This is a genomic window from Ventrimonas faecis (assembly GCF_040096075.1).
Lineage (GTDB): Bacteria > Bacillota > Clostridia > Lachnospirales > Lachnospiraceae > Brotaphodocola > Brotaphodocola faecis.
Window position 1 is genome coordinate 1 of the sequence record NZ_JBBMFJ010000023.1, and the last position, 57671, is coordinate 57671.

Consider the following 57671-nt stretch of genomic DNA (forward strand, 5'->3'; position numbering starts at 1 on the left):
ATGGGATTTTTGCCTGCAAGCCCATGTTTTCATACGGTCAGCGCAGTGAATGCGCAGACCTACTGAACAGTTACCATTTTTCAAAGAAAAATAAGCGAATTACGAATGTTTTTGAGAATTGTGGGAGCACGTAGTGCGAAACAATTCGGTATCAGAAGGGGCAAAAATCTTTTGCCCCAACATTATGATCATGGAGGACTGTTATGGATATCGGATCAAAACTGAAGGAGATACGGACCTTAAAGGGTCTGACGCAGGAGGAGCTTGCGGACCGGGCAGAGCTTTCCAAGGGATTCATTTCCCAGCTGGAACGCAACCTGACCTCTCCCTCTATCGCGACGCTCACCGACATCCTGCAGTGCCTTGGCACCACACTCGGTGAGTTTTTTAATGAAACACCGGAAGAACAGGTTGTATTCGGAAAAGCTGACTATTTTGAAAAATACGACGCGGAGCTGAAAAATGAGATCCGCTGGATCATTCCCAATGCGCAGAAAAACATGATGGAGCCAATCCTCATCACGCTGGAGGCCGGCGGCTCCACCTACCCGGACAACCCGCATGAGGGCGAGGAGTTCGGCTATGTGCTGCAGGGAAGCATCAGCATCCACATCGGAAGCAAGACCTACCGGGCAAAGAAGGGCGAATCCTTCTACTTTACCCCGGACAAGAAGCATTACCTCACAAGCCGTCACGGCGCATCGCTGATCTGGGTCAGCACGCCGCCCAGCTTCTAGAGATATACCTGAGATGCACCTGCGGTGCGCTCCACTGATTTTATAGAAAGAATATCACATGGGATTTTAAATTTACTTTAGGAGGAATACTGCGATGGCACTGCCCCTGATCGATCTGGTCAACATTTCAAAAAGCTTTGACAATACCATGGTCTTAGATGACCTTAACCTTTCCGTAAAGGAAAACTCTTTCGTGACCCTGCTTGGTCCCAGCGGCTGCGGCAAGACCACGACCCTGCGCATCATCGGCGGATTTGAGACCGCCGACACCGGCAAAGTCATCTTCGATGGCGTTGACATCAGCAAGCTGCCGCCGAACAAGCGCCAGTTAAACACCGTATTCCAGAAATACGCCCTGTTCACCCATATGAACATCGCGGAGAACATCGCCTTCGGCTTAAAGATCAAGGGCAAATCCAAGGCCTACATTGATGATAAGATCAAATACGCGCTGAAGCTGGTTAACCTGGACGGCTACGAGAAGCGTACCGTGGATTCCTTAAGTGGCGGCCAGCAGCAGCGTATTGCCATTGCCCGCGCCATTGTAAATGAACCGCGCCTGCTGCTTTTAGACGAGCCGTTAGGAGCCCTGGACTTAAAGCTGCGCCAGGACATGCAGTACGAGCTGATCCGCTTAAAGAACGAGCTGGGCATCACCTTCATCTACGTCACCCATGACCAGGAAGAGGCACTGACCATGTCCGACACCATTGTTGTCATGAACCAGGGTTACATCCAGCAGATGGGTACCCCGGAGCAGATCTACAACGAGCCGGAGAACGCGTTCGTGGCTGACTTCATCGGCGAGAGCAACATCGTCCCGGGCATCATGCTCCGCGACGAGCTGGTAGAGATCTTCGGTGCCAAGTTTGCCTGCGTGGACAAGGGCTTCGGCAACAACAAACCGGTCGATGTAGTCATCCGCCCGGAGGATATTGACCTGGTAGACCCGTCTGAGGGCACTCTGGTCGGCACCTGCACCCACCTGATCTTCAAGGGCGTCCACTACGAGATGGAAGTTACCACCCCGGACGGCTTCGAGTGGCTGGTTCACAGCACCGATATGTGCCCGGTAGGCAAACAGGTCGGCATCAAGGTAGACCCGTTTGACATCCAGATCATGAACAAACCTGCATCAGAGGATGAGGAGGCCGTAGGAGTCAATGAATAAGAAATGGTTAGCCGGACCGTATCTGGTCTGGATGGTTGGTTTCATCGTCATTCCGCTTCTCATGATTGTGTACTACGGACTGACGGACAAGTCCGGGGCCTTCACCCTGGCAAATGTCCTCTCTATCTCCACTCCGGAGCATGTGAAAGCCCTGTGGCTTTCCCTGGGACTTTCCCTGGTGAGCACCGTCATCTGCCTGCTTTTAGCCTATCCGCTGGCCATGATCCTTCGTAACCGCGGCATCGGCCAGGGCAGCTTCATCGTTTTCATCTTCATCCTTCCGATGTGGATGAACTTTCTGCTGCGCACCCTGGCATGGCAGACCCTTCTGGAAAAAAGTGGCGTTATCAACGGCATCTTAACCGCCCTGCATCTGCCAAACCAGAACCTCATCAACACCCCGGGCGCCATCATCCTCGGCATGGTTTACAACTTCCTGCCGTTCATGGTGCTTCCTATTTATAATGTGCTCTGCAAGATTGATGACAACACCATCAACGCGGCAAGAGACTTAGGTGCAAGCTTCACCCAGACACTTTTGTGGGTGTGGTTCCCCTTAAGCGTTCCGGGCATCATCAGCGGCATTACCATGGTGTTCGTGCCGTCCCTGACAACCTTCGTAATCTCCAACTTACTGGGCGGCAGCAAGATTCTCCTGATCGGTAACGTCATCGAGCAGGAGTTCACCAAGGGCAGCAACTGGAACTTAGGCTCCGGTCTTTCCCTGGTTCTTATGGTCTTCATCCTGATCAGCATGGCGCTGATCGCAAAATACGATAAAAACGGCGAAGGGAGTACATTCTAATGAATAAGATCCGACAGAATTTCAGACGATTCCTGCAGGATTTCTACCTGGTGCTCATCATGCTGTTTTTGTACGCGCCGATTGCTACCATGGTGGTCTTATCCTTCAACAGTTCCAAATCCCGTACCCAGTGGGGCGGGTTTACATTGCAGTGGTATACCCAGATGTTTGCCAGCCGCAACATCATGGCTGCTCTGCAGAACACCCTGTTGATTGCATTTTTGTCCGCACTGATTGCTACCGTCATCGGCACTGCGGCATCCATTGCCATCAGCAGCATGAAACAGGTTCCTCAGACCATCGTCATGGGAATCACCAACATCCCGATGTTAAATGCCGATATCGTGACTGGTATCTCCCTGATGCTGGCCTTCATCGCCTTCGGCATTTCCCTGGGTTTTAAAACCGTGCTGATTGCCCACATCACATTTAACATTCCCTATGTGATCTTAAGCGTCATGCCGAAATTAAAACAGACCAACCGCTTCACCTACGAGGCGGCGCTGGACCTTGGCGCAAGCCCGCTGCGGGCATTCTTTAAGGTAGTATTCCCGGATATCTTACCGGGCGTGCTTTCCGGCTTTCTGCTGGCCTTCACCATGTCCCTGGATGATTTCATCATCACCCACTTCACAAGAGGCGCCGGCATCAACACCCTGTCCACCCTGATCTACAGTGAGGTGCGCCGCGGCATCAAACCGTCTATGTACGCACTGTCCACCGTGATCTTCGTGGCAGTCCTGGCCCTGCTTCTGATCAGCAATTTTGCTCCGAAGAAAAAGCATGAGGCTTAATATTACCGAAATCAAGATTTAGAGGAGATGACTATGAAAAAGAGAGTATTTGCAATTTCCATGGCAGGCCTTACTGCCGCTTCCGCCCTTCTGTCCGGCTGCGGCGCATCCGGAAACGCCGGAGCCTCCGGCACGGATTCCGCTGCTTCCGGCAGTGCAGATGGCGGCGAGCTGTATGTTTACAACTGGGGCGAGTATATTGACGAGGATGTAATCTCCCAGTTTGAAGAAGAGACCGGCATTACCGTTGTTTACGACCTGTTTGAGACCAACGAGGAGATGTATCCGGTCATCGAGGCCGGTGCTGTCAACTACGATGTCGTATGTCCGTCCGATTATATGATCCAGAAGATGCGCGAAAACGACCTGCTGGCTGAGTTAAACTTCGACAACATTCCGAACATTGACCAGATCGATCCGGCTTACATGGAAATGTCCCAGGCCTTTGACCCGGAAAACAAATACTCTGTTCCTTACTGCTGGGGAACGGTCGGTATCCTGTACAATACCAAACTGTTAGACGAGCTTGGTGTTCCGGCACCGACCAAATGGGCTGATCTGTGGGATGAACGCTTAAGCGGCGAGATCCTCATGCAGGACAGCGTCCGCGACGCCTTCATGGTAGCATTAAAGAAAGACGGCTACTCCATGAACAGCGAAAGCAAGGACGAGCTTGAGCAGGCAAAGCAGGAACTGATAGACCAGAAACCGCTTGTCCAGGCTTACGTGATCGACCAGGTAAGAGATAAGATGATCGGCGGCGAGGCTGCTGTCGGTGTCATCTATTCCGGCGAGATGCTTTATATCCAGGATGAGGTCGCAAACCTTGGACTGGACTATGATCTGGAATACGTGATTCCGGAAGAGGGAACCAACCTGTGGCTGGATTCCTGGGTCATTCCGAAAAACGCGAAAAACAAAGAAAATGCAGAAAAATGGATTGACTTTATGTGCCGTCCGGAAATCGCAAAGGCGAACTTTGAGTACATCACCTACCCGACCCCGAACAAGGGCGCATTCGAGCTGTTAGACGAAGAGATGCAGAACAACAAGGCTGTCTTCCCGGATATCGATTCCCTGAAGGATTCTGAGGTTTATAAATACCTTGGAGATGAGACAGATGCTGTTTACAATGAGCTTTGGAAGGAAGTCAAGGCAAACTAAATAAAATTCAGACATATTACGCAATACAAAAGGAGATTGAGAAAATGAAAAAAAGATGGATCGTATCTGCTGCGGCACTGTCCGCAGCGGCACTTGCTGTAACCGGCTGCGGCGCTTCCGCGTCTGACAGCTCTGCTTCCGGCAACTCCGGTGATTCTGCCGCATCCGGCGACGCCGGCGAGCTCTACGTTTACAACTGGGGCGAGTACATTGATGAAACCGTCATTGATGAATTCGAGGAAGAGACCGGAATCAAGGTTGTCTATGACCTGTTCGAGACCAACGAGGAGATGTATCCGGTCATCGAGGCCGGCGGCATTGCCTACGATGCGGTATGTCCGTCTGATTTCATGATCCAGAAAATGCGTGAGCACGACCTTCTGGCAGAGATCAACTTCGACAACGTGCCGAACATCGACCAGATCGATCCGCTTTACATGGAGTTGTCAAAATCCTTCGATCCGGAAAACAAGTACGCTGTTCCGTACACCTGGGGCACCATCGGCATCCTCTACAACAAGGAGCGCCTGCAGGAGCTCGGCGTTCCGGCTCCGACCAAATGGGCTGACCTGTGGGATGAGCGCTTAAGCGGTGAGATCCTTATGCAGGACAGCATCCGCAGCGCCTTCATGACCGGCTTAAAGAAAAACGGCTACTCCTTAAACAGCACCAACCCGGATGAGATCAACAAGGCCAAGCAGGATCTGATCGACCAGAAGCCGCTGGTTCAGGCTTATGTGGTAGACCAGGTTCGTGACAAGATGATCGGCGGCGAGGCCGCTGTCGGCATCATCTACTCCGGCGAGATGCTCTACATCCAAGGTGAAGATGGCACCGACAATCTGGAATACGTGATCCCGGAGGAGGGCACCGACCTGTTCATCGACTGCTGGGTCATCCCGAAAAACGCGAAGAACAAGGAAAACGCTGAGAAGTGGATCAACTTCCTGTGCAGACCGGACATCGCAAAGAAGAATTTCGAGTACATCACCTACTCCACCCCGAACAAGGGTGCATTTGACCTGTTAGACGAGGAGATGCAGAACAACAAGGCAGTCTTCCCGGATATCGATTCCATCAAGAATGCTGAGGTATTGAAGTACCTGGGCGATGATGTAGATGAGATTTATAATGAGGCTTGGAAAGAAGTCAAATCCAAATAAATATTGATAAGCAGAAACAATAAAAATCCCGGTGACGCATCCGCGCCCCGGGATTTTTGTTGTTTAGATCAGCGCCAGCGATTTCATTACATACAGCCAGAAGGTCAGGGAAAAGGCACTGCCCAGCGTGGTGATAGCCACGATGCTGGCACTTAAGACACCCTTGTGTCCCATATTCCGGGCCATGACATAGCTGCTGACGGTGGTGCTGGATCCCAGCATGACCAGAATCGCGATCAGCTCTGCCTCGCGGAATCCAAGAAGTACAGCCACTGGGAGAAACAGCATGCACAGTCCGATCAGCTTCATAAAGCTGGCCACAAAGGCCGGACCCATGCCGGATTTCGCCTCGCTCCACTGAAAGGAAGCGCCCATGGCCATCAGGCCAAGCGGTGTGGTCAGGCCGCCGAGATTGGAAACCGTCTTTGCCAGAATCGTCGGCATCGGAAGCCGCAGGACAGACCAGAGCGCGCCGGACAGAATGCCGAGAATAATCGGGTTTGTCACGATTCCTTTCAGTGTCTTTTTGATGAGTGCCGGACTCATGCCGCCCTGATCCGGGTTGGTAAAGGAAAGCACCACAACTGCCATAATGTTGTACAACGGCACGCTGCCGATGATCATGAGCGGCGCCATGCCGGAATTGCCATAAATGTTCGTAATGAAAGCAATGCCAAGCACTGCCGCGCTGCTGCGGTACGCGCCCTGGATAAACTCACCGCGCTGAGATTTATCTTTCAGCGCCATGGACATCAGTGCCACAAGGGAAATGCTTACCAGAGTCACTACAAAACAGAACGCCACAAATTTTCCGTTCCACGCCTTGGCAAAATCCTGCTTTGCCAGGTCACCGAACAGAAGGACTGGCAGTGTTACTTTAAACACAAACTGATTGATTCCGTTGATCATGTTCTCCTGAAACAGCCCTGTTTTTTTGAAAAATACGCCCAGCACCATCAGCAAAAAGATAGGAATGGTCGCATTCAGACTGAAGATCAGATTTTCCATATGTATTTTTCCTCGATTCTTTCTTAATTTTTTTTACCGAAATAATACTATACACAAAAAAATCTGCTCTTGTCAATCTGAAGAACAAGCAGAAGAGGCCGCAGGATGCGATATGCTCCTGCGGCCCCTCTTGTCTTTATAATCTTGTGTGATTAGCCAAAGTATCTCTTTAACAGACCCTCAAATGCACGGCCATGTCTTGCCTCGTCTTTTGCCATCTCATGAACCGTGTCATGGATTGCGTCAAGGTTTGCAGCTTTCGCACGCTTAGCCAGGTCAAACTTGCCCTCGGTTGCGCCGTGCTCTGCAGCAACTCTCATCTCCAGGTTCTTCTTGGTAGAATCGGTTACAACCTCACCTAACAGCTCTGCGAACTTTGCAGCGTGCTCAGCTTCCTCAAATGCTGCCTTCTCCCAGTAAAGACCAATCTCCGGATAGCCCTCTCTGTGAGCAACTCTTGCCATAGCCAGGTACATACCAACCTCAGAACACTCGCCCTCGAAGTTTGCGCGAAGGTCTGCCAGAATGTCCTCGCTGACGCCCTGTGCAACACCTACCACGTGCTCAGCAGCCCAGGTCATCTCACCCTCCTGCTCTTTGAACTTGGAAGCCGGTGCCTTACATACCGGACAAACCTCCGGAGCAGCCTCACCCTCGTAAACATAACCGCATACAGTACAAACCCATTTCTTCATAACTCAGATCTCCTTTTCTTATTTGATGTGATATTCTAACTTGTTTTTCTTGATTGATATTAGTAATTGTTACTGATATCAATATAGCAGATGATTTTTATTTTGTCAACAACTTGTTTCAAATTTTTTAATAACAGAACACATACTTTTCCAGCCGTTCAAATGCCTCCTGCACCCTGCTAAACGGTAGCGCCAGATTCATCCGGATATGACATGGGCCGTGGAACGGTCTGCCATCCTGCCAGATAACTCCGACCTCCACTCCGGCTCTCTGCAATTCATCAATCGTCTTCCCGTGCTCCTCACACCATTTTGTGCAGTCCAGAAACAGCATGTAGGTTCCTTCCGGTTTTGACACCTCAACGCCCTCAAAATGATCCTGAATATACTTGCAGGCAAACTCTACATTTCCGGTCAGTACCTGGCGCAGCTCATCCACCCACTCGTAGCCCTCTGGTTTGTACGCTCCGATCAGCGCATGCATGGAAAGCACATTCATTTCATTATAATGGGATAAAGAAGATTCCTTCAGAACGCGCTCCCGCAGCCAGCTGTTATAAATAATATGGTAGCTTCCCACCAGGCCGGCCAGGTTGAAGGTCTTGGATGGCGCATACATGGCCACGGTGCGGTTTCTGGCATCCTCACTCACGGACTGGGTTGGAATATGTTTGTGTCCTTCCAGGATCAGGTCAGACCAGATTTCATCGGAAACCACAAAAACATCGTGCTTTTTGTAAAGCTCCATCGCCTTTTCAATCTCCCAGCGCTCCCACACGCGGCCGCACGGGTTGTGCGGGGAACAGAAAACCGCAGCATGAATATGATTCTTTACGATTTTCTCTTCCATATCCGCAAAATCCATGCGCCAGATACCGTTTTCATCTTTTACAAGCGGAGAATGTACAATATTATATCCGTTATTTTCGATACATCTGGTAAAACCAATATAAGTCGGGGAATGCAGAAGCACATTGTCGCCTTTCGAGCACATCACATTCAGCGCGCTGACCACACCGCCCAGCACGCCATTTTCATAGCCGATATGCTCCGGCTTCAGACCTGTTACTCCATTGCGTGTTTCCTGCCACCGGATGATCGACCGATAATATTCTTTAGACGGATCGAAATATCCGTAGGCCGAATGCCGTACACGCTCCATCATAGCCTCCACAATCGTCGGCACCGTTGGAAAATTCATATCGGCTACCCACATTGGGATCCGGTCAAATCCTTCTTTCACCTGTGCACCCGGAATCGGGATATGTTCCACCGCAATCGCGTCTTTTCCGTTGCGGTCCAAAATGGAAGTAAAATCGTATTTCATAGTCATCTTTTGTCCTTTCGTCAGCATTATAAATCTGACATCATTTTACCGCATTTTCGACTTATCTGCAATCATTGCAAAAAATCATAAAATAATAATGATTATTGTTATTGACATATTGAAAAATTTTGCTTATAATACAGACATACAAACAACGAGACAGTCCAAAAGAACGAAGCTATGGATTTTCCGCAGGAAAACCAATATCAAAAAGGAGAAGAGCAGCTATGAAAAAATTTGAATGTGAACCATGTGGATATATTTACGATCCTGCAGCAGGTGATCCGGACGGCGGTATCGCTCCGGGAACAGCATTTGAGGATATTCCGGACGATTGGGTATGCCCGATTTGCGGACTTGGAAAAGATGTTTTTGTACCGGTAGAAAGTTAGATACAATGTAACAGCCCAAACTAAAAGAAATGGAGGACAGACTATGACTTACGATTACGATATCACTTTTGAGGATAATTTATTAACCGGCAATAAAATGATTGATGCACAGCACAAAGAACTGATCGAGCGAATCCGAAACTTCGTATTTGCCTGCCAGGATGGAAAAAGTAAGGTAAATGCCATAAAAATGCTGGATTATCTGGACGAATACACTGACTTCCATTTCAAAGAAGAGGAGGCATTGCAGGAAAAATCCGGTTATCCGGATCGTGACAAGCACCATAAGAAACATGAGGAGTTCAAGAAAACGATTCAGGAATTGTATGAATATCTTCATGATTCTGAAGGTCCGACGGATCAGTTCAGCGAGCTTGTACATAAAAATGTGGTTGACTGGTTGTTTGGCCACATTAAAACCTTTGACCGCTCCGTGGCAGAATTTATCTTTATGAGAGAAAATCCGGAGCGCTGCTAAGTGGATACTGTTTAGGCAATTAAAGAGGTTCGTATAATTTCCCTTTTTCTGCGCAGACTTACTCCTGTAAGGAGGGAATGGCATGAACAACAAAGCAATGGACTGTACCGCGCTGACACTCACCATCATCGGCGCCGTCAACTGGGGACTGATCGGCTTCTTTAACTTTAATCTGGTCGCGTTTTTATTCGGCAGCATGAGCTGGCTGTCCCGGATTATCTACGCGCTGGTCGGCCTGTGCGGACTTTATCTCATCAGTTTCTATATGAAAACAGGGCGGGTGGACGCGTAAGGCCTTGTACCCAAAATACTAACTCTGAAAATTCCAAATAAAAGGCTCCCAAATCCGGACACTTTCTCTGTGATTTGGGAGCTTTTTATGCTATGATGAACATAATGATTTTCTATGAAACAAAAAAGACCTTGGAGAGGGTCTGTAAACACTACTACTTTATAATACGAGTGAGGATCCCCGTTATGAAAATCACATACATTCATCACAGTGGTTATCTTGTAGAGACGGACCAGGCACTGCTGCTTTTCGACTTTGTAGAGGGTACACTTCCTGCCCTGACGCCAGAAAAAGATCTGTTCGTGTTCGTGAGCCACCGCCACGGTGACCACTTCAGTCCGAAGATTTTTGATCTGGCAGCTGCCCACCCCAGGATCCGTTTTATTCTCTCCGATGATATCTGGCAGAACAAAGTACCGGATCACCTGCACGGACTTGCCTGGTTCATGGATCCGGGAAAGGTTCTGGAATTTAAGGAAGGCGGCGGACTTCGCGTGACAACCTTCAAATCTACAGACGAGGGTGTAGCGTTTGTTGTAGAGACCGGTATTGCTTCTGCTTTCCAATCCGACGCGACCCTGACTGATGTTTCCTGCAGCGAATCCTACACCATCTACCACGCCGGTGACTTAAACAACTGGCGCTGGAATGGCGAAGATCTGGCATGGAATAACAACATGAGCACCAACTACCGCCGCGAGCTGGAAAAGATCAAAGCTTCCGGTTTCCACCCGGATGTTGCCATGGTTCCGTTAGATGGACGCCAGGAGGATCTGTTTTACCTGGGACTGGATGATTTCATGAGGACGGTCGGTGCCGAAATGGTCTTCCCCATGCACTTCTGGGAAGATTTCAGCGTCATTCCGGCACTGAAGAAGCTGGACTGCAGCGCAGAGTACCGGGACCGCGTGGCAGATATCCGCAAAGCCGGGCAGCGTTTTTTCTTTCCGGCTTTTCCGGATAACCGGTCAGGCGGAGAGACAACATGATATCCACAGCCACTAAAGCCCATGTACAGCAGGAAATCCTGCTCCTCGCCATGAAGGCCGGGCAGATCCAGCTGGAAAACGGAGCGGAAATCTTTCGCGTGGAAGATACCATCATGCATATCTGCCGTGCCTACGGACTTCATTCTGTCCATATCTTCGTGCTGAGCAACGGTATTTTCCTAAGCTGCGGAGATGAGACGGAACCCCTGTTTGCCAAGGTTCTGCAGGTGCCTGTCAACAATACCAACCTGCGCAGGGTGGCGGAAGTAAACCATCTGTCAAGGCGCATTGAGGAAGAAGGACTTTCCCCGGAGCATGTACGCAGAGAGCTGACCCGCATCGAGGAGCATCCGGGCTTTCCCGCTGCTTTGCAGATTGCCGTGGCCGGGCTCGCCGGTGCCTGCTTTGACGTCATGTTCGGCGGCTCGCCGTGGGATTTTTTGTGTTCCATTGTTGTCGGAAGCCTGTATCAGGCCTATGCCGTCTATCTCGGCAATCCGCATTTGGGACGGATCGTGCGCACCATTCTCGGCAGTGCCTGGATCACCTTCCTTTGCATCCTCTGTTACCGCTTCGGCCCCGGAGAAAATTTTGATGCCATGATCATCGGCGGCATTATCCTCATGGTTCCCGGAGTTGCCTTCACTAACGCCATCCGTGACATGGCCGACAGCGACTACATTTCCGGCTCTGTCCGAATGCTCGATGCCGTCATAAGCTTTTTCTGCATTGCCATCGGTGTCGGCGTTGTGCTTGCGCTGTACGGAAATATAGCCGGTGCTCCACTGCTGCCATAATAATAGAAAAGAGGTTCTTCATGCTGCACCTACTGATTCAGACCTGTGCGGCCGCCATGGCCACCGTAGGATTTTCCCTGCTGTTTGGCGTTCCGGCCCACTATTATCCCAGCTGTGCCCTTATTGGCGGCGTGAGCTGGCTTGCCTATCTGCTTCTGCTGCCCTACAGCTCCATCTCTATTGCCACTTTCGCTGCCACGGTCATTGTGATCCTCATGTCACGATGGTTTGCGGTACGGAAGCGGTGCCCGGTCACCATCTTTCTGATCTCTGGCATCATCCCGCTGGTGCCGGGTGCGGGAATCTACCGGGCAGCCTACTACACGGTCACAGATCAGCTTTACCTGGCTGTCCAGACCGGTTTTGATGCCGTCAAAATGGCCGTTGCCATTGTACTTGGGATTGTGTTCGTTTTTGAGATTCCGCAGACGGTATTTCAGATTGGCAATCAGAGAGCCCATCAAAAACACTAATTTTTTACAGATAAAATACAGGAGGAATCATTATGCTGTTACTTCAGAATGGACGGGTCATTGACCCGAAATCAGGACTGGACCAGGTGATGGATCTGGTCACAGGCGACGGAAAGATCCTGGAGCTTGGAAATGATTTAAAAGAAAAATATCCGGATGCCCGGGTGATTGACGCCACCGGACTTGTGGTGGCTCCGGGCCTCATTGATGTGCATGTGCACTTCCGTGATCCGGGACTTACCTATAAGGAAGACATTCACACCGGCGCTGCTGCCGCTGCCGCAGGCGGATTCACCACCGTGGTCTGCATGGCCAATACCAAACCGCCGGTTGACAACGTGGAAACCCTCGAATATGTGCTGGCAGAAGGCAAAAAGACTCCGATCAACGTCTTAAGCGCTGCCAACATCACGGTCGGCATGAAGGGCGAAGTTCTCACCGACATGGAACTGTTGAAGGCCCACGGCGCTGCCGGTTTCACTGATGACGGTATTCCGTTAAAAGATTCTGCCCTGGTAAAGAAGGCCATGGATGAGGCGGTTCGCCTGAATGTACCGTTAAGTTTCCACGAGGAAGACCCGTCCCTCATCACCAACAACGGCATCAACCGCGGCGCGGTCTCCGAGCACTTCGGCATTGGCGGCTCTCCGGCTGCCGCAGAGGATGTTCTGGTGGCCCGCGACTGCATGCTCGCCCTGCACACCGGTGCCCTCATCGATATCCAGCATATCAGCTCCGGGCACTCCGTCCGCATGGTAGAGCTGGCCAAGCAGCTTGGCGCCCATGTCATGGCAGAGGTTACCCCGCACCATTTCAGTCTGGATGAGACCGCAGTCTTAAAACACGGCACCCTAGCAAAAATGAACCCGCCGCTTCGCACGCTCGAGGATAAACAGGAGATTCTCCGTGGCTTAAAGGAAGGTGTCATCGACATCATCGCCACCGACCACGCACCGCACAGCGCAGAGGAGAAGGCAAAACCGCTCACCGAAGCACCGAGCGGCATCATCGGCCTGGAGACCGCGCTGGCGCTGGGTGTAACCAACCTGGTCCGGGAAGAGGTCCTGACCATGCCGCAGCTCATGGAAAAGATGAGCCTGAATCCGGCCATCCTCTACCACCTGGAAGGAAACAAGGGACATTTAAGCACCGGTGCAGATGCCGACCTGGTACTTTTCGATCCAAACGAAAAATGGACCGTAAAGGAATTCAAATCCAAAGCTACCAACTCTCCGTTCATCGGTGAGGAGCTTTACGGAAAAGTAAAATACACCATCTGCGGCGGAAAGATCGCTTATCAGGATTAAGACCACCGCAAACACAAAACCAGGTTTACAGGCTGTACCTGTTGCTATTCCCATCTGGAATAACTGATATTTTTTCTCAATAAAGGTTTTTAGTGGGAGACTTCCGCATTCACCGGTTGTCTCCCTTCTTTTTTTCTGTTATAGTGGTTAGCAAATGCTTACAGGCACCCTATTCAGGAGGAACCGGATACTATGGAATTACGTCAGCTGGAATATTTTATGATTACCTGCGAAAAAGGCAGCTTTAACCAGGCCGCTGAATGCCTTTACACCACACAGCCCAATGTCAGCAAAGTGATCAGTTCGCTGGAAAAAGAGCTTGGCCGCCCGCTTTTTGAACGCAGCAGCCGCGGAATCCGCATCACTCCCTATGGAGAAACGGTCCGGGAATATGCCCAGAATATTCTCCACAATGTTAGCCTGATCGACTCCCTCACGGACCGGAACCAGGGTAAAAAATTCAGTCTCGCTACGTATCCCAGCAACATGATTTCCCGCTTATTAACCGACTTCTATCAGGAAATGGGTGATTCCTACATCGTGGAACACTTGGAAGGTACCGTGGAGGAAATCTGCAACCGGGTTGCCCAGGGGCTTTCCGAGATCGGTGTCGTCTATATCGCTGAAAAACAGCTGCACCAGTTCCAACACATTCTTTCCCACAAAAAGCTGAAATTCATTCCCCTGGATATGAAGGAAGCCTGTGTTTATGTGGGGCCAAAGCATCCGCGCTACCATGATGAAAGCATTGACTTTCAGGATCTTTCCTCCCTCTCCTTCGTCCGGGGTGTGCGGGAATTTTTCTCAGTAGAACATCATTTAAGCCATGTAAGCCTGGGTGCCATCAGCACGGAACAGCTCCATTATTCCGTCTATACCAACAGCGATCACCTGACCATCAACCTGCTGATGAATACCGACGTATGCAGCCTTGGCATCAATTTTCTCTATGACCAGTACCGCCAGTACGATGTCCGCCAGCTCCGGATCAACAACTGTGAGCCATTTCTACTCATCGGCTACATCTGTCCGGATGACGCAAAATTAAGCACAGCCGCCGACTGGTTCATCCGTCATTTTCAGGCAATTTTGTAAGAATTTCACCCTTGTTATAACATTTTGGAATAACTAAGCCCCTCCAAATTCGTCAGTAGTAAGCTTTGGCTAACCCGTGTTATACTTTCTATCGTTCACACCGGATGTGTGGACAGAAACGATAACAAGCTTTTACAACAGGAGGAAACTGATTATGAAAAAAAGATGGGGCACACTGCTTCTTGCAGGTCTCTTAGGCACCGCCGTGTTAAGCGGCTGCGGTTCATCCGCCTCTGACTCTGCATCCACCACTGCCGCAGATTCCGCTGCTGCAGAAACCACCACTTCTTCTGAAAATACGAAAGAAGATCTGATCTTTGTAAACTACCGCGATATCCGCGATTTAAACCCGCATTTATATGCCGGCGAGATGTACGCACAGGAAATGCTGTACGAGGGTCTCGTCAATATCACAGCCAATGGCTTTGAAGGCTGCCTGGCTGAAAGCTGGGATGTCAGTGAGGACGGAAAGGTCTACACCTTCCACATCCGCCCGGGCGTGCTGTTCTCCGATGGCGAGAAATGTGACGCCTATGCCATCAAGGCAAACTTCGACGCGATCCTGGAAAACAAGGACCGCCACACCTGGCTGGAGATGATGCACCTGTTAGTCGGTGTCGACGCTCCGGATGAGAACACCTTTGTCATCGAGCTGTCTGAGCCGTACTACCCACTCTTAACCGAGCTTGGTGTTACCAGACCGTTTGCCATGATCTCCCCGAAAGCCATGAAAGACGGCAGCACCAAGGACGGCGTAGAGGCTTACATCGGAACCGGCCCATATGTACTGGATGAGTTTGTAACTGATGAGTATGCTATTTTCAAGGCAAACCCGAACTACTGGGGCGAGCAGCCGGCCATCAAAACTATTACCGTTAAAGTCATCCCGGATAACCAGACCCGTATCCTGGCTCTGGAAAAGGGCGAGATCGATATGATCTTCGGTAAAAACATGATCGATGCTGATGCCATCAACCAGTACTTAGACAGCGATAAGTTCACTGTAGAGCTTTCTGACCCGACCTCTACCCGACAGATTGTTCTGAATACCTCCTCCGATATTCTTTCCGAGAAGGATGTGCGCATCGCACTTCAGCACGCAACCAACAAGCAGAACATCTCTGACGGCATCTTCTACGGACTGGAGAAACCGGCTGACACCCTGTTTGCTAAAACCATTCCGTACTGTAACATTGATCTGGAGCCATTTACTTACGACTTAGAACTGGCTGGCCAGATTCTGGATGACGCAGGCTGGAAGATGGGTTCCGGCAATATCCGCGAGAAAGACGGAAAACAGTTAAACATTGACCTGCTTTACAACAGCGACAGCGTTACCGAAAAATCCATTGCCGAGTATCTGCAGAGTGAGTATCAGACCATCGGCGTTTCCTTAAACATCCACGGCGAGGAGGAGCAGTCCTACCGCGATAACATGAAGGCCGGTAATTTCGATATGGTATTCAACATCTGCTGGGGCACCCCGTATGATCCGCAGTCCTCTCTAGCAGCGATGCGCGCGCCGGTATACGGTGACTACGCAGCACAGCTTGGCCTGGATGATAAAGCAGAGATTGACGAAGCCATCACCGAGATCCTGATCACCACCGACGAGGACAGACGCCAGGAGCTTTACACCTACGTTCTGACCCATCTGCATGAGGACGCGGTTTACATTCCGCTGACCTATGAGTGCAACAAGGCCATTTATCGTTCCGATATGAAGGGCTTCCACTTTACCCAGACTCAGTATGAGGTTCCGTTCCAGGATTTCTCTTTCTAAGTTCTGAGGAGTAATTCAACCTGAAATGTGTACGAAGCCGTCTCCCGCGAGGCGGCTTTGTATTGTTACGGTTCACACGTTTGTTGATTTTTACCGGAGGTACTGTTTTGAAACCATATATCATCAAGCGGATCCTTTCCGCGATTCCGCTTCTTCTCATTATTTCCTTTGTGTGCTTTGTTTTTATCAACCTGATCCCATCCGACCCGGCTGAGGTAGCCTTGCGCGTACGCCAGGTTCCCATCATTACCGAAGAAGCTATTGCCGAGGTCCGGGCGGAGCTTGGCCTGGACAAGCCGTATCTGGTCCGCTATTTCACCTGGGTGCTGGACTGCCTTCGCGGCAACTTTGGCATCAGCTATGTCAACCCGACCCGTACCGTGGCGGGAGAACTGCTCCGCTGCATGCCGGCTACCCTGCAGCTGGCCGGCGCTTCCCTGATCATGGTAATCGTATTAAGCCTGCCGATCGGTTTTCTGTGTGCTGTATACAAGGATGGCTGGTTTGACCGGATCATGCGCGGCATTGTCTTTATGACCACCGCCATGCCTGCTTACTGGGTCGGCCTTCTGATGATGTGGCTGATTTCCATTAAACTGGATCTTCTTCCTACCAGTGGAAACGGAACCATCAAACACCTGATCTTACCGGCCTTTACCGTATCCTTAAGCTATATTTCCACCTACATCCGCCTGATCCGCAACAACATGCTGGAAAACATGAAACAGGACTATGTGCTCTACGCCAATGTCCGCGGACTGCCGCAGAAATCCATTCTGGTAAAGCATATTCTGAAAAACTCCATGCACACCTGCATTGTAGCCATCGGTATGAGCATTCCGCAGCTGATCTCCGGAACCATTGTCGTGGAAAATGTATTTGCGTGGCCGGGACTCGGAACTCTGTGCATCAGTTCCATTTTCAACCGGGACTATCCGGTCATCCAGACCTATGTGCTTCTGATCAGCGTTCTGTTTGTCGTATTCAACCTGCTGTTTGATATCCTTCAGACGGTATCTGACCCGCGTATGCGAAAGGAGGGCAACTGATGTTACACCGTTTTCTTCATAATAAAACCGCTGTCGGTACGGTAACCCTGGTGCTGCTCGTGGCGCTGATGGGCATTTTTGCCCCGCTCATCGCCCCTCACGACCCTTACGCCACCGATATTCTCAACAAATTTGCCCACTTCAGCAGAGAATACCCGCTGGGCACCGATAATCTGGGGCGCTGTATCCTTTCCCGCATGATCTACGGCATCCGCCCGACCCTCGGCCTTGCCGTCCTGACCATGCTCGGCACCATCGGCCTGGGGGCCCTGATGGGACTTCTCGCCGGTTATTTCCGCGGCATTACCGAAGAGCTGATCATGCGCGTGGTGGATGTGATGCTTTCCTTCCCCAGCCAGATCATGGTATTTGCCGTCGTTGCGCTGCTCGGCATCAACGTCCAGAACGTCATTCTGGCGAACGTCTTCATCAAATGGGCCTGGTATGCCCGCATGATCCGCACCGGCGTCATGCAGTACCGTGACCGGAACTTTGTCCAGTTTTCCCGCTGTGTCGGAACCCCGGAGCGATTCATTCTCTTCCGCCATCTGGTTCCTTCCATCGCGGCGGACCTGGCTGTGCTCTCTTCCCTGGATGTGGGCTGGGCCATCATCAATATTTCCACCCTGTCCTTTCTGGGACTCGGAGTACAGGCTCCGACACCGGAGTGGGGTGCCATGCTCAGCGAGGCGAAAAATGTCCTGACCAGCAACCCTGCCCAGATGCTGGTTCCGGGTATCGCGATCGTTGTTCTGGTTTCTGCTTTCAACTTAATGGGTGATGCCATCCGCGATGTGCTGGACCCGAAGGAGGTGCTGTAATGTCTGCCATTTTAAAAGTAGAACACTTAAATGTCACGCTGCATCACCGCAGAGCCTCCAAAAAGCTGGTGGAAAATGTCAGCTTTGAGGTCCGGCCCGGAGAATGCCTCGGCATTCTCGGGGAATCCGGCAGCGGAAAAAGCATGACCGTGAAATCCGTGCTGGGCCTGCTGGATAAGAATTTCCAGGTTTCCGGAAGTGCCATCTTTGACGGCCAGGACCTGTTAAAGGAATCCAAAGAAGAGCTGCGCCGCCTCCGCGGAAACCGGATCACCATGGTTCTGCAAAACCCCATGACCTGCTTCGACCCGCTCTACCGCATCGGAAACCAGATGGCAGAAACCTTTGCCACCCACACCTCCTGGAATGCGCAGGAAATCCACACCCGCTCTCTGGAAATTCTGGAACAGATGCGGATCCGGAACGGAGAAGAAGTTCTGGAAAAATACCCGCACCAGCTTTCCGGCGGCATGCTCCAGCGTATCATGATCGGCATTGCCATGGCCCTGCAGCCGGAGCTTCTGATTGCCGATGAGCCGACCACCGCCATCGATGCCATCACCCAGTACGAGATTCTGGAAGAATTTATCCGCATCAAAAAGCAGAAAAACACTGCCATGTTGTTCATCACCCATGACCTGGGCGCCATCTCCAGGGTAGCTGACCGCATCCTGGTTATGAACAGCGGACATGTGGTGGACAGCGGAAGCTTTGACCACATCCTCAAACACGCCGATGACCCGTACACCCGCATGCTGGTGGAGAAACGCTCTGCCGTCATGCACCGCTACCGCCAGATCTTACACGGAAAGGAGAGTTCCCATGCTTGAAGTAAATAACGTCTGCGTCAGCTTCCGCAGCGAACGCCAGGAAAAGCTGTTCGGCACCACCCGGGACCAGGTTCTCTTTGATGTCTCCTTAAAGGTGCCCAAGGGGACCTGCCTTGGAATCCTCGGCGAATCCGGAAGCGGAAAATCCACCCTGGGCCGCGTGATCTGCGGTCTGTTAAAGCCTGACAGCGGCGAACTGAAGATTCACGGCACTTCCGTCTACGCCTCCAGAAGCGGCAGAAAAAATCTGCAGAAGCGCTTAGGTGTTGTATTTCAGGACTACACTACCTCTGCCAATCCCCGCTTCCGGGTGAAGGAAATCATTGCGGAAGGACTCTCCGCAAGGGAACGCAACCAGAAAGTCCGGTTAAACCGGATCGAAGAAACCAACCACCTCTTAGAGCTGGTCGGCCTAAATGCGTCCTACGCAGACCGGTATCCCCATGAGTTATCCGGCGGACAGCTGCAGCGTGTCTGCATTGCCCGGGCTGTGGCCTGCCAGCCGGAGATCATCCTCTTTGATGAAGCCATCTCCTCCCTGGATGCCCACACCCAGGTCCAGATCATGGACCTTCTGCGTGAACTGAAGGAAAAGCTGGGACTGACCTATATTTTCATCACCCATGACCTGACTTCCGTCACCTACCTCTGCGATGACGTGCTTTTCCTTTACCACGGCCGCATCACCGAACACATTCCTGTGTCCCACATTGCGGAGACCAAAGACGAATACGCGAAGAAGCTTCTGGCTTCCATGATCGAATTTGACTAAAGGAGAATTTTTTGTGACTTATGAGACTGTCTGACTTCAAAGCCGGCAGCGGAGTAAAACAGACCCTCCCGCTGCCTGTCACCAGCCCCTTTCCAATAGAAATGACCGTAGTCTGCGGCTGCCGCCCCGGAAAAACCCTGGTCGTAACAGCCGGCGTCCACGGCTGTGAATACGTCGGCATCGAAGCCCTGAACCGGCTGAAAAGAGAACTGGAGCCTGCCGCTCTGTCCGGCCGCGTAATCCTTCTTCCCCTGGTAAACCCGGAAGGCTTCTACCATGGCAGCAAGCAGACCATCCCGGCCGACGGGCAAAACTTAAACCGGATGTTTCCCGGCAAATCCGATGGCACCTTTTCCAGCCAGCTTGCCAGAGTACTGGAAGAAACCCTGTACCCCGAAGCGAATTTCCTGATGGACCTGCATGGCGGTGATGTCAATGAAGCACTGACTCCGCTGGTCTTCTTCCCAGCATCCGTTCCGGAATCCTTGTCTGCTACAGCTTCCGCGTCCGCCAGAGCTCTCTCCATTCCTTACCGGGTTGCATCCACCGCCAAAAACGGACTTTACAGCTGGGCAGCCCAATGCGGTATCCCGGCCCTCCTGGTAGAGCGCGGAGAGCGCGGCCTGTGGAGTGAAAAAGAAGTTGCCGCATGCCGGGAAAATGTGTATGAGCTGATGCGGCATCTGGGAATCCTGAATGCAGCTTCCGTTTCTCCCTGCCTCCAGCAGGCCGAAATCCGCAGAGCCGTCTACGAAGAAGCTCCCGCGGATGGCTTCTGGTATCCCGCCGTGTCGGCAGCCGGGCAGAAATTAAAACAGGGCGCCCTGCTTGGCGCCCTGAAGGATTCTTATGGAAATGAAATTGCCCGCTATACTGCTCCGTTTGACGGTGTTGTGCTGTATTACACTTTAAGTCTCGGTGTAAAAAGCGGGGATCCGCTGATTGCATACGGAAAGCCCAGTTTGTAGATTCTATCCACTGGAATTCCCACTGCCAGCAGGTCCTTTTCATATCCCCGCTCCTCAATCTGCTTTACAGTGAAATTTTCAAGTAAAATTTTATTTGCAACTTATTTGACAACTTATAAAGAATGACCTATAATACACTTAACGAGAGAGTCGAAAGCCAGAGTACACCTAGCTGCCGGCAAGCAATAAAGTCAAAAAATAGCGCCTTATCTTACCAGGACGAGGGCGCTATTTTTTATGCGTAAAGTATAAAACGAGCGTGATTACAGCACAAAGCATAATTACAAACTGGAACAAATCAGAATATGTAACCATTGTCAATCTTTTCCATCTATGAATTACAGATACTTGACTTTTATTTTTTTCTCTCTATAATTAAGTAATAACTTTATTAAGTAAATGCTTTATTATAAAAGGAGACACTCATGACTGATCTTGAATTGCTTCATATCATCACCATGCCCACACGCTACCAGATTCTCATGCTTTTACTGAATCATCATTACTGTGGCAAGGCGCTTTCCGCCAAACTGGGCATCAGTGAATCGGCGGTATCCCAGCACCTGCAGGTATTAAAAAACTGCGGACTGGTCACCGGCCTGCGAATCGATTACCAGATGCATTACCAGGTGAACAAAGACCTGATGCTTCGGGCTGCCAATGCCCTTTGCCAGGCGCTGTCAGAAACAGAAAAAACACACTGGGATCAGGAAAACTGTGACTGCGAATTTGCTGCATCCTGCAGCCGGAGAGGAGCTTCCAGAAAATCATGAACAAAAATAAAGACTATCTGATCACAGAAAAGCCATCCCGGGCACTGTTTGCCTTTGCGCTTCCTATGATCATTGGAAATCTGTTCCAGCAGGCATACACCATTGTAGACTCTGCCATTGTAGGACATTATGTAGGAGAAACTGCACTGGCCGCGGTCGGTGCGTCCTATGCGCTGACCAGCATTTTTATCTGTGTCGCCATCGGCGGCGGCATCGGCGCGTCGGTCATCATCAGCCAGCACTTCGGCGGACATGCCTACATCCGCATGAAAAACAGCATCCGCACCGCCATGCTTTCCTTCCTGCTCATCAGCCTGCTGCTTGGTGGCATTGGCCTATGCTTCAGTCGACAGATCATGGAAGCCTTAAATACCCCGGCTGATGCCATGGACATTGCTGTAATCTACTTAAACATTTACTTTTACGGCCTGCCCTTTTTGTTTATGTACAACATCCTCTCTTCCATGTTCAATGCTCTCGGTGAATCGCGGATTCCGCTGTATCTGCTGATTTTCTCCTCAATGTTGAACATCTTCCTGGATCTGTATATGGTAGCCACCCTGCATCTCGGCGTTGCCGGTGCTGCTTACGCAACCTTTATTGCCCAGGGCATTTCAGCAGTCTGCTCCTTCCTCATCTTCCTGCGCACACTCCGCCGGTTAGATGGGAAAGCAGAAACCTGGTTCAGTAAGGCAGAGTTTTCCTCCATGTCCCGCATCGCACTGCCATCCATTCTCCAGCAATCCACAGTTTCCATCGGAATGATGCTGGTCCAGTCAGTGGTAAACGGCTTTGGCACACAGATCCTGGCCGGATTTTCTGCCGGCATGCGGATTGAATCCCTCTGCGTGGTTCCTATGTCCGCCATCGGAAATGCCCTTTCTTCCTATACAGCCCAGAACATTGGCGCAGAGAAACACGAACGGATTCCCCTTGGATACCGTGCTGCCAACATCATGGTCGCCATTACCGCCGTCATTCTGTGTCTGTTTCTGGAACTGCTCCACCGCCCTCTGATCGCGTTATTCCTGGACGGTGCTCCATCTGCCCAGACAGTTGCTACCGGAGAAGGTTATCTGAAATTCATCGGATTCTTTTTCTGCATGATTGGCTTTAAGATGGCGGTCGACGGCATTCTGCGCGGCGCCGGTGCCGTAAAAGTCTTTACCATCGCCAATCTGGTAAACCTGGGACTGCGGGTGCTCATTGCCAAATTCGGTGCCCCGGTCTACGGCATTGCCATGGTATGGTACGCCGTGCCGCTGGGATGGCTCGCAAACTTCCTGATCTCCTACGGGTATTACCGGACAGGAAAATGGAAGCAGCTAAAATAAACCTGCAAAGAAAGAACCCGGAGGGCCATCACGGTCCACCGGGTTCTTTTTTTGCACTATTATTTACTTTTTACACCTTTAGTCCTCTTCCTCCGGTGCCAGCTCGGTGGTCTCTACCTTCGGCGGCATCAGCTTGGAGAATACTACGAATCCAATGAATGCCGCAACCAGGCCCGGGATGATCGGCTGGCTGAACTTAATGCCAAACAGCACGCCCTTGGAAATATGCTCCAGGTACACAACCACAATGGTTCCTGCAAGTAAGGAAGCAATGGTTCCTGCGGTGGATGCTTTCTTCCAGTAATGTCCCATCACGTACGGGAAGAAAGAACCAGCCGCACGTAAGGTGAAGCAGAACATTAAGATAGAAACAATGCTCTGGGTGTTAAACAGTGCAATGAACATGGAGCAGACGCCTACCAGGCACATCACGATCTTGGTGACTTTCATGACAGAATCACTGGATGCATCTGGTTTTAAGACTGCTTTGTAAATATCATTCGCGAAAATGGAACCAGCGCCAAGCAGATCAGAGTCGGAGCTCGACATAGTCGCGGAAATGATGCCTGCAAACAGAAGTCCGCAGATCAGTGCCGGCATGGTATTGATGGCCAGAACCGGAAGCGCGTAACGTGCGCCTACAGACGCGAACTGATCGGAGCTGAACTTGCCCATATTGATCAGCGCCAGGGTGATGATGCCCAGGATGGTCGGTATAAACGCGTAAATGAAGTTTACCAGAGCCGCCAGCCATGCGCCGCCCTTTGCTGCCTTCTCATCTTTTGCCGCATAGAAACGGGATACTGCTTCCTGTCCTACGGAGAAGGTTGCAGTATACATGATGACAAGGGAAATGATGCCAAACAGGTCATAACCTTCAAACAGGTTCATGGTTCCTTCCGGAATGTTTGCGGAGATGCTGCTCCAGCCGCCTGCGTAATTCATGGCAAACGGAACCGCGATGATCATGCCGATGACGATCAGGAAAACCTGTACAAAGTCGGTCAGGGTAACGCTCCACAGACCGCCCATGATGGAATAAACGGTAACAACCACTGCTACAATGATAACTGCTACCTGGTAATCAATATTTAACATGGTAGACAGAATAACCGCGGAAGCAATGAACTGTCCTGCAGTCAGTCCTACCAGCGGAAGCAGCATGATCACAGCGGTGATCAGTCCGCACTCCTTGCCGTAACGTCTGCGGAAATACTCCGGAACGGTCTTAACCGTTGCTGCACGGAACTTCGGCGCGATAAAGCTTAAAATAATGAACGCGATACCCATGGTGGTAATATACCAGGATGCGCTCAGTCCAAAACCTGACATACCGTTCTGAACAACGCCCAGGGAGCTTCCACCGCCAATCTCGGTTGCAGCCAGTGTACCAGCCATCAGTAGCGGTCCCAGGCGTCTGCCTGCTACCATGAAGTCTGTGTTATTGGTGATCTTCGTGGAAGAATACCAGCCGATCCACAGCATGAACAGCAGATACACGATAACGATAGCTGTAACAATAATGTTTGTACCCATACCTTTTCCCTCCTATGGTATAATGAAATAAGAAAACTTTTGACAACTTTGCTGAAAAGTTGTATAAATTGTTTATGTTTTTAGTTTACCACAGGTTTGGTGTGTGCAAAACTGCCAATTCTGCAAAAACAGAACCAAATCTGCAACCAGGAGATATTACCATGCTGAAGATTGCCATATGCGACGATACAAGAGAAGAACGGGAACTGGTGGAACAGTACGCAAAGCGCTATTTTGAAGCCAGGAAACGACCGGCCGAATTTGAAATTTTTGATTCCATGCAGGCTGTCCTGGATACCGGAAAATCTTATGATCTGTACCTCCTTGATGTACTAATGCCTGGAAAAAGCGGCATTCAGGGCGCAGCGGATCTTTTAAAACAGTATTCCGAACCGGTCATCGTCTTTATCACCTCTTCCCTGGAATCCGCGGTAGACAGCTACCGGGTCTGCGCCTCCGGCTTTCTGTTAAAGCCCGTGCGCTGGGAAGACTTTCAGGAAACCATGGACCGGGTCTGCCTCCAGAAGCTTTCCCTGCCAGACGCCTGTCTCTCCGTTGTGGTAAACCGTGTCCCGGTAGATCTGCCCCTGAACCGCATTTCTCATTTTGAAAACCGGCTCCATAAGGTTTACGCCACCCTCACCGACGGCAGCGTCATCCCGCTCAGCCAGAAACTTTCTGCCATCCTGGAATCGATTGCGGCACAGGAAATCTTTCTGCGCTGCCACCAGAGCTACATCGTCAACCTGACTCACGTTCACACTCTGGAAGATTCCTCATTCCAGATGGAAGATGGCACTTCCATCCCCATTTCCCGTGCTTTTTATAAAGAAGCCAAAAACGCCTACTATCATTACCGCCTGCGCTAGGATCTGACGAAACCGGTCTGATCCCGGCTGCGGCGTCAAAGGAGAAGCTTACTCATGAACGATGCAGCCTGCCATGTATTTCAGGATCTGATCAACCTTTCCGTGCGCATGATGCCCATCTTCCTCTGCCTGGAACCGAAACAAAAAAACCGTGAGACCATTGCCGCCTGCTCCGTTTATCTGTGGGTCATCATGATCTTTACCCAGTCCCTGTTCCATATTCCGGATCACACCTTCTGGATCTTTCAGGGCTTTTTTTCGTGCCTGTTTTTTCTGGTGCTTCTGGTCTTTTTCCGCGGCTCCGCTGTAAAAAAACTGTTTTTTTATCTGTCCGCATGGATGCTCGCTGATCTTTCTTCGTTCCTGAACCGCTTTGCTGCCTGGTGTTTTCATACATTCATCCCGCTTTCCGAAGAACAGCTCTGCACTCTCATTTCTCTTCTCAGCGCCTCGCTTTGCTGCCTGTTCGTACACTTCTGGATGAAAAAGCGGGCAAGAGAAATTTTTGGAAGCCTCTCTTCCCGCTTTTCTCTGCTGTTAGCTGCTTATCCGGCCCTGTTTCTGTTTATCGAGCTGACCGGTGAACGCGCCCTGTTTCCTTATGGCATCCCTTCCGGTCAGAGCCAGAGTCTGCTCTTATTCTTTCTGGTTCTCTGCGTCAGCCTGCTCTTACTCTATGTGCTTACCCTAAACAGCACCGCCCAGATTGTAAAGCGCAAGCAGACGGAAGAAGAACTGACCTTTGCCCGCCAGATGATCAGCAAACAGCGGGAGCACTACAACCAGACCCTGGACTACATTGAGCAGGTGCGGATCATCCGGCATGATTTCCGGCATCACATCCACGCCCTTCTTTATATGGATAAGGAACAGCAGGTAAAATACTTAAAAAATCTTCAGAAGGAACTGGAAAATTCTGAGCAGCAGATATTCTGCGAAAATCAGGCGGTAAATGGTCTGATCCAGGAATACGCCGGGCGCGCAAAAAAGGCAGGGATTTCCTTCACCGCCCGCCTGGACCTGTCCGCCCATATTCCGATTGATGACCTGACGCTCTGTATCGTCATCGGCAACCTGCTGGAAAATGCCATGGAAGCTTCCAAAAAAATGGAGAAAGATCCGTTCATCCGCATTCAGGCCCGCATGGACGGCGATCATCTGCTGATGCTGGTGGAGAATGCCTACAACGGCAATATTCAGGAGAAAAACGGAAAGATTCTTTCCAGTAAAAAAGACGGGGGGCTCGGGATGCTGAGTATCCAGCGCATCCTGAACCGCCCCGGTGATGAATTTGATGTTTATTTTAATGATGATACGTTCACGGCTATGGTACAGATTGGAACCGATTTTTCTGTTCAGCCGTAACCGTTACTGTTTATTTGCTGCTGCCTTATCCTTCCGGATCATAATCTTCATGGCCTCAATGCCAACTTCAATGGCCCGCTCTTCCCAGCCGCTCGGATAATCGTCCGCGTCATTGGAATACTCTCCAAAATTTGTCGCGCTGATCATCACGCTGGAAGTGCGGATACCTAAGGATGCTCCGATCAGAAACAGAATAGAGCATTCCATGCTGGTGTTGGTCGCGCCGCCTTTTAAGTAGGAATCCCACTTTTCTTTCAGCAAATTTCTTTTCTTGACGGAAATGAAGGCTGTGCACCGGCTCTGGTTACTGCAATTGCACTTGCCTTTGCCGCAAATTCCAGTGCCTTTTCCAGCGGATTGCCCTCCGCAAGGCTGCATGCCATAGCTCCGGTAAAGCAATCGCCTGCTCCGGTGGTATCTACTGCGGATGCTTTCACTGCCGGCACATTCTCCATCTTTCCATCTGCATCCAGAGTACAGCATCCCTTAGAACCAAGGGTAATGATCGGATGTGCCACGCCCATTGCCTTTAAAGTATTCAGTTCCCGCTCCGGCTGACAGGTTTCCTCTGCCCGGCCCAGCACCTTCATGATCTCGGTCTGGTTCGGCTTTACGATGGTGAGACCACGGATCAGCTCTTCCGGAAGTTCCCTTGCCGGTGCCGGATCCAGAATCACGGTCTTGCCTGCCTGTTTGGCCTTTTCTGCCACATAGCATACGGTATCAAACGGAATCTCCAGCTGAAGAATCACGATGTCGCTTGCCAGGATCACCTCCATAACGGAATCCACATAACTGCGGTCTACTTTGTCGTTTGCTCCCGGAATGACGATGATGCTGTTATCCCCCTCTGCATTCACCGCGATCAGAGCGGTTCCGGTGCTGACACCCTCCACTGTCTGAATGTATTCCGTGTGAACCCCCGCATGCTGTAAGCTTTCCAGGCTCATACGGCCTGCCGCGTCATTGCCAATCGCGCCAAGCATCGTAACATCTGCCCCCAGATATGCTGCCGCGTATGCCTGGTTGGCCCCCTTCCCGCCTGGCTTTAAATCCAGTCCCTGTCCGGAAACAGTTTCACCAACCCCCGGCTGCTGCTGCACATGGGTCACATAATCCATGTTGATACTGCCTACCACCACAATCTTCTTCATGATGTTTCTTCCTCCTAAATAGTACTGCGTCCATCATAACACGGGCCTGCGCAAAGTTCAAACCGAAAAACTGCCGGGATTTCTCCTGGCAGTTTTCTGAATTCTTTCTATGCTTTTTCTGCGGCTTTCTTTACTTCTGATGCTGTATTCTTTGCTTTCTTTACGACATCCTTCACAGCTGCTGCCGCAGTTTCTTTTGCTGCTTTCACAGCTTCCTCTGCCGCTTTTCTGGCCGCGCCGGCTGTTTTCGGTACGGTTTCGTTCTTTGCCGCTACTGTCTTCTTCGCAGCAGCTTTTTTCTTATCAGCTTCTTTTTTTGCAGTTCCAGCCGTAGTTTTCTTTGCTGCAGTCTTCTTCGCCGCCGGTTTCTTCGGTGCAGCCGGTTCACAGGAGAACACGCTCACAGCCATAGGCGGAACCGTGATCTGCATGGAGTATTCGCGGCCATCGTATTCTTCCTTCTTTGCGGCTCTCACGCGGGGATTGCCCTTGCCGCTTCCGCCAAACTGCTTTGCGTCACTGTTGAAGATTTCCTTATATCTGCCCGCAAACGGGAGTCCGATCTGGTATTTCTCATGAACCACCGGCGCAAAGTTGCAGACAAAGAGCAGTGTTTCTTCCGGCTTGTCCGTCTTTCTGGTAAATACCACAATGTTATCGGCTGCGGAAGTGCAGTTGATCCACTCAAAGCCCTCCGGCTCAAAATCCTTCTGGTATAAAGCCGGATGACTGCGGTACAGCTCATTCAAGGCTTTTACATAATCCTGCATGTTCTTGTGGAGCGGGTACTCCAGAATGTTCCAGGGAAGTTCTTCATTCTCATTCCATTCCGAGATCTGGGCGAACTCCTGACCCATAAACAGCAGTTTCTTGCCCGGATGGCCGTACATGAAACCATACGCGGTGCGCAGATTTGCCGCTTTCTCCTCATAGGTCTCCCCCGGCATCTTTAAGAGCATGGAGGATTTTCCGTGTACCACCTCATCATGGGAGAATACCAGCACAAAATCTTCACTGTAAGCATAAAGCATGCTGAAGGTCAGCTCGCCATAATGCTGGTTGCGGAAGTACGGGTCACACTGCATGTAGCCGGTAAAGTCGTTCATCCAGCCCATATTCCACTTATAGTCGAAGCCCAGTCCGTTCTCCTTCACGGAACCAGTGATCTGCGGCCATGCGGTAGATTCCTCTGCGATCAGCAGACCGCCTTTGATTTCCTTCTTAAACACGCTATTCAGATGCTTTAAGAACTCCACAGCCTCCAGATTCTCGTGGCCGCCATAGATATTGGCCACCCACTCGCCGTCGTTCTTGCCGTAATCCAGATACAGCATGGAAGCCACTGCATCCATGCGGATGCCGTCTGCATGATACTGTTTTGCCCAGAACAGCGCGTTGGCGATCAGGAAGTTTGTAACCTGCGGGCGTCCATAGTTGTAAATTAGGGTGCCCCAGTGGGGATGTGCGCCCTGGCGCGGATCCTGATGCTCGTAAACACAGGTTCCGTCAAAGCAGGCCAGACCATGGGCATCCCGCGGGAAATGAGCCGGTACCCAGTCCAGGATCACGCCAATGCCCTGCTCATGCATATAGTTCATGAAATACATGAAATCGTCCGGGGTTCCGTAGCGGCTGGTCGGCGCATAGTAACCGGTCACCTGATAGCCCCAGGACTCATCTAACGGATGCTCCATCACCGGCATCAGCTCCACATGAGTGTAACCCATCTTTTTCACATACTCCGCCAGCTTCGGGGCAATCTCCCGGTAATTGTAAAACTCAGAGCCGATCACCGGCTCCCCGTCCGCATCCATCTTTAATTCGTGACGCTTCCAGGATCCCAGATGCAGTTCATAAATAGAAAGCGGCTTATCCTTTGCTGCCTCCAGTTCCCGGTTCTTCATCCAGATTTCATCGTTCCAGGCAAACTGCTCCAGATCCCAGACAATGGAAGCGTTGTCCGGACGCAGTTCGGAGTAATTTCCGTAGGGGTCAGCTTTTAACATCGGCTCACCATGATGATTCTTGATTTCATACTTGTAAAGCGCTCCGGCCTCAAGCCCCGGCATAAACAGTTCAAAGACGCCGGAATCGCCCAGGCGCTTCATCTGGTTGCGTCTGCCATCCCACATATTAAAGTCACCGACTACGCTGACGCGCATGGCGCACGGTGCCCACACGGCAAAATAAACGCCCTTTACACCGTCAATCATCATGGGATGCGCGCCCATCTTGCGGTATACATCGTAATAAATTCCTGCGTCAAACTTTTTCAGCTCCGCGTCCGTAAACTGGGACGGGAACGCGTAAGGATCCTGCAGTTCCTCCGTTGTTCCGTTATCGTAAGTAATCTCCAGAAGATACTTGGTCATCTTCTTTCCATGCAGAAGCACCGCGTAATATCCGGCCTCATCCTGCAGTTCCATGGGATAGCTCTTATTTCCAACTTTCGCTGCCACGGCTACCGCGTGCGGCATAAATACCTGGATCAGCAGTCCCTCTTCTACCTCATGTGCTCCCAGCAGACGCTCTGGATTTGCTGCCTCGGAATACACGATCTCTTCAATTCCAGCCCAGTCCATTAACTCATATAATACCTGATCCATTCATAGCCCTCCCAAAGATATAGAGTCGGAAATTCGACAAAAATTGCGACATTTCAAAGTTTCCAATCATTAATTCTGAAATTTATTATAGCCGATTTTTCTCATGTTTTCCACTGGTTTGACCCATTTTTATAAAATTCCTGTTAAGATTCCCGCTGCTGCATTCTCCGGTAGGATAACATCAGATCCACCATTCGTCCGTAGCTTTTCACGCCGTCGGTCTGGGAATTCATCTTTAAATACGTGTCATTCATCTGCGTTGCCGCCTCAGACACCTTACTCTCATACCGGTTCCAGAAATCAGAATTCTCATCCAAGTCCTGCCTTGCTTCCTCACAGAGCTGATTCGTCAGTTCTATGTAACGCTTCCTGTCCGCCCGCGCCAGGGCATTTCCCGCGTAAACCCATCCAGTCAGATAACCGCTGTAGCGGAATGCTTCGTTTTCCGATGAAATGCAGGCCAGATAGCCAATAAAGTTTGCCTCATCCTCCCGCATGAAACCTTTCAAATGGGAAAGCTCATGGCAAAGGGTATGCGGCACATTGTAGTCCGGCATGTCTCCATTAAAATTTGCCTCCACGGTAAACGGGGAATATACACCGCAAAGCTGCTGCACGGAAAGGATCCAAGAAACCAGAACTTCCTTTGGTCTCGGATAAAAACCCTCCAGGCAGGGAAACTTCTCCCCGGCGGCCTGCATGGCCTTCACGGCTTCTGCCCGCCACGCGCTGCGGTTCTCCCGGTAAACCTGCCGCCCGGTCTTTGCGGATTCATTGACCAGTTCCACCAGATCACTGCACAGGGCATCCAGTTCTTCTACCGTGTAAGTGCCGTCTTCCAGACCGGCATAGGAAGAAAAGGAGGAGGCATAGTAATTGATGCCACAGTTGGCGGTGTACAGAAACAGCAGCGCGCCGGTGATAAAAAGCCACCGGCTGAATATACCGCACCACTTTTTCCGCAGCAAATGCCACACATCCAGCACCAGCAGCAAGATCAGCCCGTAAAGCCCCAGCTCAACTACAGAAAATGGGAACAGACCCGTCACGCTTCCTACGCTGCCCACAATCCATGGATAAATATGATGAGCATACCAGGTGCCAAAACCAGGAACCGTCCGGGCGCACATCTGAAGTACGGCTGTTAAAACCAGCAGGAAAATCCCTGCTGCTGCAAGATACTGAGTACCAAGTTTCTTATTTTTCTTCATGAATTGCTCCTAAAATGGTGTGTCTCAAATATTGTCTAATACAAAGTCCGTGAAAAAAGGCAGTGAAAACGTAAGATAACCACGCATGGAACCATCTGCAATCCCTTTCCGGATCAGTCTTTTCCGGTATGGATTTAATTCGTTTTGTTCTATATGAAGCATTTCTTTGATTTCACGAATGCTTCCTCCTGGACATTGGGCAATAGCACCTGCAAGCTCACGGTCTTTTGCTGATAATTCTGACCAGATTTTTTCATAAGATTGTTCTTCCAGGTATTGCCTGGACTGACTGATTACTTTTGTAAAATTTCCCGGATCCTTCCACAAGAAATAACCCACAACCTGAAACGCAAAAGGATACCCCTTTGTGAGCTTTGCCATCTCTCTGGCATCATCTGCCATAAGCTTTATATTCTGTCTGTAATTATCCGCCATGGCACCGATATTCAGCGGAGGGAGTATGATTTTGGGCGCACGGTACAGAAATGTCAGATTCTTCTCATTTTGAAGATTCGAAATGTTCTGATACAAACCCGTCATCAGCAAAAATACCGGGGCGTTTTTACGCAGCATCTGCTGAACAGCAAATGTAAATGACTTGATCTGAGGAGAAGCAGTCACCTCATCAATGGTAAATAAGATCTTTTTGTGATGCTGCGCAAGATTCTCAATCATCCGTTCCAAAGCAACCTGAATATCCGCAATCGGTGCCGTATCGGATACCTCCAGACCAAATCCAAATAAAGAGAAATTGAGTTTTGCCTTCTGAAATATCTGCGCCAGGCCCTGAATGCTGCTCAGATAAGCTGCGGCCTCCTGCATCAGATCAGACTTACACGGATTTAAATCTACAACAATCCAGTCCTTGTCTTTTCCTATCGCCTGGGAAACATCTGTCATAAACACGGTTTTTCCGCATCCCCGGACTCCAGAAATCATATACACCTGCTGAGGAGGATTGGGTGCTAGAAAATCCTCTAAAATCTGCCGTTCTTCCGCGATTCGTTTAATATATTCGATGGGTTCCTTCCCGAAGGTTAAGGTATATGGATTCTGCATGATGTTCCTCCGTTCATTTACTATTATTTACTATTTAAATTTACTATTGTTATTTACTATTATAGCATATTTTTACTATTTCGCAATGTCGAAAACATAAACCAGCATCTTTATACCGTCTTAATACCGGGCAACATACCTTTGTGCCCTCTTTAACTGATTTTCTTTATAATAAAACTACAAAAAGGAACCACAACTTAACCGTTTGTAAAAATTGGAGTTATCTTTATGAAATCATTTACGAAAAAGCCATTGAATTCGTTTCAGATCATTGTTCTGGGATTTGCCGGTGTGATTCTTGCGGGCGCGCTGCTTTTAATGCTTCCTATCGCATCAAAAAGCGGGCAGGCAACCCCGTTTTTAAATGCCCTGTTTACCTCCACTACCTCGGTCTGCGTGACCGGACTGATCGTGGTGGATACCGGCACCTACTGGTCGGCCTTTGGCCAGGCTGTGATTCTGATGCTGATCCAGATTGGCGGCATGGGTGTTGTGACCGTCGCTGCCGCAGTTACCATCGTTTCCGGGCGCAAGATTGGCCTGATGCAGCGCAGCACCATGCAGGAAGCTGTGGCCGCGCCGAAGATGAGCGGCATTGTGCGCCTGACCGGTTTCATCATCCGGTCAACCATTCTGATAGAACTCTCTGGTGCCGTTTTACTGGCCCCTGTGTTCTGTAAAGATTTTGGTCCCGTCCGCGGACTCTGGATGGCGCTATTTCATTCCATTTCCGCCTTCTGCAACGCCGGAATTGACCTGATGGGCATCCGGGTTCCCTTTTCTTCCCTCACCAGCTATGCCGCGGATCCCCTGATTAACCTGGTAATCATGGTCCTCATCGTCACCGGAGGCATCGGATTCCTGACCTGGGAAGATATCCGCAGCAACCAACTGCACTTCAGCCGGTACCGCATGCAGAGCAAGGTCATCTTAACCACCACCGCCATCCTGATTCTGTTTCCTGCCATCTATTTCTATTTTGGGGAATTCCGGCAGGGAAGCCTTGGAACCAGGATCCTGTTATCCCTGTTTCAGTCCGTTACTCCGCGAACCGCCGGTTTTAACACGGCAGATTTCAGCAAACTCAGTGAATCCGGCCAGATGCTGACCATCATTCTGATGCTCATCGGTGGAAGCCCAGGCTCCACCGCCGGAGGCATAAAAACCACCACCATGGCAGTCCTTGTGGCTGCTGCCATATCCGTCTTTCAGCGGAATGAAAACCCGGAGCTCTTCCGGCGCCGGATTGCCCAGGAAACCGTAGCGGATGCCGCTGCCATCCTGATGATGTATCTCAGCCTCTGCCTGACCGGCGCGCTTCTCATCAGCCGTCTGGAGCAGCTTCCCATGATGGCCTGTCTGTTTGAAACGGCCTCAGCAGTCGGAACAGTCGGACTGAGCTTCGGCATTACACCCGGTCTTGGGACTGCCTCCCGGATCATCCTGATCATTCTGATGTATCTGGGAAGAGTCGGCGGCCTGACTTTAATCTATGCCGCACTGTCCGGACACCGGATCCGGTTTGGCAAATACCCATTGGAAAAAATCACGGTCGGATAACAACCGGAACAATAGCACAAAAAGGAGAATCTCTATGAAATCCATTTTACTGATTGGCCTTGGCCGTTTTGGAAAACATATTGCCATGGAACTGCACTCCCTGGGACACCAGGTCATGGCAGTCGATCATAATGAAGAGCGGGTCAATGAAGCCCTCTCTTTCGTAACCAGCGCACAGATTGGTGACAGCACCTCGGAAGATTTTCTTTCTTCCCTGGGTGTGCGCAATTTCGATGTCTGTATCGTTGCCATCGGAAATAATTTCCAGAGTTCCCTGGAAACCACCTCTCTCTTGAAGGAACTGGGTGCCAGACTGGTAGTCTCCCGGGCTGCCAGGGATGTCCACGCCAAGTTCCTGCTGCGCAATGGCGCAGACGAAGTCGTCTACCCGGAAAAACAGCTGGCCAAGTGGACTGCCATCCGCTGCAGCTCCGACCACATCCGGGATTTTGTGGATCTGGATGGAGATCATGATCTGTTTGAGGTAGATCTTCCGGACCGGTGGGCCGGCATGAATGTCGCACAGATTGACATCCGAAAACAGTACGGAATTAATATCATCGGTGTTCGCCATAACGGAAAGATTGAATATTCCGTCACTCCGCAGACGCAGTTCCAGACCGGTGATACCATTCTGGTGCTCGGACGTTACCGGGACCTGCAGAAATGTTTTCAAATCTGATTTAGGAGGTGATCCTATGAGAAACCTGATCATGATTTTGTTTCTCATCCTGTTTTTTGCCTGTATCTATCTGATCATGAGCCGGATTGACCGGCTTTTGAACCTGCTGCGCAAAGAAAATCTGCGCATGGAAAAGCAGCGGCCGGACCCGGACCGGCAGATACCGGAGGAGAAGGACACTTTAGATTGATTTCACGGTCCATTCGTTCTATGATAAGGGTAAGCGGAGGACTTTCCCATGACAACACACGATTCCATTCATCCTGAAACCATTCATTCGGAAAGACAGACCGGGGAGCACATCCTCGTCTGTCTTTCTTCCGCGCCATCCAACCCCAGAATTGTCCAGACCGGGGCCCGCATGGCCCAGGCCTTCCACGGCACCCTGACCGCGCTTTTCGTACAGACACCAGACCATGCTACCATGAATACCGGTGATCAGAAACGCCTGGAAGAACATATGCAGCTGGCCCAGCGCCTTGGGGCTTCGATAGAAACCGTATACGGCGATGATGTTTCCTACCAGATTGCGGAATTTGCCCGGCTCAACCATATCACCAAAATTGTCCTTGGCCGCAGCAATGTCCGGCGGCGCCATCTCTGGAGCAAGCCGTCCCTGACCGAAAAGCTGACAGAAATCGCGCCAAATCTGGATATCTACATCATTCCGGATGCCGCATCCACGCACAACAGCTATCACCCGAAAAAGCGCTTCCGGTCCGCTGCCTGGAATATTCAGATTTCAGACTTTTTCCGAACTGTTCTGATTCTGCTGGCCGTAACTCTGAGCGGACTGTTCTTCTACCATGCCGGACTGTCGGAGGCAAATATCATCACCCTTTATATTCTTGGCGTCCTGATGACCTCCATGGCCACTACCGGATGGAGCTGCAGCCTGCTGGCCTCTGCATGCAGCGTGGTAATTTTTAATTATTTTTTTACCACCCCGCGCTTCACCTTTCATGTGTATGGAAAAGACTACCCGGTCACCTTTGTGGTGATGTTTGTTGTGGCTCTGTTAAGCAGTGCCCTGACCACCCGGCTGAAAGACCACGCAAGACAGTCCGCCAAGCTGGCCTACCGCACCAAAGTCCTGTTTGACACCAACCAGCTTCTGCAGAAGGCCGAAACCGATGAGGCAATCTTAAATACCCTGATTTCCCAGATCCGCAAACTGCTCGGAAAACACATCATCATTTATCCGGCCCGGGACGGAAAATTGGGAACTCCTATCCTCTCCCCGGATTCTGTTTCCGCGGAAAAATCAGAATTCCTGACCAGCAGCCGGGAACAGGAGGTTGCCCGGTGGGTCCTGACCCACAACAAACGGGCCGGTGCCTATACCGACACCTGTTCCGATGCCCGCTGCCATTATCTGGCCATCCGGGTACGAAATTCGGTCTATGGCGTTGCCGGTATTGAAGCCGGGGAGCATCCCATGGATTCCTTTGAGTACAGCGTCCTGGTTTCCATGCTGGGAGAAGGTGCCCTGGCTATGGAAAACCGGCAGAACATCCGGGAAAAAGAGCAGGCCTCTCTTCTGGCGGAAAAGGAACGGCTCCGGGCCAATCTGCTGCGCACCATCTCCCACGACCTGCGCACCCCGCTGACTGCCATATCCGGCAATGCCAGCAACCTGCTCTCCAACCACGCCGCCATTGACGAAGCCACCCGTCTGCAGATCTATGCGGACATCTACGATGATTCCATGTGGCTGATCAGCCTGGTAGAAAACCTGCTGGCCGTCACCCGCATTGAAGACGGGCGCATGAACCTGCGCATGGAAACGGAGCTGGTCAGTGAGGTGATTTCCGAAGCGCTCCGGCATATCAGCCGCCAGGCCGCAGAACATACCATTACCGTAACAAGCACCGATGACCTGCTTCTGGCCCGCATGGATGCCCGTCTCATCGTCCAGGTCATCATCAACCTGGTGAACAATGCCATCAAATATACGCAAAAAGGCAGTCGGATCCAGATTCTGACCGATAAGCTGGAATCCGACGTGCGGATCCGGGTCACGGATGACGGCCCTGGCATTCCGGATGAAGCAAAACCTTTTGTCTTTGATCTGTGCTATACCGGCGCAAACCGCATTGCCGACAGCCGCCGGAGCCTGGGACTCGGGCTCTGTCTGTGCCGCTCCATCATCCGGGCCCACGGCAGAGATATTTCCGTTTCCGACAACACGCCCTCTGGCTGTATCTTTACCTTTACATTACCCTGCGAGGAGGTAGCAATCCATGAATAAACCTCTGATTCTGGTTGTGGAGGACGACGCGCCCGTCCGTAACCTGATCACCACCACATTAAAACTGCACGATTACCGTTTTCTGACCGCTGCAAACGGAGAAACCGCGCTGATGGAAGCGTCTTCCCACAATCCGGATATCATTCTGCTGGATCTGGGACTGCCGGATATAGACGGCATCGACATCATCCGGCAGATCCGCAGCTGGAGCATGACCCCCATCATCGTCATCAGCGCCCGCAGCGAAGATACGGACAAGATTGAGGCCCTCGACAACGGGGCCGATGACTACCTGACCAAGCCCTTTTCCGTGGATGAGCTGCTGGCCCGCCTGCGCGTAACCCAGCGCCGGTTAAGCTTCATGCAGGAAACCATGTCTGCCCAGGATTCTGTATTTCTGAATGGCCCCCTGAAGATTGATTTTTCCGCCGGGTGCGCCTATTTAAACGGGGAGTCCCTGGCCCTGACCCCCACCGAGTACAAGCTCCTGTGCCTGATGGCCCGCAACGCGGGAAAGGTCCTGACCCATACCTACATCACCGAACATGTATGGGGAAGCAGCTTTAAAAGTGATGTGGCCTCCCTCCGGGTCTTTATGGCAACACTCCGCAAAAAGCTGGAAGCCGCACCGGACGCGCCCCAGCAGATCCAGACCCATATCGGGGTCGGGTACCGGATGCTGCGGCTGTAATCTTTCATAATTTTATATTGGATTTTTTCTCAATTTGGGATATACTTTTGATAATGCGTGACTGTGGAATCCTGAGCAGTCACGGCACTACAGACTAAGGAGGCTGAAATTATGGTTCGCAAAGAAAACACAGTTGCGGTGGAACACTTAGGCGGCGGCAAGGGCACTGCTTACGTTCATCACATCATTTCCAAAGAAGAATTTTTAGGTCACGGCAGAATGTACGCGAAGGTGGTACTTCCTCCGGGCGCAAGCGTTGGCTGGCACCAGCACGTACATGACACTGAGCCGTACTACATTTTAAAAGGTCAGGCAGACTTCATCGACAACGACAAGTCCGTCACCAAAGTTGGCCCTGGTGACTGCTGCATCATTCAGGTCGGCCAGTTCCACAGCTTGGAGAACAACTCCGATGAGGATGTCGAGTTCATGGCTCTGATCTATAATGAGCCGGGGTTTTTATACGAGTAAAGTGACCTGAAACAGGACATGGAACATATGCAGACTGCCATATTTTCCATGTCCTGTTTGTAACTGTGAGGGTACTGAACAGTTATGAAATTTATTAGTATGTCTTAAGTTTCATAATACTGGATCCGGCACTGGTGCTTTTTATCCTTTTTGTCGTAGTTGATGCCAACCAGTAAAATTTTTCCCGAATATGCTGTGAGCGCATCCGGATAATGCTTGTCATAAATTTGTGTAAGTGCCGTCTGTGCACTCTTATCCCATTTTAATTCCACAAGCAATGCCGGATACTGCTCTGCCCGCTCCCGCTTCGGAATATATACAAAATCCGCAAAGCCACGACCAGCCGGTAACTCTCTGATTGGTTTGAAATAATATTTCATTGCGCTTAAATAGGCAATCGTCAAAACACTGCTCAAAGAATTTTCATCGTTGTATGAAATGTTCGCCGCATATTCCGTATGGATTTTTTCGATCGCTTCAGCAACAACTTCTGCATCCAGATTCAGTGTCGCATCAAGAAGTGCATCTGACTCCCGCTTGAACTCCAGAAATTCATCCCAGCTGTTTTCCTCTATCGCTTCCACAAACTCACTGCGAATTTCTTCATTCGGAATAAATGCCGTCCGCTCTTTCTGGTTATACGCAAGGTATCCCAGATGGATCAGTGCTGTCATTACATCGTCTTTATTCTTGAAGCTCACCATATCATTCTGATATGATTTGGTTTTTACCGGAATTTCATCACCTGACAACATGGTCAGCAGCGCCGATTTCAGACCGTCAAAATCCATACTGATGAGCGGGATAATTGCCTCGTAAGTTCCCGTTTTTGACCAGTAGCTCTGGAATGTTCCTCGCTGCATAATACTTACCACAGCTCTTGGATTATAAACCTGATAATCTCCCAGTTGATATCCATCATACCAGCGCTTTACTTCATCAAAATCCCGCCCATACTGCTCACACAAATGTTTTACCTCATCTTCTGTAAAACCAATATACGGCGCAAATACACTTGGATCCAGCATGGTAAATTCTTCAAAATTGTTCAGGGCTGACTGGGTTTTTAATTTCTTGATCGGAAGAATTCCGGTCAGATATGCCAGATGCAGAAATCTTGTCGGCTCTGTTCCCTTAAACATGCCACGCAGAAAATTAATGTATGCTTCCTGAACCGACTGATTTGCTGCTTCATCACGAATCAGCACATCCCACTCATCAATAATTACTACAAACTGTTCTCCTGTTGAGGCACGAATGAATGACAATGCCTCCGGCAAAGTCGCAATCTGTTCTGAACAGATCTGCGGATAACGCTCACGAAGCTCTGCGAGCACGCTTTCTGTAATATATGCCACGATCCGGTTTACATCATCGACATTCGATAAAAACCATTGAATGTCAATATGAATGACATCATACTTGTTCAGGTGTTCTTCAAAGTCTTTCTGTTTTCCAATATTTAAATCAAAAAACATCTCTTTAGAATTGCATCCTTTGCTGTAATATGCCGTCAGCATGTCCGCTGTAATCGACTTTCCAAATCTTCTCGGTCGGCTGTTGCAGATGTATTTTTCCGTGGTATCAATCACACTGTTGATATATTCAAGGAGGCCCGTTTTATCAATATAAATTTTAGAATTTACCGCATTCTGAAACGCACTGTTATCCGGGTTTAGAAATCGTCCCATCTCGTCCTCCTTCCACACACAATGTTATCGTCTCCATCACATGCTATTCTATTTGCATTATAGGGGATTTTCAGCAGAATAGCAAGAAATGTATAACGCAAAAAATCCCACAGGAACAGCACCTACATACTGCTCTCTGTGGGACTTTTATCTTTAGTGTTTCATATTCAAACGCACCATTGCGCGCTTCAGCGCTGCTTCCGCACGCGCTACATCCAGATTGGCCTCGCCGGAGGAAAGACGGCGCTCCGCACGGGAACGTGCCTCTTCTGCACGGGCAAAGTCGATCTCATCCGGCCATTCTACAACCTCTGCCATAACAGTCACCTGCTCCGGCAGAATGGTGATGAATCCGGACATCAGCGCTGCTTCCTTCTCACCGCCGTCCTCATGGATTTTGAGAACGCCCGGCGCTACGACAGCGGTCAGCGGAATGTGGTTCGGGTAAATACCGATCTCACCCTCGGTGGTGGTCAGCTCTACCATGGAGACTTCTCCGTCGTAGAAACCGCCGGTCGGGGTGACAACCTTTAATTTCATTCCATCAGCCATAGACGTACCCCCTATTTCACACGGGCAAGAACGTCGTCGATATTACCTGCATTCAGGAAATACTGCTCCGGAATGTCATCATGCTTGCCTTCCAGGATCTCCTTGAAGCCCTGAATGGTCTCGCTAAGCGGCACATAACGGCCTTCCAGACCGGTAAACTGTCCTGCTACGAAGAACGGCTGAGATAAGAATCTCTGGATCTTACGTGCGCGGGATACGGTCAGCTTATCTTCCTCGGAAAGCTCATCCATACCTAACATGGCAATGATATCCTGTAACTCTTTGTACTTCTGCAGAACCTCCTGCACGCCGCGGGCTACCTTGTAGTGCTCCTCACCTACGACACGCGGGTCGAGGATACGGGAGGTGGACTCCAGCGGATCTACTGCCGGGTAAATACCCTGCTCTACGATGGCACGGCTTAATACCGTGGTTGCATCCAGATGTGCGAAGGTGTTTGCCGGAGCCGGGTCGGTTAAGTCATCGGCCGGCACGTAAACTGCCTGTACGGAAGTGATGGAACCGTTCTTGGTAGAGGTGATACGCTCCTGAAGAGCACCCATCTCAGTCTGCAGAGTCGGCTGGTAACCTACTGCGGACGGCATACGTCCAAGCAGAGCGGATACCTCGGAACCTGCCTGGGTGAAACGGAAGATGTTGTCGATGAATAACAGGACATCCTTACCGCCCTTATCACGGAAGTACTCAGCCATAGTCAGACCGGTCAGGCCGACTCTCATACGTGCTCCCGGCGGCTCATTCATCTGACCGAATACCATGGTGGTCTTATTGATAACGCCAGACTCGGTCATCTCATAGTAAAGGTCATTACCCTCACGGGTACGCTCACCTACACCGGTGAATACGGAATATCCGCCGTGCTCGGTAGCGATGTTACGAATCAGCTCCTGAATCAGGACGGTTTTACCTACGCCAGCACCGCCGAACAGACCGATCTTACCACCCTTCTGATAAGGGCAGAGCAGGTCTACGACTTTGATACCGGTCTCAAGGATCTCAGTCTGGGTGGACTGTTCCTCGAAGGTAGGAGCTTTTCTGTGGATTGGAAGGTACTCTTCCACCTGTGGCTTTTCTTTATTGTCGATCGGCTCGCCCAGTACGTTGAAAATACGGCCCAGCGTATTCTCACCAACCGGTACGGAAATCGGCGCGCCGGTTGCAATGGCGTCCATACCACGTCGCAGACCGTCGGTGGTTCCCATTGCGATACATCTTACGGTATCGTCACCAAGATCCTGTGCAACCTCAACGGTCAGGCTGCCGCCGTCTTCTAACGGCACCTTGATTGCCTCGTTGATTTCCGGAATCTTGCCCTGGGAGAACTTGATATCCATGACCGCACCAATGATCTGTGTGATCTTACCAGTATTTTGTTCTGCCATCTTGCTTCTCCTTTTAACTTCTCTAATTGATCGCATTTGCGCCTGCAATGATCTCCGTAAGCTCCTGGGTAATGGAACCCTGACGCGCACGGTTGTACTGCAGCTCTAACTTGCCCAGCATCTCTTCTGCATTGTTGGTTGCCGAATCCATGGCGGTCATACGCGCGCCATTTTCACTGGCAACTGCTTCCTGCAGCGCACCAAAGATCAGACTGCTCATATATTTCGGAATGATCATATCCAGCACTTCTTCTTCACTTGGCTCGTAGTTCATGAGGGCTTCGGCTTTCGGAGCCTCACCCTCGCCACTCTCTTCCATGGTAAACGGAAGGAGCTTGATGAGCTTCGGAATATGAACTACGGTGTTCTTAAAGGAAGTGTACGCAAGATAGATCTCACCGATCTCCCCACGGCCAAATGCAGCTAACAGCTCTTTTGTAAGGTCGGCTGCATCCTGGTAGGTTGGCTCGTCGATGACCTCGGAATAATCCTCGGCAATCTCGTAGCCCTTCTTTGCCAGTCCGTCACGGCCCTTGCGGCCAATGGCGTAGACCCGGGTCTTCTCCGGAGTCAGCGCCTCATTTCCTGCGATGAGCTTGACAATGTTGTTATTGTAGCCGCCGGCAAGACCGCGGTTGGAAGTGATCGCGATGACCGCTTTTCCATCCGTGGCACCTGCCCGCAGGTATTTGTGGTCGATGGTTCCTGACTTTTTCAGCATGGAAGAGATCGTCTCATACATCAAGTCGAAATAAGGCTTGGAGCCTTCTGCTTTCTGTCTGGATTTCTGCAGCTTGACTGTAGAAACCAGCTTCATGGCTTTGGTAATCTGGCCGGTGCTCTGGATACTTGCTTTTCTGCGTTTAATATCTCTCATCGATGCCATGATCGTTCACCTGCCTTATCTAGCGCTGCTCTTTGCACTCTTTGATCGCTTTTACAAGCAGAGCCTCGGTCTCCTCAGACAGAACCTTGGTGTCGCGGATTGCTGCCGGGATCTCCGGGTACTTGCTGTCAATGTATTTGAATAAGTCTTTCTCAAATGCCAGCACATCTGCAACCGGAATATCAAGAAGATGCTTTCTGGTTGCTGCGTAAATGATGATTACCTGGTACTCAACCGGCATCGGCTGGTACTGAGGCTGTTTTAAGACTTCGCGGATGCGCTCGCCCTGTGCCAGCTGCTCGGTGGTTGCGGCATCCAGCTCGGAACCGAACTGAGCGAAGCTTGCCAGCTCGCGGTACTGTGCCAGTTCCACACGGATCGGCGCTGCAATCTTTTTGATTGCCTTGATCTGTGCCGCGCCGCCTACTCGGGATACGGACAGACCAGCGTTGATAGCCGGACGGAAACCAGAGTTGAACATCTCAGTCTCAAGGTAGATCTGACCATCGGTAATGGAAATTACGTTGGTCGGGATGTATGCGGATACATCGCCCGCCTGGGTCTCGATGATCGGCAGTGCGGTTAAGGAACCGCCGCCTAAGTCGTCAGACAGACGGGATGCGCGCTCCAGCAGTCTGGAGTGCAGGTAGAATACGTCGCCCGGATAAGCCTCACGTCCCGGCGGTCTCTTCAGAAGAAGGGACAGGGTACGGTAAGCGGCAGCGTGCTTGGTTAAGTCATCATAGACTACCAGTACGTCCTCTCCGTTTTCCATCCACTCCTCACCGATCGCACATCCGGAATATGGTGCGATGTACTGTAACGGAGCCAGATCGGATGCTGTGGAAACTACGATGGTGGTGTAGTCCATAGCGCCGAACTCCTCTAAGGTTCTTACAATGTTTGCAACGGTAGATGCTTTCTGGCCGATCGCAACGTAGATACAGTGAACGCCCTGACCCTTCTGGTTGATGATGGTATCGATCGCGATGGCGGTCTTACCGGTCTGACGGTCACCGATGATCAGCTCTCGCTGTCCGCGGCCGATCGGGATCATGGCATCGATTGCCTTGATACCGGTCTGTAACGGGGTGTCTACAGATTTTCTTTCGATTACGCCGTGAGCGACACGCTCAACACGGCGGAATTTGTCAGTCTCGATCGGGCCTTTGCCGTCGATTGGCATACCTAACGCGTTGACAACTCGTCCGGTCATGGCATCGCCTACCGGAACCTCAACCACGCGGCCGGTTGTCTTAACGATATCTCCCTCACTGATGTTCCTGGTGTCACCTAAGAGAACGACACCTACGTTGTCTTCCTCCAGGTTCTGGACCATGCCGTATACTTCTCCCGGGAATTCCAGAAGCTCACCCTGCATGGCTTTCTCCAGTCCATGAACTCGAGCGATACCGTCCGCAACCGTGATTACGGTGCCGACATCAGAGACTTCCAGTTTGGTAGAATACTTTGCAATCTGTTCTTTGATTACCGAACTGATTTCTTCTGGTCTCAAATTCATTGTCTGTTCCTTTCCGACTTGTTATGCCAGCTGAAGCGCGGATAACTCCTTCTTCAGCTCGTAAAGCCTTGTCTTGATGCTGCTGTCCACTACGCGGTCTCCGATGCGGATGACCATGCCTCCGAGGAGGGACGCGTCCACGTCGTAGTGCATTTCAAACTGCACATAACCGGTGGTCTCCAGCAGTCTTTTTTCTAAAGCGGCCTTCTGCTCCGCGCCCAGCTCAACCGCGCTGGTCACATAAGCAGCTCCGATCTTTTTGAATTCCTTCACCCTCTGGATGAAATATTCCAGAATCGAGATCATCTCGTTCTGTCTGTCTTTCTCAACAATGATGCTCAAGAAGCCCATCAGCTCCTCCGCAATCTTTCCGGAAAAGACCTGATGTAATAAGGTGACCTTTTCCTCTTTCACGATCTGCGGGTTTCCGAGAACGGAAAAGAGTTCCGGGTTATCCTGTAAAATGGGGAGCAGAGCAGAGGTTTCCTCGTAGAGGGTATCCACAAGCTCTTTTTCCATGGCTGTCTCAAACAATGCATCGCCGTACACCTTTGAAACTAGCTTTGCCATGTATGTTCACCCATTTCCTTCAAAGTCTCATCAATCAAAGCATCCTGAATTTTGACATCGATGGAGTTTCCAACGACCTTCTCTGCCATGAATGCGGCGATGTCTACGATCTCCTGCTTCATGTCGTCGAGGGCTTTCTTCTTCTCCAGCTCAACCTCGCGGTTTGCGCGGTCAATGATTCTGGCTGCTTCGGCCTTGGCTTCATCGAGCATTTCCTCCTCACGGGCTTTGGCTTTACGCCGTGCAGTCTCCAGAATGCTCTCAGCTTCTTTGTTTACGTCTCTTAATTTTGCCTCGTACTCAGCCTTCATAGCCTCTGCAGAAGATTTGTCTTCCGCAGCAGACGCCAGCTCACCGGCAATCTTCTGTTTTCTCTTTTCCAGCACATCGCGCACCGGATTGAAAAGCAGATAGGACAATGCAAAGAATAAAATGAAGATGTTGATACCGGTCAGCACTGCGTCATGCAGAAGCTGCGGATCAAATCCTATCAGTCTGTCCAAGTCTTACGCCTCCTTTCGTTAATAATCGCTGCGTCTCCGCAACGTTCCGTTCTTTATGCGCCGAACGGCTTAACGAACATCAGGATGATAGCTACAACCAGACCATACAGACCGGTGGTCTCTGCTACTGCCTGACCAAGAAGCATGGTGGAAGTGATATCGGATTTAGCGCCCGGGTTACGGCCTACTGCTGCAGCACCGTGACCAGCTGCGATACCCTGTCCTACACCAGGTCCGATACCGGCGATCATTGCCAGACCAGCGCCGATTGCGGAACAACCAAAGATAAAGTCCTGTCCTGAGATACCATTCATAGTTAAGTCCTCCTAAATATAAATTAAATTGAATCCTGTTGGAATGCGATGTCTCATGTCATGCCCACCTCGATTCCGCTTCGCTTCATCTCGGTGTCGGGCTGCGCCCTATTCATCTGAACGTCCTCGTTCCGGCTTCGGAATGCAAGCATTCCACGCCTGCACAAGTCCATTCATCTGAGCATGACTTGGCTTATTCCATTTTGTCGTTGATGTATACCATGGTCAGCATACAGAATACGTATGTCTGGATCGCACCGGAGAATACATCACAGTAAACATGAAGTGCCGCCGGAATACCGATGTTGGTAAAGATCGGCATCATGCCGTACCATAATCCCATAATGATAACGCCTGACAGCAGGTTTGCGAACAGACGCAGGGAAATGGAAATCGGGTTGGCGATCTCACCGATTAAGTTAATCGGGAATAAGATCGGGGTCGGCTCAAACAGGCTGGTAAAATGTCTTACGCCCCTGTTCTTGATGCCCTGGTAGTTTACAATGAAGAACGTAAACATACCAAGCAGGAAAGTAACGCCATAGTCGGCTGTCGGAGCACGAAGTCCTAACAGGCCGCTCAGGTTACAGAAGAGGATAAATACGAAGATCGTTCCGATGTAGTTGATGAAACGTCTTGCATTGCCTCCCAGGATTCCTGAAGTCATGCCCTGCAGTGCCTCGTAGGCCATCTCCAGCACATTCTGAAAGGTTCCGGGCTGGTCCGTTGCTTTTTTCAAAGTCCGGTTGGCCAGTACCGCAAGAATCAGGATGATCGCTGTGATGATCCACATGCCTATGGTCGTTGTTGTGATCCAAAAATCCTGACCGAACAGCTGGTACTTGAGTACTCCGTGTATCATAAAGTCAGGCTCATTGGAAATCAGCATTCCCATTCACGGTTCCTCCTTTCTCTCATGATATCCCCGGCCGGTCATCTTCGGAAGTATCTGCCTGGACAGGCACCTCCGGTTCTTTTCCACCGGAAATTCTGTGAACCAGTGGCTGCAGGTATGCACCCGCTTTCATGCCCATGGCTCCGATCACCGCCGCCAGAAGATCGATTTTCAGCACCTTCCAGCAGATCAGAAGCGCTGCCACAAATGTCAGCTTGCGCAGCATACTCTGCGCTACCGTAAATTTGTTGGCATAGCTTTCGCTTCCGCTGTCCAGTACCCGCTCGGTCATAACCGCCATATGAATCAGCATACAAATGGCTCCCACGGCTCCCACCACCAGTCCCAGGACTACCGGAATGACCGGATAGGAAACCCGCGGGAGAAGCAGTACTGCAAGGATGGCCAGGATCACATTGTAAAAAATGATTCCGGCTGACATTTCCGCAAGCAGCCTTTTCGTTGACTTGCTCAGCCACTCCATCGTTACCTGCCTCCTTTGCTGTCTTCATGAAAAATACGGCTCGGCTGTTTCGGTTTGCTGATTCCGCTTCGTGCCTGCCCGGCATTCTGCTGCTGTCGTAAGCGCTCGTCCTCCTTCTGCTCCTGCAAAAGGGTATTCCGCGCCATGATCCAGCCGCAGCGTCCGCCTGCCAGAACACCCAGGATCAGCATCGGTACCATGAGCTTCGTCCCAAAATGGGAATCCACCAGATAACCTGTGTAAACACAGAGGAGAATCGGCGTCAGCACACTGAGCCCAAGCTGCGTTACCATAGCAAGACTGCGGAATACGCTTCTCTTATAATGCACTGTCTCCCACCTCTTTCTGCATTTTTGCATGTAACATATATTATAACCAAACTTTTTCACTTTGTCCATTATGAATAGATGTTTCGTTAAAAAATGGTGAATCTTGCACATTGTAAATATTTCTGTCATTTTTTTATCGAACATTTTCACAAAAATAACTGATAAAAATTGTCATACTTGCCAGTTTGATGCACATTTATACCAAAAAAACCGTCACACTCGAAAAATGTGACGGTTTTAACGATTTTCTGCCTAAATAACTTTCTTCTTATCTTAATATAAGTTTTAGGCTATCCTGTTTTATTTAATTTCTTCATACGGAACACGGTTGATGCCTTCCTCTACCGCTGCCTTCGCTACCGCATTGGCTACAGCCAGGGCAACCCGCTTGTCAAAGGAGGACGGAATGACATATTCCGGATTCAGTTCCTCCTCCGGGATGACTGCTGCGATGGCATGAGCTGCCGCAATCTTCATGTGCTCGGTGATGTCTTTTGCCCGCACAGCAAGGACACCCTTAAAGAGTCCCGGGAATACCAGCACATTGTTGATCTGGTTCGGATAGTCAGAACGTCCGGTACCAACCACTGCTGCGCCGCCTGCCTTTGCCTCATCCGGCATGATCTCCGGAACCGGGTTTGCCATGGCAAATACGATACCGTTATTCATGGTGGCCACCATCTCCTTGGTTACCAGATGCGGTCTGGAAACGCCGACAAAGATGTCTGCTCCCTTTAACGCGTCTGCCAGAGTTCCATGCTCTTTGTCTTTATTGCTGATGTGGGAGATTTCCTCCTGACCGGAATTTAAGTTCTCGTCACCTTCGCAGATGATACCGTTGATATCGCACATGATGATGTTTCCGAAGCCCATGGCGATGAGCTGTTTGCCGATGGCTACGCCTGCAGCGCCCGCGCCGTTGATGACAACTCTGAGCTCGCCCATCTTCTTGCCGGTCACCTTCACTGCATTCAGGAGAGCCGCGCCAACTACGATAGCGGTACCATGCTGATCGTCATGGAATACCGGGATGTCACAGCGCTCTTTCAGCTTTTTCTCGATCTCAAAGCATCTCGGAGCCGCAATGTCCTCCAGATTGATGCCGCCAAAGCTCTTGGAGATCAGGGCAATGGTGTTGACGATGGTGTCTACATCCTTGGAATCCACGCACAGCGGGAATGCGTCCACGCCTGCGAATTCTTTAAACAGGGCACATTTTCCTTCCATAACCGGCATACCGGCAGACGGACCGATATCACCAAGACCAAGAACTGCCGTTCCATCCGTAATAACAGCTACCAGATTGCCCTTACGGGTATAATCATATGCCAGAGACTCATCCTCCGCAATCAGCAGACACGGCTCTGCGACACCCGGGGTGTAGGCAATGGAAAGCTCCTCCGGAGTAGTCACCTTCGCGCGGGAAATGACCTCGATCTTACCTTTCCACTCTTTATGTTTTTCAATTGCAAGCTGTTTTTTATCCACCAGTTTATCCTCCTGAAATATGTTGTTAAATTTTATTCTATTTTAGTACAAAGGAAAAATCGCGTCAACCTTACAAAAATATTGTTATCCGGCATTTTTGTTGCCTGGACAACGGATTTTCTGTCCATTTATGTTTATAATAAAATCAGATTTCATACACCAAGGAGGTTTCACTATGAGCTTTATCAAAAATATCGACAAATCCGAGGTTCTCACCTTAAAGGAACAGGTTTCCTACCAGAAAGGCCAGGTAGTCAGCAAGCCCCTGGCTCAGAATGACGCGTTAAGCGTTACCCTCTTTGCCTTCGATAAAGACGAGGAGATCAGCACCCACGAATCCGGCGGTGATGCTTTTGTCACCTGCTTAGACGGCGTCGGCCGCATCACCATCGACGGCAAGGCTTACGAGCTGCACGAGGGCGAGTCCATCGTCATGCCGGCCAAGCATCCGCATGCCGTGTATGGACAGGAACAGTTTAAAATGCTGCTGGTTGTGGTTTTCTGATTTTTGTGGTATTCTGGTAAAAGCAAACTGACTGGTCACACCAGCAGTCAGACAAACGGGGCTGTATACAGGGGTTTTCTCTGCATGCAGCTTCTTTTTTGTTTAATTTCTAACAAACTTTTAGGAAATCTAAAAAATTTTTAGTTTTTCCTTGCTATTTTCACCGTCATTCTGTATACTGGGAGTCAGTTGCTAATGAGAAACATAATCAAAATAAACAAAACCGGAACTATCCCATCCATAGTTACCAAACAAAAAGAGAGGTAAATCAGATATGAGTCGTTTGGAGATTACCAGTCCCAACCAGGCGCAGCTTATGATCGAAGAGCTGTACAAAGACCTGGAGCGGAGAATCGAGTCCAGCCCGCCAGGCCTCTGCCCGGTTGACATGACCCGTGCTTTTGTAGAGATGTGCCACACCCACACCTGCGGCAAGTGCGTGCCATGCCGCGTCGGCCTGTGGCAGTTAAAGAACCTGCTCACCGATGTCATGAACGGCGAAGCTTCCATGGAGACTTTAAAGCTCATGGAGGAGCTTTCCCAGAGCATTATGAATGGCGCGGACTGTGCCATCGGTTACGAGGCTGCCTTTGCGGTATACCGCAGCTTAAAGGAATGCCGCGAGGACTATGAGGAGCACGTTCACCAGGGCCGCTGCACCTGCAATTACAGCATGCCGGTTCCGTGTGTTTCCCTGTGTCCGGCTCATGTGGACATCCCGGGTTACGTTTCCCTGGTGCGGGAAGGCCGCTATGCCGACGCCATCCGCCTGATCCGCAAGGACAATCCGTTCCCGACCACCTGCGGTTTTATCTGCGAGCATCCGTGCGAGGCCCGCTGCCGCAGAAACATCATCGACGATGCCGTAAACATCCGTGGCTTAAAGCGTTTCGCTGCTGACTATGCGGGCAAGGTTCCGCCGCCAGCCTGCTCCGCTTCTACTGGCAAGAAGATTGCCATCATCGGCGGCGGCCCTGGTGGTTTAAGCGCAGCTTATTATCTGCAGCTTATGGGACACCAGACCACCGTATTTGAGATGCTTCCGAAGCTGGGCGGCATGCTTCGCTACGGTATCCCAAACTACCGTCTGCCGAAAGAACGCCTGGATGATGACATCAACGCCATCCTGGAAACCGGCGTGAAAGTTGAGTATGGCAAGCGCATCGGCACCGACATCACCATTCAGGCGCTCCGCAAGGAGTACGATGCCGTGCTCATCACCATCGGCGCAAGCACCGATAAGAAGCTGGGCATTGAGGGTGAGTCCGCCGAGGGCGTCATCTCCGCAGTCCGCTTCCTGCGTGATGTAGGCAAAAACTTAAACCCGGATCTGACCGGTCAGGAGGTTGCTGTCATTGGCGGCGGCAACGTTTCCATGGATGCGGTCCGCACCGCAAGACGTCTCGGCGCAAAGAAGGTGTCCATCCTCTACCGCCGCCGGGTAGCCGACATGACTGCGCTTCCGGGTGAGATTGAGGGAGCAATTGCCGAGGGCATTGAAGTAAAAACCCTCATGGCTCCGGCTAAAATTGATGTAGATGAGAATAATCATGTGCGCGGTGTCTATGTCACCCCGCAGATGATCAGCAAGATCAAGGGTGGCAGAGCCAGCGTGCGTGCCACCGGCGAGCCGGATATCTTTGTTCCGTGCCAGACCCTGATCGTGGCCATCGGACAGGATATCGAGTTCCAGCACTTTGAGGAGGCCGGCCTTCCGGTCAACCGCGGCAAGATCCAGACCGAGCGCTACGGCGGTTTCGACAATATGCCTGGCGTATTTGCCGGCGGTGACTGTGCTTCCGGCCCGGCATCCGTTATCAAAGCCATTGCAGCAGCAAAAGTTGTTGCGGCAAACATTGACGAATACCTTGGCTTCCGCCACACCATCAGCTGTGATGTGGTGCTTCCAGAGCCAGACCTGCGCGACCGTATCCCGTGCGGCCGTGTCAACCTGACTGAGCGCGAAGCCTGCGAGCGCGTCTGCGACTTTGAGGGCGTGGAAAACTGCATGACCGAAGCAGAGGCCAGACAGGAAGCCAGCCGATGTCTCGGCTGCGACCACTTCGGCTATGGAATCTTCAAAGGAGGTCGTGAGAACAGATGGTAAATTTAAAGATCGATCATAACGAAATCTCGGTTCCGGAGGGAACCACCATTATGGAAGCGGCAGCCCTGGCGGGAATCGACATTCCGAAGCTCTGCTACTTAAAAGATATCAACGAGATCGCGGCCTGCCGTGTCTGTCTCGTAGAAGTAGTCGGCAAAGAGAAGCTTGTAACCGCCTGCAACAACAAGGTGCAGGAAGGTCTGGAGATCCTGACCAACAGTCCAAAGGTCCGCGTAGCAAGAAAACAGAATGTGCAGCTGATCCTTTCCCAGCACGATTTTAAGTGCGCCACCTGTGTCCGCAGCGGCAACTGTACCCTGCAGACCCTTTCCAATGATTTAAACATCATTGACCTGCCCTTCAAGGAACGTGTGGAGCATGCCCCGTGGGATAAGAACTTCCCGCTGATCCGTGATACAGAAAAATGTATCAAGTGTATGCGCTGCATTCAGGTCTGCGATAAAGTTCAGGGGCTTGGCATCTGGGATGTGACCAGTACCGGTTCCAGAACCACCGTCAATGTCAAAGGCAACCGCAAGATTACCGATGCAGACTGTGCCCTCTGCGGCCAGTGCATCACCCACTGCCCGGTAGGCGCCCTTCGCGAGCGCGATGATACCGAGAAGGTCTGGGAAGCTATCGCGGATGAAAAGAAAACCGTTGTAGTTCAGATTGCTCCGGCCGTACGTGCCGCATGGGGCGAGGCCATGGGCATGAAGCGCGAGGACGCTACCGTTGGCAAGATCCTTGACGCATGGAAGCGCATGGGGGCTGACTATGTATTTGACACCTCCTTCTCCGCAGACTTAACCATTATGGAGGAGGCAACCGAATTTCTGGAGCGCTTCCAGAACGGCTCCTTAAACAACTGGCCGATGTTCACCTCCTGCTGCCCGGGCTGGCTGCGTTTTGTAAAGACCCAGTTCCCGGAAATGGTGCCGCAGCTTTCTACCGCGAAATCTCCTCAGCAGATGTTTGGCGCCGTCATGAAGACTTACTTCGCCCAGTCCATCGGCGTGGACCCGGAAAACATTGTGACCGTATCCGTTATGCCCTGCGTTGCAAAAAAAGCAGAGGCAAACATGGATTTCTACTATAAAGAATACGCAGGCAAGGACGTGGACATCGTACTGACCACACGAGAGTTCACCCGCATGCTGCGTGAAACCCACATCCGGCCGGAAGTGCTGACGGACCGCAAACCGGACAGCCTTATGCAGGAGTGGACCGGCGCCGGTGTCATCTTTGGTGCTACCGGCGGCGTCATGGAAGCAGCACTCCGTACCGCTTACCATGCCCTGTCCGGCAAAAATCCGGACCCGGATTTCTTTCACGACATCCGCACTGTCAATGAGGAATATGCGCTCACAGAAGCAAACCTCGACTTTAACGGAACCACGGTCCGCACCGCCATTGTCAGTGGCCTCGGCAACACCAGAAAACTCCTCGAGGCGATCCGGCGTGGCGATGTATCCTATGACTTTGTAGAAGTCATGGCCTGCCCCGGCGGCTGTGTCGGCGGCGGCGGACAGCCGATCTGCGACGGCAAAGAACTTGCCGGAGTGCGCGGTGAAAACCTGCACTTTTTAGATCGGAACAGTAAGATCCGCTTCTCTCATGAGAATCAGGACGTGGCAAAGCTGTACCAGGATTTCCTTGAACATCCTCTTTCCCACAAGTCCCACATGATCTTACATACGGACCATAACGCATGGTCCATGCACGAAGAGCAGTAATTCGTGCAAAGGTTACTCATTTCCTTATTATCCTTCTATTTTGCCAAAAGAAACGCCGCCCCGGTTCTGCCAGGACGGCGTTTCTTCTATATATAATACTTCTATCTGATTATAATTCTCACTTATTTTTCTTCCGGCACATGCCACTCCCAGTTGCGGATCTCTTCCAGATCCTGGCCATACTCGGCAATGTACTGTTTGTGCTCTACCAGTTTGTCATTCATCTTCTGGATCAGGAAGGAACCGCGGTTGCCTAACTGCGGCAGATGCATCACGGCATCTTTTACCAGGCTGAAGCGGTCAAGCTGGTTCTGGACACGCATATCGAACGGTGTGGTGATGGTGCCTTCCTCCTGATAACCGTGAACAGACATGTTATGGTTGTTGCGCTCATAAGTCAGCTCGTGAATCAGGGTCGGATATCCGTGGAACGCGAAGATAACCGGCTTATTCGGAGTAAAGATTGCGTCATACTCAGCGTCACTCAGTCCATGCGGATGCTTGTGGTCGCTCTCCATCTTGAACAGGTCTACTACGTTTACCACGCGGATCTTTAATTCCGGAAGCTCATCCCGCAGGATGGTAACAGCAGCCATGGTCTCCAGAGTCGGGGTATCACCGCAGCATGCCATAACCACATCCGGCTCTTCACCGCAGTCATTGCTTGCCCACTCCCAGATGCCAATACCCTGGGTGCAGTGTTTCACAGCCTGCTCCATGGACAGCCACTGACAGCTCGGATGCTTGGAAGCAACAATGGCATTCACATAATTCTTGCTCTTGATGCAGTGGTCAAAGCAGGAAAGCAGGCAGTTGGTATCCGGCGGAAGGTACATGCGGACAACATCTGCTTTCTTGTTGGCGATGTGGTCTAAGAAACCCGGATCCTGATGGGTAAAGCCGTTGTGGTCCTGCTGCCATACGTTGGAGGTCAGGATGAAATTTAAGGATGCGATCGGGCGTCTCCAGGACAGCTGGTTGCAGACCTTTAACCACTTTGCGTGCTGTGCTGCCATGGAATCCACAATACGGATGAATGCCTCATAGCTTGCGAAGAAGCCATGACGTCCGGTCAGCAGATAACCTTCCAGCCAGCCCTCACACATATGCTCACTCAGCATACCATCCATGATGCGGCCGTTTCTTGCCAGCTTGTCATCGGTCGGAAGCAGCTCGCCGTTCCAGTCGCGGTTCTGCTCTTCAAATACTTTATAAAGGCGGTTGGACATGCTCTCATCCGGTCCGAAGATACGGAAGTTCTTGCTGTCCTCATTGAGTTTGAAAATATCGCGGATATAGCCGCCAAGCTCGATCATATCCTGAGCCTTGGTCTTGCCCGGCTCCACCGGAATGCCATACTCGCGGAAATCCGGAAGACGAAGGTCTTTCAGAAGCAGGCCACCGTTTGCGTGCGGGTTTGCGCCCAGGCGGGCATTGCCCTTCGGTGCCAGCTCAGCCAGCTCCGGGATCAGGCGTCCGGTTTCATCAAACAGTTCTTCTGCGTGATAGCTCTTTAACCAGTCTTCCAGAAGCTGTAAATGCTCCGGCTTCTCCATGCTGATCGGAACCTGATGGGCACGGAAAGAACCCTCGATCTGCTGTCCGTCTACGAATTTCGGACCGGTCCAGCCCTTCGGAGTACGCAGGATGATCATCGGCCACTTCGGGCGTTCCGGATCCTGCTCATCTCTTGCGTGTTTCTGAATTGCCTTGATCTCCTCAATCACGGCATCCATGGTCTCTGCCATCTTCTTATGCATGGTCATCGGATCATCGCCCTCAACAAAGTACGGCTTCCAGCCGCAGCCCTCGAAGAAGGACTGAATCTCGTCGTGCGGAATACGGGAGAAAATGGTCGGGTTGCTGATCTTATATCCGTTTAAGTGCAGGATTGGAAGCACTGCGCCATCGGTGATCGGGTTTAAGAATTTATTGGACTGCCAGGAAGTTGCCAGCGGGCCGGTCTCTGCCTCGCCGTCACCCACAACCACCGTTGCGATCAGATCCGGGTTATCAAATACGGCACCAAAGGCATGGGCAATGGAGTAACCCAGCTCACCGCCCTCGTTGATGGAGCCAGGAGTCTCCGGCGCACAGTGGCTCGGAACGCCGCACGGGAAGGAGAACTGCTTGAACATCTTCTTCATGCCTTCCTCATCCTGGCTGATGTTCGGATATACCTCGCTGTAGCTTCCATCCAGATAAGTGTTGGCAATCAGGAAGTTGCCGCCATGGCCCGGACCGGAAAGAAGGATCATATCCAGATCATAACGCTTGATGGCACGGTTGCAGTGCACATACACGAAGTTCTGTCCCGGCACGGTTCCCCAGTGTCCGACGATCTTCTTCTTGATCTGATCCATGCTCAGCGGTTTCTTTAACAGCGGATTATCTAACAGGTATAACTGACCGGCAGACAGATAGTTTGCCGCGCGCCAGTAGGCGTTCATCTTTTCCAGCATTTCCTCACATAAAGGCTGCTTTTCCAGACAGGTGTTGTTCTCCATAACATTACCTCTTTCTTTTTGCTTGTCTCATTCCATTGCAGTGGTCTGTTATTTTTCTAACGTTTACGATTGTATTTTCGCACATACAATGTAATCTGTAAAATGCAATTTCTGCATTGTATCCATATCAATCTGATATGGATGTGGCGCAAAGCGTGGATTTTCCTGGGATTCTGTATTATAATGAGGGTAAGTTTTTGAGAAAAAGGTAACTGTGAGGGTACTGAACAGTTACAGAAAAAGCACCGTTAGACAGGGTTCGATTCCCAGCTGCAGGCAAAAAGAATTTTTCGATTTTACAAGGGAGATTGACATCGCATGACATCGAATTTTGAATACTACAAAATTTTTTACTACGTGGCAAAATACGGCAACCTGACCCGGGCTGCCGCTGCCTTAAACACCAGCCAGCCCGCCGTGACCCGCGTCATTCACAAACTGGAATCGGATCTGGGCTGCCGTCTTTTTGTCCGCAGCAAATCCGGCATGGAGCTAACCGCGGAGGGAAGCCGGTTCTTTGAGTATGTCTCTGCAGGCTGCCTGCAGTTTTTCCGGGCGGAAAGCCACTTAAGCGACCTGCTGCAGTTGGAAAACGGCAGCATCTCCATCAGTGCCACCGAGACCGCCCTGCATTCCTGGCTCTTTGCGGCCATGGAAGCCTTTCATCAGGAATACCCGGGTGTTCATTTCCAGATTTTAAACCACAGCACCCAGGATTCCATCCAGGCAGTGCGGGATGGCAAGGTAGATTTTGCCGTGGTTTCTTCCCTTCCGCTCCATATCTCTGAACCGCTGCGCATGAAAAAGCTTCACGCCTACCGGGACATCCTCATCAGCGGCAGGCGGTTCTACGAACTGAAGGACCGTCCCGTTTCGCTCCGGGAACTGGCCTCCTATCCCTGGATCAGCCTGACCTCGGAATCCATCAGCCGCACCTTCCTAAATACCTACTTTGCGCAGTATGGTCTTTCCTTTTCACCGGACATGGAACTGGCCACCACCGACCTCATTCTGCCCGCCGTGCGCCACAATCTCGGCATCGGATTCATCCCCGAGGCCTTCGCCCACAGCGAACTTGCCGCCGGAAATATTTTCCAGATCCAGATAGAAGAACAGTTCCCAGAGCGCAACATCCTTCTGATTTCCGATTCGGAATATCCGCAGAGCGTAGCCTCAAAAGCATTCCAGAAATTCGCCCAATAGCATGATGGGACATGCCCCTATATTTTTATTCCTGCAAGCTTTGCCACCTGCATCTCCATCCGGATTCCGGCAAACCACAGTTTCGCGATCTGCTCCTGAAGCGGGTTGATATGCAGATAGTGTTTCATATAGTAAAGGGTGCTCTCCTCCCGAAGCCGCTGGCGTTTCATGGCGTCGGAGAAAGATTTGCTGATGGATGCGGAGTGTTCATGATCATAATGCTGGTTTAATAAAAGCACGCTGCGGTAACCCGCAGTCTGCATCCGGCGGCCAAGGATCTGCTCTTCTTCATAGAGAAAGACTCCCTCATCATAGCCTCCGGCCTCCAGAAATTTTTCCGTGTCCACCATCAGCATGGAGCCGTGCACAGCCCCCACATATACAGCATTGCGCCCGGCAAAATACGAATCCGGGTAGTCAAAGCTTCTTCCAAACAGACGCCGGCTCACCGGACCCATGCTTAAAAGTTCCCGGGTGAAGCTGCGCAGCGGCCAGCCGTTTTTC

Annotated in this window: 57 protein-coding genes (1 of these 57 running past the window's edge); 34 read left to right on the forward strand and 23 right to left on the reverse strand. The window is 50.9% G+C overall.

Going from position 1 to position 57671, the window contains the following annotated elements; translation table 11 throughout:
- Positions 1–203 precede the first annotated feature (203 nt).
- The 6 genes from WMO41_RS10945 (at position 204) to WMO41_RS10970 (ending at position 5834) form a co-directional block, all read left to right on the forward strand.
- The gene (locus WMO41_RS10945; protein ID WP_118534422.1) at positions 204–737 is read left to right on the forward strand and encodes a helix-turn-helix domain-containing protein; all 534 of its coding nucleotides are present in this window, start codon (positions 204–206) and stop codon (positions 735–737) included.
- Between the two features lie 94 nt (positions 738–831).
- Positions 832–1908, forward strand: coding sequence for an ATP-binding cassette domain-containing protein (locus WMO41_RS10950; protein WP_177292146.1), 1077 nt, complete (start codon positions 832–834; stop codon positions 1906–1908).
- The gene (locus WMO41_RS10955; RefSeq protein WP_177292145.1) at positions 1901–2713 is read left to right on the forward strand and encodes an ABC transporter permease subunit; all 813 of its coding nucleotides are present in this window, start codon (positions 1901–1903) and stop codon (positions 2711–2713) included. Before WMO41_RS10950 ends, WMO41_RS10955 begins: the two co-directional genes overlap by 8 nt.
- Positions 2713–3507 (forward strand): ABC transporter permease, encoded by a 795-nt coding sequence (locus WMO41_RS10960; RefSeq protein ID WP_349229786.1) that lies wholly within the window; start codon positions 2713–2715, stop codon positions 3505–3507. The genes WMO41_RS10955 and WMO41_RS10960 overlap by 1 nt, the downstream gene beginning before the upstream one ends.
- 33 nt (positions 3508–3540) lie before the next feature.
- Entirely contained in the window at positions 3541–4671 is a 1131-nt protein-coding gene (locus WMO41_RS10965; RefSeq protein ID WP_349229787.1) for an ABC transporter substrate-binding protein, read from the forward strand.
- A gap of 44 nt (positions 4672–4715) precedes the next feature.
- Positions 4716–5834, forward strand: coding sequence for an ABC transporter substrate-binding protein (locus tag WMO41_RS10970; protein WP_349229788.1), 1119 nt, complete (start codon positions 4716–4718; stop codon positions 5832–5834).
- Between the two features lie 63 nt (positions 5835–5897).
- Here WMO41_RS10970 and WMO41_RS10975 read toward each other — a convergent pair whose 3' ends face one another.
- From WMO41_RS10975 to WMO41_RS10985, 3 genes are all read right to left on the reverse strand, one after another.
- A complete protein-coding gene (locus WMO41_RS10975) occupies positions 5898–6842 on the reverse strand; it encodes an AEC family transporter (RefSeq protein WP_349229789.1) in 945 nt (314 codons plus the stop codon).
- Positions 6843–6994: 152 nt separating this feature from the next.
- Complete coding sequence (locus tag WMO41_RS10980) at positions 6995–7537, reverse strand: rubredoxin-like domain-containing protein (protein ID WP_177303853.1); 543 nt, start codon at positions 7535–7537, stop codon at positions 6995–6997.
- 127 nt (positions 7538–7664) lie between these two features.
- The gene (locus WMO41_RS10985) at positions 7665–8864 is read right to left on the reverse strand and encodes a MalY/PatB family protein (RefSeq protein WP_349229790.1); all 1200 of its coding nucleotides are present in this window, start codon (positions 8862–8864) and stop codon (positions 7665–7667) included.
- 227 nt (positions 8865–9091) lie between these two features.
- Between WMO41_RS10985 and rd the strand changes: the two genes are divergently transcribed.
- The 16 genes from rd to WMO41_RS11065 all read left to right on the forward strand — a co-directional run bounded on the left by rd (position 9092) and on the right by WMO41_RS11065 (position 23017).
- A complete protein-coding gene (gene rd / locus WMO41_RS10990; RefSeq protein WP_349229791.1) occupies positions 9092–9256 on the forward strand; it encodes a rubredoxin in 165 nt (54 codons plus the stop codon).
- Positions 9257–9299: 43 nt separating this feature from the next.
- The gene (locus WMO41_RS10995; protein ID WP_349229792.1) at positions 9300–9734 is read left to right on the forward strand and encodes a bacteriohemerythrin; all 435 of its coding nucleotides are present in this window, start codon (positions 9300–9302) and stop codon (positions 9732–9734) included.
- Positions 9735–9816: 82 nt separating this feature from the next.
- Positions 9817–10026: a DUF378 domain-containing protein gene (locus WMO41_RS11000; protein ID WP_349229793.1), complete on the forward strand. Its 210-nt coding sequence runs from the start codon at positions 9817–9819 to the stop codon at positions 10024–10026.
- 185 nt (positions 10027–10211) lie between these two features.
- Positions 10212–11015, forward strand: a complete 804-nt coding sequence (locus WMO41_RS11005) for an MBL fold metallo-hydrolase (RefSeq protein ID WP_349229794.1) — start codon at positions 10212–10214, stop codon at positions 11013–11015.
- A complete protein-coding gene (locus tag WMO41_RS11010; protein ID WP_349229795.1) occupies positions 11012–11812 on the forward strand; it encodes a threonine/serine exporter family protein in 801 nt (266 codons plus the stop codon). Before WMO41_RS11005 ends, WMO41_RS11010 begins: the two co-directional genes overlap by 4 nt.
- A gap of 20 nt (positions 11813–11832) precedes the next feature.
- Positions 11833–12285: a threonine/serine exporter family protein gene (locus WMO41_RS11015; protein ID WP_349229796.1), complete on the forward strand. Its 453-nt coding sequence runs from the start codon at positions 11833–11835 to the stop codon at positions 12283–12285.
- Positions 12286–12317: 32 nt separating this feature from the next.
- A complete protein-coding gene (locus WMO41_RS11020; RefSeq protein WP_349229797.1) occupies positions 12318–13592 on the forward strand; it encodes a dihydroorotase in 1275 nt (424 codons plus the stop codon).
- A 192-nt stretch (positions 13593–13784) separates the two neighbouring features.
- On the forward strand, positions 13785–14687 hold the full coding sequence (locus WMO41_RS11025; protein ID WP_349229798.1) for a LysR family transcriptional regulator: 903 nt from the start codon (positions 13785–13787) through the stop codon (positions 14685–14687).
- Between the two features lie 154 nt (positions 14688–14841).
- Positions 14842–16470 (forward strand): nickel ABC transporter substrate-binding protein, encoded by a 1629-nt coding sequence (nikA, locus tag WMO41_RS11030; RefSeq protein ID WP_349229799.1) that lies wholly within the window; start codon positions 14842–14844, stop codon positions 16468–16470.
- A 107-nt stretch (positions 16471–16577) separates the two neighbouring features.
- Positions 16578–17519, forward strand: coding sequence for a nickel/cobalt ABC transporter permease (opp1B, locus tag WMO41_RS11035; protein ID WP_349229800.1), 942 nt, complete (start codon positions 16578–16580; stop codon positions 17517–17519).
- The gene (opp1C, locus tag WMO41_RS11040) at positions 17519–18340 is read left to right on the forward strand and encodes a nickel/cobalt ABC transporter permease (RefSeq protein WP_177291519.1); all 822 of its coding nucleotides are present in this window, start codon (positions 17519–17521) and stop codon (positions 18338–18340) included. Before opp1B ends, opp1C begins: the two co-directional genes overlap by 1 nt.
- Positions 18340–19170, forward strand: coding sequence for an ABC transporter ATP-binding protein (locus WMO41_RS11045; RefSeq protein WP_349229801.1), 831 nt, complete (start codon positions 18340–18342; stop codon positions 19168–19170). Before opp1C ends, WMO41_RS11045 begins: the two co-directional genes overlap by 1 nt.
- Positions 19163–19942, forward strand: a complete 780-nt coding sequence (locus WMO41_RS11050) for an ABC transporter ATP-binding protein (protein WP_349229802.1) — start codon at positions 19163–19165, stop codon at positions 19940–19942. The genes WMO41_RS11045 and WMO41_RS11050 overlap by 8 nt, the downstream gene beginning before the upstream one ends.
- A 20-nt stretch (positions 19943–19962) precedes the next feature.
- Entirely contained in the window at positions 19963–20910 is a 948-nt protein-coding gene (locus WMO41_RS11055) for a M14 family metallopeptidase (RefSeq protein ID WP_349229803.1), read from the forward strand.
- 425 nt (positions 20911–21335) lie between these two features.
- Positions 21336–21683, forward strand: coding sequence for a metalloregulator ArsR/SmtB family transcription factor (locus WMO41_RS11060; protein ID WP_177291515.1), 348 nt, complete (start codon positions 21336–21338; stop codon positions 21681–21683).
- Positions 21680–23017 carry an MATE family efflux transporter gene (locus WMO41_RS11065; RefSeq protein ID WP_349229804.1) on the forward strand — a complete coding sequence of 446 codons (1338 nt, stop codon included), beginning with the start codon at positions 21680–21682 and terminating at the stop codon, positions 23015–23017. The genes WMO41_RS11060 and WMO41_RS11065 overlap by 4 nt, the downstream gene beginning before the upstream one ends.
- A gap of 78 nt (positions 23018–23095) precedes the next feature.
- Here WMO41_RS11065 and WMO41_RS11070 read toward each other — a convergent pair whose 3' ends face one another.
- Positions 23096–24553 carry a sodium:solute symporter family protein gene (locus WMO41_RS11070; RefSeq protein ID WP_349229805.1) on the reverse strand — a complete coding sequence of 486 codons (1458 nt, stop codon included), beginning with the start codon at positions 24551–24553 and terminating at the stop codon, positions 23096–23098.
- Positions 24554–24714: 161 nt separating this feature from the next.
- Between WMO41_RS11070 and WMO41_RS11075 the strand changes: the two genes are divergently transcribed.
- Entirely contained in the window at positions 24715–25422 is a 708-nt protein-coding gene (locus WMO41_RS11075; protein WP_349229806.1) for a LytR/AlgR family response regulator transcription factor, read from the forward strand.
- Between the two features lie 54 nt (positions 25423–25476).
- Positions 25477–26787, forward strand: a complete 1311-nt coding sequence (locus tag WMO41_RS11080) for a GHKL domain-containing protein (protein WP_349229807.1) — start codon at positions 25477–25479, stop codon at positions 26785–26787.
- 3 nt (positions 26788–26790) lie between these two features.
- Here the strand turns inward: WMO41_RS11080 and WMO41_RS11085 are convergent, their stop codons facing one another.
- From WMO41_RS11085 to WMO41_RS11105, 5 genes are all read right to left on the reverse strand, one after another.
- Positions 26791–27048, reverse strand: coding sequence for a nucleoside phosphorylase-I family protein (locus WMO41_RS11085; protein ID WP_349229808.1), 258 nt, complete (start codon positions 27046–27048; stop codon positions 26791–26793).
- A complete protein-coding gene (gene rbsK, locus WMO41_RS11090; protein WP_349229809.1) occupies positions 27042–27941 on the reverse strand; it encodes a ribokinase in 900 nt (299 codons plus the stop codon). The genes WMO41_RS11085 and rbsK overlap by 7 nt, the downstream gene beginning before the upstream one ends.
- Positions 27942–28048: 107 nt before the next feature.
- Entirely contained in the window at positions 28049–30547 is a 2499-nt protein-coding gene (gene glgB, locus WMO41_RS11095) for a 1,4-alpha-glucan branching protein GlgB (RefSeq protein ID WP_349229810.1), read from the reverse strand.
- A 143-nt stretch (positions 30548–30690) separates the two neighbouring features.
- Complete coding sequence (locus tag WMO41_RS11100) at positions 30691–31758, reverse strand: DUF3810 domain-containing protein (RefSeq protein ID WP_349229811.1); 1068 nt, start codon at positions 31756–31758, stop codon at positions 30691–30693.
- Positions 31759–31782: 24 nt separating this feature from the next.
- A complete protein-coding gene (locus WMO41_RS11105) occupies positions 31783–32817 on the reverse strand; it encodes a DUF8462 domain-containing protein (RefSeq protein WP_349229812.1) in 1035 nt (344 codons plus the stop codon).
- Positions 32818–33045: 228 nt separating this feature from the next.
- On the opposite strand from WMO41_RS11105, the gene WMO41_RS11110 reads away from it, so the two are divergent.
- The 6 genes from WMO41_RS11110 to WMO41_RS11135 all read left to right on the forward strand — a co-directional run bounded on the left by WMO41_RS11110 (position 33046) and on the right by WMO41_RS11135 (position 38472).
- On the forward strand, positions 33046–34377 hold the full coding sequence (locus WMO41_RS11110; protein WP_349229813.1) for a TrkH family potassium uptake protein: 1332 nt from the start codon (positions 33046–33048) through the stop codon (positions 34375–34377).
- Positions 34378–34411: 34 nt separating this feature from the next.
- The gene (locus WMO41_RS11115) at positions 34412–35059 is read left to right on the forward strand and encodes a potassium channel family protein (RefSeq protein ID WP_349229814.1); all 648 of its coding nucleotides are present in this window, start codon (positions 34412–34414) and stop codon (positions 35057–35059) included.
- 16 nt (positions 35060–35075) lie between these two features.
- Entirely contained in the window at positions 35076–35249 is a 174-nt protein-coding gene (locus WMO41_RS11120) for a hypothetical protein (RefSeq protein WP_349229815.1), read from the forward strand.
- Between the two features lie 48 nt (positions 35250–35297).
- Positions 35298–37310, forward strand: coding sequence for a DUF4118 domain-containing protein (locus WMO41_RS11125; RefSeq protein WP_349229816.1), 2013 nt, complete (start codon positions 35298–35300; stop codon positions 37308–37310).
- A complete protein-coding gene (locus WMO41_RS11130) occupies positions 37303–38001 on the forward strand; it encodes a response regulator transcription factor (RefSeq protein WP_349229817.1) in 699 nt (232 codons plus the stop codon). Before WMO41_RS11125 ends, WMO41_RS11130 begins: the two co-directional genes overlap by 8 nt.
- Before the next feature lie 111 nt (positions 38002–38112).
- Entirely contained in the window at positions 38113–38472 is a 360-nt protein-coding gene (locus WMO41_RS11135) for a cupin domain-containing protein (RefSeq protein WP_177291494.1), read from the forward strand.
- Positions 38473–38576: 104 nt separating this feature from the next.
- On the opposite strand, the gene WMO41_RS11140 is transcribed toward WMO41_RS11135, so the two are convergent.
- The 12 genes from WMO41_RS11140 to WMO41_RS11195 all read right to left on the reverse strand — a co-directional run bounded on the left by WMO41_RS11140 (position 38577) and on the right by WMO41_RS11195 (position 49109).
- Positions 38577–40163 carry an AAA family ATPase gene (locus WMO41_RS11140; protein ID WP_349229818.1) on the reverse strand — a complete coding sequence of 529 codons (1587 nt, stop codon included), beginning with the start codon at positions 40161–40163 and terminating at the stop codon, positions 38577–38579.
- 153 nt (positions 40164–40316) lie between these two features.
- Positions 40317–40715 (reverse strand): ATP synthase F1 subunit epsilon, encoded by a 399-nt coding sequence (gene atpC, locus WMO41_RS11145; protein WP_177291490.1) that lies wholly within the window; start codon positions 40713–40715, stop codon positions 40317–40319.
- 11 nt (positions 40716–40726) lie between these two features.
- Positions 40727–42118 (reverse strand): F0F1 ATP synthase subunit beta, encoded by a 1392-nt coding sequence (gene atpD / locus WMO41_RS11150; RefSeq protein ID WP_177291489.1) that lies wholly within the window; start codon positions 42116–42118, stop codon positions 40727–40729.
- Positions 42119–42140: 22 nt separating this feature from the next.
- A complete protein-coding gene (atpG, locus tag WMO41_RS11155; protein ID WP_349229819.1) occupies positions 42141–43004 on the reverse strand; it encodes an ATP synthase F1 subunit gamma in 864 nt (287 codons plus the stop codon).
- Between the two features lie 19 nt (positions 43005–43023).
- Positions 43024–44526 carry a F0F1 ATP synthase subunit alpha gene (gene atpA / locus WMO41_RS11160; protein ID WP_118544259.1) on the reverse strand — a complete coding sequence of 501 codons (1503 nt, stop codon included), beginning with the start codon at positions 44524–44526 and terminating at the stop codon, positions 43024–43026.
- A gap of 21 nt (positions 44527–44547) precedes the next feature.
- Positions 44548–45096, reverse strand: a complete 549-nt coding sequence (gene atpH / locus WMO41_RS11165; RefSeq protein ID WP_177291487.1) for an ATP synthase F1 subunit delta — start codon at positions 45094–45096, stop codon at positions 44548–44550.
- Complete coding sequence (atpF, locus tag WMO41_RS11170) at positions 45084–45599, reverse strand: F0F1 ATP synthase subunit B (RefSeq protein ID WP_349229820.1); 516 nt, start codon at positions 45597–45599, stop codon at positions 45084–45086. The genes atpH and atpF overlap by 13 nt, the downstream gene beginning before the upstream one ends.
- A gap of 53 nt (positions 45600–45652) precedes the next feature.
- A complete protein-coding gene (gene atpE, locus WMO41_RS11175; RefSeq protein ID WP_118544256.1) occupies positions 45653–45913 on the reverse strand; it encodes an ATP synthase F0 subunit C in 261 nt (86 codons plus the stop codon).
- Between the two features lie 193 nt (positions 45914–46106).
- Entirely contained in the window at positions 46107–46808 is a 702-nt protein-coding gene (gene atpB / locus WMO41_RS11180; protein WP_349229821.1) for a F0F1 ATP synthase subunit A, read from the reverse strand.
- Positions 46809–46827: 19 nt separating this feature from the next.
- The gene (locus tag WMO41_RS11185) at positions 46828–47292 is read right to left on the reverse strand and encodes a hypothetical protein (protein ID WP_349229822.1); all 465 of its coding nucleotides are present in this window, start codon (positions 47290–47292) and stop codon (positions 46828–46830) included.
- 2 nt (positions 47293–47294) lie between these two features.
- Positions 47295–47621 carry an AtpZ/AtpI family protein gene (locus WMO41_RS11190; RefSeq protein WP_349229823.1) on the reverse strand — a complete coding sequence of 109 codons (327 nt, stop codon included), beginning with the start codon at positions 47619–47621 and terminating at the stop codon, positions 47295–47297.
- A gap of 300 nt (positions 47622–47921) precedes the next feature.
- Positions 47922–49109: an NAD(P)-dependent malic enzyme gene (locus WMO41_RS11195; protein WP_349229824.1), complete on the reverse strand. Its 1188-nt coding sequence runs from the start codon at positions 49107–49109 to the stop codon at positions 47922–47924.
- A gap of 175 nt (positions 49110–49284) precedes the next feature.
- Between WMO41_RS11195 and WMO41_RS11200 the strand changes: the two genes are divergently transcribed.
- From WMO41_RS11200 to WMO41_RS11210, 3 genes are all read left to right on the forward strand, one after another.
- Positions 49285–49614 carry a cupin domain-containing protein gene (locus WMO41_RS11200; RefSeq protein WP_349229825.1) on the forward strand — a complete coding sequence of 110 codons (330 nt, stop codon included), beginning with the start codon at positions 49285–49287 and terminating at the stop codon, positions 49612–49614.
- A gap of 274 nt (positions 49615–49888) precedes the next feature.
- Complete coding sequence (locus tag WMO41_RS11205) at positions 49889–51721, forward strand: NAD(P)-binding protein (protein WP_349229826.1); 1833 nt, start codon at positions 49889–49891, stop codon at positions 51719–51721.
- Positions 51715–53457: a [FeFe] hydrogenase, group A gene (locus WMO41_RS11210; RefSeq protein ID WP_349229827.1), complete on the forward strand. Its 1743-nt coding sequence runs from the start codon at positions 51715–51717 to the stop codon at positions 53455–53457. Before WMO41_RS11205 ends, WMO41_RS11210 begins: the two co-directional genes overlap by 7 nt.
- A gap of 122 nt (positions 53458–53579) precedes the next feature.
- On the opposite strand, the gene WMO41_RS11215 is transcribed toward WMO41_RS11210, so the two are convergent.
- On the reverse strand, positions 53580–55964 hold the full coding sequence (locus WMO41_RS11215; RefSeq protein WP_349229828.1) for a phosphoketolase family protein: 2385 nt from the start codon (positions 55962–55964) through the stop codon (positions 53580–53582).
- 318 nt (positions 55965–56282) lie between these two features.
- Here WMO41_RS11215 and WMO41_RS11220 point away from each other — a divergent pair, with 318 nt between their 5' ends.
- On the forward strand, positions 56283–57167 hold the full coding sequence (locus tag WMO41_RS11220; RefSeq protein ID WP_349229829.1) for a LysR family transcriptional regulator: 885 nt from the start codon (positions 56283–56285) through the stop codon (positions 57165–57167).
- Positions 57168–57184: 17 nt separating this feature from the next.
- On the opposite strand, the gene WMO41_RS11225 is transcribed toward WMO41_RS11220, so the two are convergent.
- A protein-coding gene (locus tag WMO41_RS11225; RefSeq protein ID WP_349229830.1) for a glycosyltransferase crosses the window boundary here: on the reverse strand, positions 57185–57671 show its 3' portion. It continues 464 nt past the right edge of the window; only the last 487 of its 951 coding nucleotides appear in the window; its start codon lies off the right edge, out of view — the gene reads right to left on this strand; its stop codon occupies positions 57185–57187.

Bases quoted from the DNA above. Each gene is read 5' to 3' on its own strand.
- atpE (WP_118544256.1), bottom strand. From the start codon at position 45,913: ATGAATGGTATCTCAGGACAGGACTTTATCTTTGGTTGTTCCGCAATC.
- WMO41_RS11055 (WP_349229803.1), top strand. From the start codon at position 19,963: ATGAGACTGTCTGACTTCAAAGCCGGCAGCGGAGTAAAACAGACCCTC.
- WMO41_RS11015 (WP_349229796.1), top strand. From the start codon at position 11,833: ATGCTGCACCTACTGATTCAGACCTGTGCGGCCGCCATGGCCACCGTA.
- WMO41_RS11110 (WP_349229813.1), top strand. From the start codon at position 33,046: ATGAAATCATTTACGAAAAAGCCATTGAATTCGTTTCAGATCATTGTT.
- WMO41_RS10955 (WP_177292145.1), top strand. From the start codon at position 1,901: ATGAATAAGAAATGGTTAGCCGGACCGTATCTGGTCTGGATGGTTGGT.
- atpA (WP_118544259.1), bottom strand. From the start codon at position 44,526: ATGAATTTGAGACCAGAAGAAATCAGTTCGGTAATCAAAGAACAGATT.
- atpB (WP_349229821.1), bottom strand. From the start codon at position 46,808: ATGGGAATGCTGATTTCCAATGAGCCTGACTTTATGATACACGGAGTA.
- WMO41_RS11050 (WP_349229802.1), top strand. From the start codon at position 19,163: ATGCTTGAAGTAAATAACGTCTGCGTCAGCTTCCGCAGCGAACGCCAG.
- WMO41_RS10975 (WP_349229789.1), bottom strand. From the start codon at position 6,842: ATGGAAAATCTGATCTTCAGTCTGAATGCGACCATTCCTATCTTTTTG.
- WMO41_RS10950 (WP_177292146.1), top strand. From the start codon at position 832: ATGGCACTGCCCCTGATCGATCTGGTCAACATTTCAAAAAGCTTTGAC.
- WMO41_RS11125 (WP_349229816.1), top strand. From the start codon at position 35,298: ATGACAACACACGATTCCATTCATCCTGAAACCATTCATTCGGAAAGA.
- WMO41_RS11020 (WP_349229797.1), top strand. From the start codon at position 12,318: ATGCTGTTACTTCAGAATGGACGGGTCATTGACCCGAAATCAGGACTG.
- WMO41_RS10965 (WP_349229787.1), top strand. From the start codon at position 3,541: ATGAAAAAGAGAGTATTTGCAATTTCCATGGCAGGCCTTACTGCCGCT.
- WMO41_RS11130 (WP_349229817.1), top strand. From the start codon at position 37,303: ATGAATAAACCTCTGATTCTGGTTGTGGAGGACGACGCGCCCGTCCGT.
- WMO41_RS11140 (WP_349229818.1), bottom strand. From the start codon at position 40,163: ATGGGACGATTTCTAAACCCGGATAACAGTGCGTTTCAGAATGCGGTA.
- WMO41_RS11000 (WP_349229793.1), top strand. From the start codon at position 9,817: ATGAACAACAAAGCAATGGACTGTACCGCGCTGACACTCACCATCATC.
- WMO41_RS11100 (WP_349229811.1), bottom strand. From the start codon at position 31,758: ATGAAGAAAAATAAGAAACTTGGTACTCAGTATCTTGCAGCAGCAGGG.
- WMO41_RS11120 (WP_349229815.1), top strand. From the start codon at position 35,076: ATGAGAAACCTGATCATGATTTTGTTTCTCATCCTGTTTTTTGCCTGT.
- WMO41_RS11205 (WP_349229826.1), top strand. From the start codon at position 49,889: ATGAGTCGTTTGGAGATTACCAGTCCCAACCAGGCGCAGCTTATGATC.
- atpD (WP_177291489.1), bottom strand. From the start codon at position 42,118: ATGGCAGAACAAAATACTGGTAAGATCACACAGATCATTGGTGCGGTC.
- WMO41_RS11115 (WP_349229814.1), top strand. From the start codon at position 34,412: ATGAAATCCATTTTACTGATTGGCCTTGGCCGTTTTGGAAAACATATT.
- WMO41_RS11135 (WP_177291494.1), top strand. From the start codon at position 38,113: ATGGTTCGCAAAGAAAACACAGTTGCGGTGGAACACTTAGGCGGCGGC.
- WMO41_RS11080 (WP_349229807.1), top strand. From the start codon at position 25,477: ATGAACGATGCAGCCTGCCATGTATTTCAGGATCTGATCAACCTTTCC.
- WMO41_RS11060 (WP_177291515.1), top strand. From the start codon at position 21,336: ATGACTGATCTTGAATTGCTTCATATCATCACCATGCCCACACGCTAC.
- WMO41_RS11065 (WP_349229804.1), top strand. From the start codon at position 21,680: ATGAACAAAAATAAAGACTATCTGATCACAGAAAAGCCATCCCGGGCA.
- WMO41_RS11005 (WP_349229794.1), top strand. From the start codon at position 10,212: ATGAAAATCACATACATTCATCACAGTGGTTATCTTGTAGAGACGGAC.
- WMO41_RS11220 (WP_349229829.1), top strand. From the start codon at position 56,283: ATGACATCGAATTTTGAATACTACAAAATTTTTTACTACGTGGCAAAA.
- rd (WP_349229791.1), top strand. From the start codon at position 9,092: ATGAAAAAATTTGAATGTGAACCATGTGGATATATTTACGATCCTGCA.
- WMO41_RS11070 (WP_349229805.1), bottom strand. From the start codon at position 24,553: ATGGGTACAAACATTATTGTTACAGCTATCGTTATCGTGTATCTGCTG.
- WMO41_RS11105 (WP_349229812.1), bottom strand. From the start codon at position 32,817: ATGCAGAATCCATATACCTTAACCTTCGGGAAGGAACCCATCGAATAT.
- atpC (WP_177291490.1), bottom strand. From the start codon at position 40,715: ATGGCTGATGGAATGAAATTAAAGGTTGTCACCCCGACCGGCGGTTTC.
- WMO41_RS11045 (WP_349229801.1), top strand. From the start codon at position 18,340: ATGTCTGCCATTTTAAAAGTAGAACACTTAAATGTCACGCTGCATCAC.
- WMO41_RS11215 (WP_349229828.1), bottom strand. From the start codon at position 55,964: ATGGAGAACAACACCTGTCTGGAAAAGCAGCCTTTATGTGAGGAAATG.
- WMO41_RS10945 (WP_118534422.1), top strand. From the start codon at position 204: ATGGATATCGGATCAAAACTGAAGGAGATACGGACCTTAAAGGGTCTG.
- rbsK (WP_349229809.1), bottom strand. From the start codon at position 27,941: ATGAAGAAGATTGTGGTGGTAGGCAGTATCAACATGGATTATGTGACC.
- WMO41_RS10970 (WP_349229788.1), top strand. From the start codon at position 4,716: ATGAAAAAAAGATGGATCGTATCTGCTGCGGCACTGTCCGCAGCGGCA.
- WMO41_RS10985 (WP_349229790.1), bottom strand. From the start codon at position 8,864: ATGAAATACGATTTTACTTCCATTTTGGACCGCAACGGAAAAGACGCG.
- WMO41_RS11075 (WP_349229806.1), top strand. From the start codon at position 24,715: ATGCTGAAGATTGCCATATGCGACGATACAAGAGAAGAACGGGAACTG.
- WMO41_RS11010 (WP_349229795.1), top strand. From the start codon at position 11,012: ATGATATCCACAGCCACTAAAGCCCATGTACAGCAGGAAATCCTGCTC.
- atpH (WP_177291487.1), bottom strand. From the start codon at position 45,096: ATGGCAAAGCTAGTTTCAAAGGTGTACGGCGATGCATTGTTTGAGACA.
- nikA (WP_349229799.1), top strand. From the start codon at position 14,842: ATGAAAAAAAGATGGGGCACACTGCTTCTTGCAGGTCTCTTAGGCACC.
- WMO41_RS11210 (WP_349229827.1), top strand. From the start codon at position 51,715: ATGGTAAATTTAAAGATCGATCATAACGAAATCTCGGTTCCGGAGGGA.
- WMO41_RS11185 (WP_349229822.1), bottom strand. From the start codon at position 47,292: ATGGAGTGGCTGAGCAAGTCAACGAAAAGGCTGCTTGCGGAAATGTCA.
- glgB (WP_349229810.1), bottom strand. From the start codon at position 30,547: ATGGATCAGGTATTATATGAGTTAATGGACTGGGCTGGAATTGAAGAG.
- WMO41_RS10995 (WP_349229792.1), top strand. From the start codon at position 9,300: ATGACTTACGATTACGATATCACTTTTGAGGATAATTTATTAACCGGC.
- WMO41_RS10960 (WP_349229786.1), top strand. From the start codon at position 2,713: ATGAATAAGATCCGACAGAATTTCAGACGATTCCTGCAGGATTTCTAC.
- WMO41_RS11200 (WP_349229825.1), top strand. From the start codon at position 49,285: ATGAGCTTTATCAAAAATATCGACAAATCCGAGGTTCTCACCTTAAAG.
- WMO41_RS11025 (WP_349229798.1), top strand. From the start codon at position 13,785: ATGGAATTACGTCAGCTGGAATATTTTATGATTACCTGCGAAAAAGGC.
- opp1C (WP_177291519.1), top strand. From the start codon at position 17,519: ATGTTACACCGTTTTCTTCATAATAAAACCGCTGTCGGTACGGTAACC.
- atpG (WP_349229819.1), bottom strand. From the start codon at position 43,004: ATGGCATCGATGAGAGATATTAAACGCAGAAAAGCAAGTATCCAGAGC.
- WMO41_RS10980 (WP_177303853.1), bottom strand. From the start codon at position 7,537: ATGAAGAAATGGGTTTGTACTGTATGCGGTTATGTTTACGAGGGTGAG.